Source organism: Mucilaginibacter sp. P2_D11, from assembly GCF_056404435.1.
In genome coordinates this window covers 1-54954 of sequence record NZ_JBFUEA010000026.1, presented here as the reverse complement: position 1 = coordinate 54954, position 54954 = coordinate 1, and the positions used below count along the sequence as shown (strand labels likewise).

Sequence of the window (54954 nt, the reverse complement as noted above, 5' to 3'; positions counted from 1 at the left end):
CTGCTATGGACTATCTTGGCGAATCTGGGATTGGCCGTTGGTATTATTCGGGCGATGTTCCCGGTGAACATTGGGAGCATGATTTTTTCCCCTGGCATGGCGCCTATTGCGGCGATATCGATTTGATCGGATGGAGAAAGCCCATTTCCCACTATCGTAGCCTTTTATACAATAATACCGAAAAGCTCTACATGGCTGTTCGCGAGCCCGAGCCGGATCCAATTGAGATTAAAACAACGTGGTGGTCGGTATGGCCGACGTGGGAAAGCTGGACCTGGCCGGAATATGTAGGAAAAGCTATTAAGGTTGAAATTTATTCAAAGTATCCCGGTGTGCGTCTTTACCTCAACAACAAACTTATTGGCGAGAAGCCAACAACTGAAGACCAGGAATATAAAGCCGAATTTACCGTACCCTATGCACCAGGCCAGCTTAAAGCCATCGGTGTGGATAATGGTAAGGAAATTGAAACTACCGTTTTACAAACCGCCGGCGATGCTGCAAAAATCAAAGTAACAGTTGATAGGAAAGAGATAACAGCCGATGGGCAGGACCTGTCTTATGTTACTGTAGAGGTAATCGACAAGGACGGTACACTTCAACCAAATGCCGCAAACCGCCTAAACTTTAAAATTGAAGGGCCAGGAACAATTGCCGGAGTTGCCAATGGTGATTTGAAAGATACCGACCCATATGTTGGCAACGCTCACAAGGCCTGGAAAGGGCGTGCTTTAGTTGTAATTAGAAGCTCGCATGATGCCGGTGATATTAAATTAACTGTTAGTTCAGATGGTTTATCCGCGGCTGTTTTGAATGTTAAAGCCATAAAATAAAACCTGGACAACTACCTGTACTATACTTACTTGAATTATCAGTCACAACTGAATTTAAAGATAGGCTTAGAGGTGTTAAATTACGCCTGCTGTTTTTTGAACTCGCTTGGAGTGCAATTATATTTGGCTTTAAATACCGTTGAGAAGTAATTAGGGCTGGAAAAACCCACCATATAGGTGATTTCGGATATGGAATAGCCCTCGTTTATTAGTAAGTATTTTGCTTTTTTAAGGCGACGGTTTAAAATATAGTCGGTAATGCTGCAGCCCAGTAGTGCTTTTACCTTACGGTAAAGCTGCACGCGAGATATGCCCAGCGTTTTGCAGATATCATCCACATTAAGGTTCTCGTTGCCGAGGTTTTGCTCTACAATGCCCGAAAAATCATTTAGGAATCTTTTGTCTAGCGTTTTAGAAACCGGCATGGTGCCATGGCTTACATCGCTTGTAAAATGTTCCTTTAAGATAACCCTGTTGCGGATCAGGTTTTTAATTGTGGCCAGCAGATGGTCGTAGTTGAAAGGTTTCGTCATATACGCATCAGCCATGCTTTTAATGCCGTCTATTTGTTGCTCCACACTTACCTGCGCAGTAAGCAGTATAATTGGGATGTGCGAAGTACGCATATCGGTTTTTAGCATTTCGGCTATGGCTTTGCCTGATATCCCGGGCATCACTACGTCTGAGATAATCAGGTCGGGTACATTTTGAAATGCCTCGTTGAGTCCTAAAGTGCCATTATCAGCCATAAATATCTCATACTCGCTGCCGAGTTTTTCGCCCAGGTAGTGCAGAAGGTCAATATTATCTTCTATAATCAACACCGAATGTTCTTTGGGCGAACTAAGCGCTTCGTTGTTGGTTATAACAGGCAACTCGTCAAAATCGGCGGTGTACACCTTGGCGCGTTCCTCAACGGAAATTGCATTAGGCTTGCTTTTCTGCACGGCAACATCGCTATGTTTATTATCTGCAGGAAGGGTTATAGTGAACGTAGTGCCTCGCCATTTTTTGCTGCTAACGGTTATAGTGCCAAAATGCAGGGCAATAATTTGTTTAACCAACGCCAGCCCCAGGCCAGATCCTTTTGCCATGCCATTATCCGCCTGGTAAAACTGCTCAAATACATGCTCTGCCTCATTAGCTTCCATGCCTATACCATTATCCTGCACAGCGATCTCCATAGTATCATCGTTACGCGATAAGATGAGCTGGATACGGCCGTTTTCATTGGTGAATTTAAGCGCGTTTGATATAAGGTTGAAAAACACCTTATCCAGCAGGTTAACGTCGTACCAGGCCATCATAACCGGCTCTTTGGTAAGCAGGCTTAGGCTAATGTTTCGCTTTTTGGCGTTATGCTGAAAGCTATCCAAAATATCTTTTGCAAAGGCCACCACGTTATTGCGCGATACGCTGATCTGCTGCTTATCGTACTCAATTTTGCGGTAATCAATCAGCTGGTTAACCAGGCGTAACAGCCTAAATACGTTTTTTTGAATGAGCGATAGGTTTTTGCCAGCTGGGGTATTCAGTTTCTCGTTCCGCATCATATCTTCTACTGGCGATAAAATGAGGGTTAGCGGCGTACGGAATTCATGCGATATATTGGTGAAGAAGTTCAGCTTGGCCTCGGTTGCAGCCTCTGCCCGTGCTGACATATCTATCAGTTGGTTTCGTTGCATTAGGATCTCGTTGTTTTTGGCCTCCAGGCTTTTATTGATCTTGCGGTTCTCGGTAAGCGAATAAAAGGCCAGCCCTCCAAAAACGATAGCAAGCACCAATGTTATTACAATGATATTAAGCACCAATTGCTGGTTGTTGTAGATCTCGCGCTGCTCGGCAAGCAAGGCCTGTTGCCGCTCGATGTCCTTTTGCTGACTGCTGATTTTACCCCATTGCAGTTTCATCAGCTGTACGTTGGTAGAATCTATCACCAGCGATTGTAGGATGGTTTCCCTGCTGAAGGGTTCTTTATTCAGGATCCTGAAGGCTGTCATGATAGCTTCCTTGCCGCCCGTAGGGTAAACCACGCTGGCATTAAGTATTCCTGTCGATACCATCTGCAGGCCTCCGCCGGTACCCGGCAGGGCATCAATGCCCAATACTTTTACGTTTTTACTGAGTTGAAGCCTGCTCAGCACCTCACGTGAGCCAAGAGCCATCACATCGTTATGCGCAAAAAGGGCATCAGCATCTTTAAGCTCAGGCTGTATTTGCATCAGTTGGCGCTCGGCATTTTCCTTTAGCCAATCGCCATAAACCTGTTTGGTGATGTGAATATCCTTGTAGCGGCTAACGGCATCGTAAAATCCGCGCTGGCGTTCAATAGCGGGAGAGGAGCCGGGCAGCCCCATTACTTCTATCACATTGCCTTTGCCTTTTAAAATGGTGCGCATGTATTCGCCGGCCAGTTTGCCCACCTGGTAATTATCGGCACCTACATAAGCAGTGTATTGTGCCGATGCTGTTTTACGGTCGATAACAATAACCGGGATGCCTTTATTATAGGCCTGCTCTACTATACCGGTAAGCGGCTGCGCTTCGTTGGGCGATATCACCAACAGGTCTATACCCTCGTTTAGCATAGTTGTTACCTGTTCCACCTGTTTTTTGCTGCTGCCATCGGCATCGGCATATATAAAGTTGGCGCCGGGGTGTAGGGAAAGCTCCATTTTCATTTCATCTAACATATTGCGCCGCCACAGGTCGGACCCAATACATTGCGAAAACCCAATTGTGTATTGCGAGGCCTTTTCGGTTTTTTTACAGCCGGGTAACGCCAAAACGCTTAATACCGATAATAATATTGCAATCCGCAATTTGCTTATAAAAGCCATAAGCCTTTTTTATCTTCAGATGAATGTGTGGTACAACAGGTTTGCGCACCTTTTGCGCAATTGGTTAATCAAAAGTATAAATAAATTATTTTACAATGCAAACAGCCGGTCTCTGCTGTGTGCAAATTTGCGTCAAACATGTATCAAAACTGTAGATAGCGTGTAACATAACCAAAGGTTAAACAAAAATATGTTATAACGTGTAATTTTATTATGCTGAATATCAGTACGTTAGTATTGTATTAATATTTAAACGTTTTTGAACTAAAACCGATAACGGCCGCCCGGCATATCGCCCTACTTTGCGATAGTTAAAACCAATAACACCTTTAGTAAATTTTATGAGAAAACATTCCGTCCTGGCCTGGTCCATGGTGGTAGCCCTTGGTGGCTTCCTGTTTGGGTTTGATACCGCAGTAATATCAGGCGCAGAAAAATCCATCCAACAATTCTGGCACCTATCCGTGGTAGAACACGGCTTAACTATTTCCATCGCGCTTATAGGTACTGTATTAGGCTCGTTATTCGGCGCACGGCCTTCAGATATTTTCGGCCGCAAAAATACCTTGTATTTTGTAGCTGCCGCCTACCTGCTATCATCAATAGGTACCGGGCTGGCCGATAACTGGTACGTGTTTTTAGTGTTCAGGTTTTTGGGCGGGCTTGGCGTAGGCATATCATCGGTAACTGCACCTATTTATATATCCGAAGTTTCGCCGGCCGACCGTCGTGGCCGCCTGGTAGGGCTATTCCAGTTTAACGTGGTGCTGGGGATATTGGTATCGTACCTGTCTAACTACCTCATTAGCCAGGGCGGCGAAAGCTCGTGGCGCTGGATGCTGGGCGTACAGGCTTTCCCTTCTTTACTGTTTTTAATACTCATTCGTTTTATCCCCGAAAGCCCGCGCTGGCTCATCCTTAAAAAAGGACAGGTAGCCAAAGCCCTGGAGATCCTTCGGGTGATAAACCCACTCAATTGCGATGAGGAATTGATTACCATCAAAAATTCAAACCTCGGTGGTACAGGTAAAACCGCCAGTCTGTTCTCGGGCCAGTATAAAACGCCGGTGATACTGGCTGTTTTGTTCGCTTTTTTTAATCAGGTATCGGGCATTAACGCTATTATCTATTACGCCCCGCGGATATTTGAAATGGCCGGTTTAGGCGCTCACTCCTCGCTTTTATCTACAGTTGGGCTTGGGCTTATCAACTTCATATTTACGTTGCTGGCTATTAATATTATTGATAAGGTAGGCCGGCGTGTGCTGATGCTTATCGGCTCGGTAGGGCTCATATGCTCCTTGTTTTTGGTGGCCTTTACCTTTTACTCGGGTTCATTTAGTGGGTTCGCCATCCCGCTATATATGATGGTGTTCATCGCGTTCTTCGCCTTTTCGCAGGGCGCGGTTATCTGGGTGTTCATCTCAGAGATTTTCCCTAACGAGGTGCGGGCAAAGGGGCAAACCCTGGGTAGCTCTACCCATTGGGTAATGGCGGCGCTGATTGCTTTTTGTTTCCCATATCTGGCCGAGAAACTGGGCGGTGCAACTACTTTTTTCTTTTTTGGCAGTATGATGGTACTGCAATTAATATTTGTTTGGCGCATGATGCCTGAGACGAAAGGTAAATCATTAGAGCAGATAGGATCCAACTTAGTAATGCATTAATTCAACAGCGAGTGAAAAATTTGAACACATCAGTAGTTTGTTTTGGTGAGGTGCTATGGGATGTTTTACCCACCGGCCGCATCCCCGGCGGTGCCCCTATGAATGTGGCTTACCACCTCCATAAGCTGGGTATCAACAGCCAGATAATCAGCAGCATTGGTGACGATGTGGCCGGCACCAACCTTGTAGCGTTCTTACAAACCGTTGGCTTGCCTGCAGACTACATACAGGTAAGTCAGCAATATGCTACCAGCGAGGTATTGGCCAGCATAAACGATCATAACGAAGTCTCGTATGAGATAGTTTACCCCGTTGCCTGGGATAAAATAGGCTGGCAGCCGCAATTGGCGGACATGGTGAGCAAGGCCGATGCCTTTGTATTCGGTAGTTTAAGCTCGCGGGATAGTGTCAGTCGCCAAACATTGCTGAGGTTGCTTGATGTTGCCAAATATCGCGTTTTTGATGTAAACCTACGTGCGCCACATTACACTGTAGATCTGGTAACCGATTTGCTCAAACGCGCCGAAATGGTGAAGCTGAACACCAGCGAATTGTTGCAAATAGCTCAATGGTACAATGCCGGTTGCCAAACCGAAGCTGATTGCATTGAAGTATTGTTCCGCGAATTTGAAGTACAAGAAATATTGATAACTAAAGGAGGCACCGGCGCCAGTTATTATACGCCGAGTTACCGGTACGATTATCCTGCCTACAAAATAAGCGTTGCAGATACCATCGGCAGTGGCGACGCCTTTCTTGCTGCTTTCCTGGCCATGAAACTGGCTGACGAGCCTACTGAAGTTGCGTTGGATTATGCCGTGGCAATGGGTGCTTTTATCACTTCGCAATCCGGTGCCTGCCCCGAATATGTTAAATACGACCTTAACCGCTTTATCAGACAAAGGAAGCTTTTTAACCAGAATTACGATTTAATTGCCGGCTGACACGGCGAACTTTATAAACCAATTGTAAAAACCAAAACCCTAAAAACCATGAAGAAACGATTTACTTTTTCGCCCTGACCAGGCTACTCTTACCAGAAATTATAAACCGGGCACAAGCCCCACTAAATGTTTAAGTATTAACTTTTTAAAGGAAATGAAATTGAAATATTTTCTACTCATCCTTTCTTTGTCCTTTGTTTTCCAGATAACAAGGGCACAGAATAAAACCATAACGGGTAAAGTAACCGATGCCAAAGGTGAGGTACTCCCCGGTGTGAGCATAAAGCTCAAAGGCAGCAACATTGCCTCCTCAGCCAATGTAAATGGCCAATACAGCGTCGCTGTAACAGGCGATAACCCGGTGCTGATATTTTCTTACCTCGGCTTCGTAACGCAAGAGATAGTTGTAGGCAACCGCAATGCAATTGATGTTGCCTTGCAAACAAACACCCGCGATTTAAATGAAGTAGTAGTTACGGGCTATCAAAGCGAACGTAAAAAAGATCTCACCGGCTCTGTAGCGGTGGTTGATGTAGACGAACTGAAGAAACAAACCGTAGCAAACCCGATGAAGGCTTTGCAGGGGCAAGTGCCGGGTGTTTACATTACGGGTAACGGCGCGCCAAGTTCGCCAACAACCATCCGGATCCGTGGTATTGGTACGCTGAACAACAATGATCCATTGTACATTATTGATGGAGTGCCTACTAAGGCTGCTTTGCACGAATTAAACTCAGAAGACATCGAATCGATGCAGATACTGAAGGACGCAGCGTCTGCTAGTGTGTATGGTTCGCGAGCGGCCAATGGCGTTATCATTATTACCACCAAGCATGGTAAATTGGGAGGTACACAGGTAAGCGCAAGCTCTTATGGTTCGGTATCAACGTATGTAAATAAATTGAAAATGCTGGATGCCGAGGGCTACGGAAAAGTGCTTTGGCAAGCCTATGTAAACAACGGTTTCGATCCGAACAGCAACGGGCTGCACTATAACTTCGATTGGAATGTAAACCCATCTACCAACCAGCCGGTGCTGAACAAGGTGTACGTATCCGAATACCTCAATAGCGCGCAAACCATTAAAGCGGCGAATACCAACTGGTTTAACGAGATATCGCAATTGGGTGTTATTCAAAACCACGAGCTGCAATTATCCAACGGCACAGAAAACGGGCGTTACCTGTTATCGTTAGGCTATTATGATAATAAAGGCATCGTTAAAACGACCGGTTTCAACAGGATATCGGCAAGGCTGAATTCTGATTATAAATTGCTTAAGGGTGCTGTAACCATTGGGCAAAACTTAAGCATCACCAAAACCCACGAAGTTTCGGCAGATATTATTAACTCTGCGTTGCAGGCCTTGCCCATTATTCCTGTGCATACGGTTGACGGTAAAGGCTGGGGCGGTCCGGTGGAAGGTATGAACGACCGCCAAAATCCTGTGCGTGTATTGGAAGATAATCAGCAAAACGGTTACGATTACCTGCGTCTGTTTGGTAACTTTTTTGCCGAAGCTAAATTATATAAAGGCTTAACCTTCCGCTCGAACTTCGGTATCGACTACGGCGATTACACTGCCCGTAACTGGCAAAAAAAATACGTAAGCGGCTACCTGGAAAACGATGTAAACAAGGTAATCAACACCCAAACCCATAACGTAAAAACTACCTGGACAAATTCTCTTAACTACAAGCTGGAAACCGGCAAGCACCGCCTGGATGTATTTGCAGGTACGGAGTATTACGTAGATAAAACGACCTCCTTCATGGCATCCCGCGAGGGCTTCGTGCTGGAAGACCCGAACTACCTTTATTTGGATGCCGGTACCGGTATAAAAGATAACAGCGGATATGGAGCCAAAAACGTATTGCTCTCCTATATCGGCAAGGCAAACTATTCTTTCCTGGACAGGTACCTGGTATCGGCAACCGTAAGGCGCGATGGTTCCTCACGATTTGGTGCTAACAATAAGTTTGGTACTTTCCCTGCGTTTTCTGCCGGTTGGAGGCTTAGCGAAGAACCTTTCTTCAAAAAAGCCACCTCTTTGTTCGACGATCTGAAGCTCCGTGCAAGCTGGGGTAAAACGGGCAACCAGGAAATCAATAACAACGCCATCTACAATATTTACCTATCCAGCTATAATATTACCGCTTACGATATTAATGGCAACAAAAGCGGTGTGCTGCCATCAGGCTATTATCTTGCGCAAAATGCAAACCCTAACCTGAAATGGGAAGCTACGCAGATGACAGACGTTGGCCTGGATTTTTCGATGTTCAACCAAAAACTATACGGTAGCGCTAGTTATTACATCAAAAACACCTCAGATATCCTGTTGCTGCCACCATACATTGCTGTGCTGGGCGAGGGTGGCAATACCTACGTAAACGGCGCGTCTATGCAGAACAAAGGCTTCGAACTTTCCCTGGGCCACAGAAGCACTATCGGTAATGACCTGAGGATCGACCTGGTGGGCAATATCGATATCGTGCGCAATAAAGTGACCAAACTACCATCGTCGGTGGTAAACGCTTACGGAGGCGATGGTAAAACCCAGAATATACTGGGCCGTACCTATGGCTCGTTCTTTGGCTACATTGCCGATGGTTTATTCCAAAACCAGACAGAAGTTAACAACCATGCCACGCAAAACGGTGCTGCTCCCGGCCGTATCCGTTACCTCGACCGCAATAACGACGGCGTGATCAACGATGACGACCGCACATGGATAGGCAACCCGCTGCCTAAGTTCACTTATGGGTTCAACGCCAACCTGGCTTATAAAAACGTTGATGTGTCGTTCCTGCTGCAGGGCGTAGGTTCTGTTGATGTGCGTAACGATGCTAAATACTACACCGATTTTTGGAGCGCGGTGGAATCATCGTCTAACAAAGGCGCACGGCTGCTAAATGCCTGGTCGCCAACAAACACCAGTTCAACCATCCCGGCCATCGCGCTTACGGATAATAATTTCGAAGCTCGGTTTTCTACCTACTTCGTAGAGAACGGTTCGTACCTTAAATTAAGGAACGCGCAGATCGGTTACACGTTTGGCAAAAGTATCTTATCCAAAATCAAGCTGAAATCGCTTCGGTTTTACGTAGGTGGCGATAACCTGGCCATCCTCTGGAAATCAAAATCGTTCACCGGGCTCGATCCCGAAAGCCCCGGCTTTGGGTACCCAAATCCAACGGTTGTAACCGCCGGCATCAATATCAAACTTTAAAATATACCGATCATGAAAAAGTATATATACACAACATTATTAGCGGCGCTTATTATAACAGGCTCGTGCAAAAAGGCATTGGATGTTGGCCCCAAGGGCTCGCTTAACGAAGAGCAGGTGGCCACACCAGATCAGGCCGACGGCTTCGTAATTGCGGCCTATTCGCAACTGGGGAACGACGAAATAAACCGCGCATTCAGCATGTATCAATACGGCAACATCCGTGCAGACGATGCTTACAAAGGCGGCGGCGGCATAAACGATGGCGACGTTTTTCATTCGATGGAAACCTTCGTAAACTCGCGCCCGGATCAATGGAACTACGACGGGATATGGTTTAACATCTATGTCGGCATCCGCAGGGCCAACGAGGGTCTAAGGGTGATGAATAAATTTACCGAAGCGGAGTTCCCGTTGCTGAATACCCGTAAAGCCGAATTAAGGTTTTTAAGAGGCTATTGGTACCTCATGCTTGAGAATTTGTTTAAAAACATCCCATACATTGACGAGAACATACCATCAGATGATTATAAAACCATAAAGAACAATGAGTTTACCCGCGACCAGATACTGGAAAAAATTGCTGCAGACTTTAAATTCGCGGCTGATAACCTGCCTGCTACCCAGCAGCAGATAGGCCGGGCTAATAAATATGCAGCTTACGCTTTCCTGGCGAAAACGAGGTTGTTTCAGGCCTATAAACAGGATGAGCATCACGCCGTAACATCTATTGATGCAACTCACCTGCAGGAAGTTGTAGATGCAGCCAACATGGTACTGACATCAAGCTATAAATTGCAGCCCGATTTTGCGAATAATTTTTTACCCGGCAGTACCGAGAACGGGCAGGAATCTATTATGGCGGTGCAGTTCTCTACCGATGACGGCGCCGGCCGTGGTCGTGTAAACTATGGCGATATGCTCACCGTTCCGCAAGGTATTGGTTGCTGCGATTTCCAAAAGCCATCGCAAACATTGATGAATGCCTTCCGCACTACTACCGATGGCGTACCCTTGCTTGATAATTTTAACCAGCAAAACGTAGATTTTGGCGTGAATACTGTCGACCCAAGGGTAGATCATACCATCTCACGCCCCGGTGCGCCATGGAAATACGAGCCAACCCGCCTGGTTACTGCCGGCTGGAGCCGTAACGTACCCATCTACGGTACTTATAACTCTATGAAGGAAAACGTATCGCCCGACTGTGATTGCTTCATCAACATAGCGCCGTTTTACGGCAACACCAAAACCCGCGTAATGATAAGGCTGGCCGATGTAATGTTGTTTAAAGCCGAAGCCCTGATAGAACTCGGCAGGCAAGGAGAGGCATTACCTATCATCAATGAAATACGCACGCGTGCAGGCAACAGTACCGCCAGGCTTAAAATGGAGAACGGTGCATTTACCTCCAAATACAATGTAAAACCCTATAACCCGGGCGTAAACATCGTGTGGGATCAGGCTACCGCGCGCAAAGCTTTACGTTTTGAGCGCCGTTTAGAAATGGCGCTGGAAGGCGAGCGTTTCTTCGACCTGATTAGATGGGGAGTGGCAGACCAGGTTATTAATGCCTATTTCGATACCGAGAAGCCTAGCCGCAGCATTTTCCAGGGCGCACATTTTACCAAGGGCCGCGATGAGTACCTGCCTATACCGCAGAATCAGATTTTTTTCAGCGAGGGGCTGTACGTTCAAAACCCGGGTTATTAATTTCTATTAATCAGCAATATAATGACAAGATATTTCAATTCATTCAAAGCATTCTTATTCATCCTGGGGCTGGCATTGTGTACCACCGGGTGTAACAAGGAAAAAAAGTCGGCATTTAATGTCGACGCCGATGTGCAGCTTAAATCGTTCGCGATAAATAACGTACCGGGCGTGATTAACAGCAGTACCGGGCAAATAACGGTCACACTGCCTTTTGGTACCGATGTTACCGCGCTTACCCCGGCTATACAAATGCCCGATGGGGCAACCATTGCACCGGCGGCGGGCAAGGCATTGAATTTTACGGGCAACGTTACCTACCACATAACCAGTGGCAACCTCTACCGAGATTACACCGTGGTGGTAAAAATAACGCCGCCCATAAGCGGTTTCAGCATCAATGGCGTAAACGGGACTATAGATCAAGAGGGCAAGAACATTTCGGTGATACTGCCCGATGGCACCAACCTAAGCAGCCTGACACCCACACTCTCCCTGCCCGCAGGCATTACGGCATCTCCGGCATCGGGCGTGGCGCAGGATTTTACCAAACCTGTGGCCTATACCTTAACTATTGGCGGAGTTAGCGCGGTTTACAACGTAAATGTCATCAGTAATTCTATCAGCGAATACGCGTTCCTTGGGCTTGCAGGCTCCAGGGCAGGTATCACTAATCCTGATGAAAAAGCGGCGGCCGACTGGTTCTTTACAAACTACCCAACTGCCGATTATATTTCTTTCCAAAGCATTGAAGGCGGCCGCAGCCTGGCCAACTATAAAGTTATCTGGTGGCATTTTGATTCGGCGCAGGATTTGCCTTCCGCCGCGCTTACGCCAGCAGTTATTACCGCCTTAAAGGCTTACCGTGCCAACGGCGGCGGCTTAATGCTTACCACATTTGCTGCCCGCTATGTAGAGGCGTTGGGCGTTGTGCCTGCAGGCAAAGGCCCTAATAACGTATTCGGCGACTTTTTACCTGCCGGATTCATCGAAGGGACGAACAATTGGGGTATCTCATTCAGGACCCGCGAAAGCCACCCGATATTCAACGGCGTAGACACTTACGAGCCAGGCAAGATGTGGCTGCTACAGAGTGGAACGTTCCGCCTTAACCATACTGCCTGGTGGTATGTAAACGAATGGGGCGGTTATGGCAACGGCGCAGGCTGGCGCGAACAAACCGGCGGCATCAACCTCGCATCAGAAAACTGGGACGATAATTTAGATGGCCGCGTAGGCATCGCCGAATGGCAAAACGCTGCCGGTAAGCCTAACGTAGTGATTATAGCGTTTGGTGCCTACGATTGGTATTCTGAGCCACAGGGCGGCGCAAGCACCAATAACCTGTATCTCACCAATATTAAAAAGATCACCAAAAACGCTATCGATTATTTGCACCAATAAGTGTCAACAGAATTTAAACGATAAACAAAATCAACATGGTTTTTAAAAAATATATTGCGGCGGGTACTGTACTGATAGCCTTGGCGGCTTTCGGTTGCAAAAAAGACACGGTAAGCAATACCGCATTTACCCCGGTTGCCGATGCCAGGTTCAATATTTACCCCAAGCCTACTAATAATACCGCCACAGGCAGCACCGCGGGTTGGGTGGGCGATGTGATGCCTTACTACGTAAACGGGCAATTCGAGATATTTTATCTGCACGATGCGCCCGACCAGGTGAAGCAGAGCAGTGCCGGCCAACACGCCATCCATAAATTCACATCAAAAGATTTGCTCAATTTCTCTGACGGTGGCGAGGCGATACCTTACGGTAACGTAAACACTCAAGACCATTTTATTGGTACGGGTTCTATGGTTAAAGCGGGCGATACGTATTATTACTATTATACCGGTTTTAACAGTAGCCCCAACTGGCTTACCAATAACAATCCGGGCTTTATAGGCGCTAACACCCGAGAGGCTATTATGTACGCCACCAGCAAGGACCTGAAAACATGGACCAAAAACAGCAGTTATGTGCTGAAAGCATCAGACGGATACTCCGGTACTGATTTTAGGGACCCCTATGTATTTTACAACGACGAGTTTTCGGAATACTGGATGTTGGTGAGTACCCAGCAGGCCGGTAAGGGCATCATATTGGTGTATAAATCTTCGGACCCGGCTGCCAATAACTGGACCATTCGCGGCCCGCTGAACGTGCAGGGTGATTACCTGATGCTGGAATGTTCTGATATACTGAAAGTAGATGGCAAATATTATATGCTTTTTGCCGAAGACTGGAGCAGCTCGCCGGGCACTCATTACCGGGTAGCGGCATCAACCGCCGGCCCTTGGTTGAAACCAGCGGATGGCCAGGATATGTTTGACGGCCACCAGTTTTATGCCGGTCGTGGTGCAACAGATGGGACAAACTGGTACACCTTAGGCTGGGCGCATCGCCGCAGCCCGGAGAACGACAACGGCACACGAACCTGGGGCGGTAACTTAATTTCGCATCAGTTTTTTAAGCTGGGCAGCGACAAGCTGGGCGTAAAAAGTCCGGCGGCAGTAAATGCTTATTTTACCAAAGAAGCCGAGCCGGTAACCAGCGGTAACGCAGGTACTGTTAACCATGCTGCGGCCGCCTATACCTTAAACGGCAATGCAGCTGTGGCACTATACAAATTTGCAGGACTGGATAGTACTGCGAAAATTACCGGCAGCTTTACCATCAGCAATTTAACGGGCACAGCATCTGTAGGCTTTAATACGCAAACCAATAATGCCAGCACCTATGTTATAAAAATGGAGCCAGCCAATCATCGCATAGCAGCTTATAACAACGGCACCGAGGTTACGCGCGTTCCGTTCAATTTCGAAACTGGTAAAACCTACACGTTTAGCATAGTGCTTGATAATTCGGTAGCCGTGTTGTACCTGAACGACCAGGTAGCGTTAACCAATCGTGTTTACAGCTTGCCCGGAAAACCCTGGAGCCTGTCGGCAGATATGCTGGAACTCGACGTAAATAACCTTAAAGTACTTAAACATTAATATCCAATGATGAACATGAGGGCGGGTATTTTGAGCCGGATTTTTTTGCTGCTGCTGTGCGCGATTACGGTGCAGGCCGTTGCGCAAACCGTAGGGGACAAGAAACGCGCAGAGAAATACCGCCCCCTGTATCATTTTAGCCCCGAAAAGGGTTGGATTGGCGACCCCGATGGGCTGGTTTTAAATGATGGTACCTATCACCTTTTTTGGTGGGGGCATGCTACATCGAAAGACCTGGTGCACTGGCAGGAACAACCCAAACCCATGAAAGGCGACGATGGCAGGTTTTCGTACTTCAGCGGATCGGTAGCGGTAGATAAAAATAACACCTCCGGCTTTGGCAAAAATAGTATGATAGCGGTTTTTACCAGGCACCTGCGGGGCGATTCCCTACCCGAAACACAGGCGATATCCATAAGTAATGATAACGGCACTACCTTCAATTACTATGGCAAAAACCCGGTGCTGGATATCAAGAGGATCTTCTTTCGCGATCCGCAGGTGTTTTGGTATAAACCGGGAAAGATTTGGAAGATGATAGTAACCTTGCCCAATATCCAGCAAATCCATATCTATGAATCGACCGACCTAAAGAACTGGAAATTCTGTAGCAGCTTTAGCGGCCTGGGCGCAAAAAACTCGTTTTGGGAATGCCCCGACTTGTATGAGCTGCCGGTAACCGGAACCGGCATTAAGAAATGGGTATTGATGATTGGCCGCGGCCCAAACAAGGTTCAATATTTTGTCGGCGATTTTGATGGTAACGCCTTCGTGCCAGACGAGGCAACAGCTAACTACCTTAAAACGGGTGTAGGGATAGCGGGCGAGCTTTATGATGATTTTGAAAACGGCATCCCCACAAGATGGGCGCAGGGAAATGCGGGCTTTGCAGTCTCTTTTGGGGACGGTAGCGTCTCCGATTACCTGGGGGCTCATTATTTGGGAACCTCGTCGAAAGGTTCTTTCGTTGGTAAAATCGCCTCTAAACCATTCACCATCCGCCGCCCAGCCATCAACTTTTTAATTGCCGGGGGTAAGGATAATACAAGCATCAATCTTGTCATTGATGGAAAAGTAAAGCGCTCGACCACGGGAGATAATACTAAAGTATTTAAATGGAACGGCTGGGATGTGGATGACCTTATCGGCAAAAAGGCACATTTGGAAATTGTAGATAATAATGCCGATACAAGCAATGCATTCATCGCCATCGACCATATCATGTTCTCAAACCAATTAATGGATCAACATTTAGAGCATGCCTTATGGCTGGACTATGGCCCCGACCACTACGCCACACGCACATGGCGCAATTATGATACCAGCCGGAATCAGCGCGATTCGGTATTTGCCATAGGTTGGATGGGGAACTGGGAATATGCCAATAAAGTGCCTACAGCATGGGGCAAAGGTTTCGAATCGTTGCCAAGGTTGCTGGCTTTAAAACAAACCAAAGCAGGTTACCGCATTATTCAACAACCGATACCGCACTTGAAGGCGTTACGGGGCAAAACTGTAACGGTAAGAAATTTAAAAGTAAAGGGAACACAAAGCCTAAGCGTTTTTAAACCATCCAAAAACACTTACGAAATTCTGGCCAATTTTAAACCCACAGGTAAAACGGTGTTTGGGTTTAACTTTTTGGCAGGAGAAGGGCGCAAGCTGGTTTTATCGTACCACCCGCTTACGTCATCGCTTGTTTTAGATCGTACAAACTGTACGGATTTTATTAGCGATACAACTTTCAATCACTTATTTGCCAAAAGGATAATGGCACCGGTCGGCTTGCAAAGCGGCAAGCTGCAGTTGCACATTTTTATAGATCAGTCTTCGATAGAAGTATTTACCAACGATGGCGAAGTTGTTTTAAGCGCCGTCACTTTTCCTTCAGAAAAGCAACTGGGTATAGAGTTGTTTTCGGGCGGGCCCGAAACACAATTCAACCTGGAGGCCTGGGAGCTAAAATCGATATGGAATTAATTACCGCTAAATCAGTCCTTATGAAAAAAATAAAAATACTACTTATCAGCGGCATGGCCGCGTTGACAGCCCTGTTTAACACAAGCCACGCAATAGCACAAACATCCGGGGATGAACAGTATCGCCCGCAGTTCCACTTTTCGCCGAGGGCAAACTGGATGAACGATCCCAACGGCATGGTGTACCTTAACGGTACCTATCATTTGTTTTTTCAGCATAACCCCGGCGCAACCGTTTGGGGGCCTATGCACTGGGGCCACGCCACCAGCACCGACTTGATGCATTGGACAGAGCAGCCCATTGCCCTTTACCCTGACAGCCTGGGCACCATCTTTTCGGGCAGTGCAGTAGTTGATAAGAATAATACAGCGGGTTTTGGTAAAAATGCCCTCATCGCCATTTTTACGCATCACAATAAAAAGATAGAGGATGCGAAGACAGGCTTACACCAGTATCAAAGCATTGCCTACAGTACCGATGAAGGCAAAACATGGACGAAATATAAAGGCAATCCCGTGCTGCCAAACCCCGGTATATGGGATTTTCGCGATCCTAAAGTGCAATGGTACGAGGCCGGTAAAAAGTGGCTGATGACTTTGGCGACTAAGGACCGCATTACCTTTTACTCGTCACACAACTTAAAAAACTGGACTAAAGAAAGCGAGTTCGGCGAAAAGCTTGGCGCGCATGGCGGCGTATGGGAATGCCCGGATTTGATAAGCCTGGATTATAACGGTGTGAAGAAATGGGTATTATTGATAAGCATTAACCCTGGGGGCCCGGCAGGCGGCTCGGCAACGCAGTATTTCGTGGGAAACTTCGACGGTAAAACTTTTACGCCAGATAATACCAATACGCGCTGGATAGACTACGGCGCAGATAACTATGCGGGCGTAACGTTCTCCAACACCGGCAACCGCAAAATATTCATCGGGTGGATGACCAATTGGGATTATGCAAACACAGTGCCTACCAAGGCCTGGCGCAGCGCCATGACCATACCTCGTGAGTTGAAATTGAAAGACGTTAACGGTACACTATTCCTGGCCGCAGAACCTGTGGCCGAGCTGGGTAAAATTACCGGTAAGGCTAAATCCCTTGAGAGTATAACGGTTAATGGCGATTACGATTTGTCATCAAAAATCAAAGATTTTCACGGGAAATACCTGATCAATATCCGGTTGGAAAAACGCGAAAGTTTTGCCCTGCACCTAAGTAATGCAAAAGGCGACGAGGTAATTATCGGTTATGATAAAGCAAGCAACACTTATTACGCCGACCGCACAAAATCGGGCGATGTAGGTTTCGCCGGCAATTTTTCGCGCAAAACCATCGCCCCGTGTGTGGCCAGGGGCAAGGGGATATCTATAAAATTACTGGTTGATGTGGCTTCGGCAGAAGTTTTTGCCGATGATGGGTTATCGGTATTGACCAATATCTTCTTCTCGCAGGAGCCATTAAACCAACTGCACATTACATCTACAGGGCCTTTACAGCTTAAAAAGATAACGTACTCAGGAGTGAAGCCCTCTTTAAGGTAAAACCAATTTAAAGAATATAGTAGTGACAAATCCCTAATCGGATATGATGGCGATCAAAAAAGAAATTATTCCTCCGCTTTAGTTGATTAGAGGCGCCCCTGTGAGATGGGGCGCCTTACCTATAATTATACATAAAATAATTGTCATAGGAGCAAGCGAGTATTGAAAGATCAGAAGTCGTTTTGATACTACCAAAACATAACAATGTAAGCCATAGCAGGTAAATAACAGGATGTCGGATAAGCGGTAAGCTAATTTTTTTTGAAGTTATTGAGTGTCATCCTCCAGTTCAGATAAAGATTGTCATTGGCTGCTTTGCGGATGATGTTTTGGTAGCCGCTATCAAAAAAGCCGGCCAGCGCAAATATATCTATACCGTTTTTTGGTTCGAACAGGGTGCCGGGTGCGTAGCCTTTCTCGTTGTTTTGCGCGCGCTTCAAATCGAATGGTACGGTGCTTTTTACAAATTCGGGGTGCGTTTTTTCGCCCGTCATAAAAGGCACCATGTAGTCTACACATTTTTTAATGGAGGAGCCATTTGTGGTTTGCCAGGTAAAGTAGTTTTTGCCGGTGGCCCTGTAAATGGCAATGCAGGCCGATAGCAGGGGTTCGATATCGTAGGTTTGGTAGTGGAAGGCATCGCGCTCAATCAAATCGTGCGTGGTTCCATCGGGGTTCAGGTTAACGTTTAACTGCTTTTCCAGTTCCCCGGTAATGATGCTGTTATAGCGGTCATCGTGCAGGGTGTAGGCAATAAGCGTTATCATTTTTATGCGGTGCGAATTCCAATTGTTGATGGCCGTACCGCCTCCTGCTTTGGCGGAGGCGCTGTTTACCTCTGCATTCGCAATTTGTCGCATCCAGCCGTCGATTACTGCCTTGTCGTTGGATGCAACGTCGCTCCGCACCAGATCGTAAGCCGTAACCATATCTTCCAGTTTGGTATCGTTGATGGGGTCGCCACTGCTTCTATTCAGCTTTGCCCAGGCTATAAGGAAGCCGGTTGCTTTATTCAGGTATTCTTTTTTGCCGGAAAGTTTATATGTGAGCGCAAGCGCATATGTTTTATAAGTATCCTCCACAGCTTTTAAGCTGGCCGTTTTCCTTGGGTCGCCGGCTAAAAGGCCCTGCGATAGTATTTCGGCTATTGGGTTGGGTGTTGAGGTTAAAGCCTCATCGGCCGCTTTCTGATATGGAGAAAAAACTCTTTGGTAGGCTGTATCTGTTTTGATGACCTTGCGCATTAGCGCAACCTCTTTTTTATTCAGGCTTACAATTTGTGCAGTTGCGGTAAAAGCCATGGCAATTAAAGCAAGGCAGCAGGCCAATTTCTTCATATGCTATTGATAGTTAAAGGCTCTCTTAACACCCAGTTCCAGCCCGCGCAGTTCGGCTAGCCCTTTCAGGCGGCCAATGGCAGAGTAGCCTGGGTTTGTTTTTTTATGCAGGTCATCCAGCATTTTATGCCCATGGTCGGGGCGGAAAGGCATTGCAATATCCTTTCGCCCAGCGGTAATTCGTATTTGTTGTTCTTCTAACAATGCGTTCATTACCGCATACATATCTACATCACCGGTGAGGTGGTCCGCTTCATAAAAATTACCATGCTCATCGCGTTTTGTGCTTCGCAGGTGTATAAAATGGATGCGATGGCCGAGCCTTTGTACCATACCGGGCAGATCATTACTTGCAATAACCCCGAAAGAGCCGGTGCAAAAGGTAAGCCCGTTATTTGGGCTATCAACGGCATCGTAAATATCAAGGATGTCCTGCTCGTTGCTTACTACCCGGGGCAATCCTAAAATAGGGTAGGGCGGGTCGTCGGGATGGATACACATCCGTACGCCGGCCTGCTCCGCAGCAGGGATAACTTCCTGCAGGAAATGCGACAGGTTTGCTTTTAAGGTTGTTGCATCGATATCGCCATACGAGGCCAGCATTTGCAAAAACCTATCGGTGGTGTAACCCTCTTCAGAGCCTGGTAAACCGGCAATGATGTTTTTAACCAGTTGGTTTTGTTCTTCGATACTCAAATTGTCGTAGTAAGCTTTTGCCTTGGTTTTAATTGTGTTAGGGTAGTCCTTTTCGGCACCCGGCCTTTTCAAAATATAAAGGTCGAAAGCAGCAAAAGCGGCGGTATCAAAACGCAGCGCGGTAGAGCCATCAGGCAGAGGGTAATCCAAATCGGTACGGGTCCAGTCTAGCACGGGCATAAAGTTGTAGCAAACAATGTTGATGCCGCATTGCCCTATGTTTAATAGGCTTTGCCCGTAATTCTCAATATACTGCCTGTAATTACCGCTGCGTTTTTTTATGTCCTCGTGCACGGGTACACTTTCAATTACCGACCAGCTTAACCCTGCATCTTCCACGATTTGTTTTCTTTTCAGAATCTCTTCCACCGGCCAAACTTCGCCGTTGGGGATGTGGTGCAAGGCTGTCACTATGCCGGTTGCCCCGGCTTGGCGGGCATCTGCCAGGCTTACCGGGTCGTTTGGGCCGTACCAGCGCCATGTTTGTTCTAAGCTCATGTTGTTGCGTTTTGTGCGCCTAATTTACAAAGTATTTTTTTCGGTATCGGTGCCTAAAAAATCCCGGCGCGCCGGGCTAAAGGCATCAACCAGCATCCCTTCCTCCAGGCATACGCAGCCATGTATGGTAAACGGTGGCACGTAGTAACCATCTCCCTTGCGTATAATGCGAATGGTCTCGCCCAGCGTCATTTCAAAAACGCCGCTTTCAACGTAGGCAACCTGCGCATGGGCGTGGCTATGCAATGCGCCAACTCCGCCTTTGGCAAATTTTACTTTTACCATCATTAGCTTATCATCAAAGCCCATCACCTGCCGCTGTACGCCTTCGCCTACCGTTTCCCAATCGGCTGCTGCTTCAAGCTGAAATATATTGCTCTGTATCATGCGTTTATTGCTTTAAGTTGCCGGCAGCATTTATAACCGGTTTCTTGTCTGCCAGGCGTTTCTGACGCAGCAGGGCTTCAAGGTAGTAGTAATCGGCATAAATTATAGGTACATCAATTTCGCTGTTTGCGGGTTTGTGCCCTGTGCTGTGCAGCAACAGAAAACCCCGTGCGCTATCCGGTTGGGGTTGGTACTTGCTGCTGAGGCTCCTCAATATTTTATCGGCGGCCTTTTTATAAATCTTTCCGTTTTTACTATACGTGCTCAACTCGTACAATGCCGACGCGGCGATGGCCGCTGCCGACACGTCGCGGGGTTGATTGCCCAGTTTCGCTGCGTCGTAGTCCCAATAGGGCACCAAATCGGCAGGCATTTGCGGGTTGCTGAAAATGTAGTTGGCAATTTTTTCGGCCTGTTGTAGGTATATTTTGTTGCCGGTTTCGCGGTAGCACATGGTGTAGCCATAAAGCCCCCAAGCCTGCCCGCGCGCCCAGGCAGAGCTATCTGCAAAACCCTGGTGGGTTTGCTTGTGTACCACCTCGCCTGTCTCCGGGTTGTAATCTATCACATGGAATGAGCTGTTATCCGCCCGGAAATGGTTCTTTAATGTAGTATTGGCATGTAATACCGCTATTTTATAAAAACTGGAATCGCCGCTTAGCTTGGTAGCCTCGAACAGCAACTCCAGGTTCATCATATTATCTATGATTACCGGGAATTTCCACTCCTTTCGGTTATCCCAGGATTTGATGCAGCCCACTTTAGGATTAAAGCGGGTGGTCAAAGTTTTAGCTGCGGTAATAATGTCCTCTTTATATTTCTGCTCGTGTGTCAAGCGATAGGCGTTGCCCACGCTGTTGTAAAGCTTAAAGCCCATATCGTGGGTGCCGCCGTCGGTTTTTTCGTTTTCCATTACGGAAGTAAAGGGCTCCGATTGCACCTTCCAGAAATTATCGCCGGTGTACTCGTACAAAAACCAAAGATTGCCCGCAAAAAAGCCGCTGCACCAATCTTTCGGCGATACCAGTACCAGTTCGCCGTTAGCTCCCAGCGTACGGGGCGATAGCAGATTGGGTTTGGTAGTTGCTGTTTTGGCATTAGCAGTTTCGGCAAGCAATAACCTGGTTTGGTGCTGCGCGAAAGAGAATGCCTTGGCCGTTTTATTTTGTGCCGATAAGCTCAGTGCGAAGCCGCTTAACAAGGCAAGCAGTACGAATCGTTTAGTGTTCATAGGTGTTTTTTTAGTTTTAGTTGGCCATTCTTATTTTTATCACCAATTTCTTCACGGTATCATAACCCTGCACTTTAATGTTGGGGCGGTGTACATCTGTCGGGAAGAATAAGAAGAAGGTGCCCGGTTCTGCAGTGTAGTAAGTCCCTTCTGCCGTGTAGTTAGCGGCATCCCGGCTCTCATCATAGGGCTTGGTAACCATCGCCTTATCAATGGGCGATACGCCGATTTGCTCTTTGCCTTTTATCACGTATTGCAGGTCGATATAATTTTTGTGCGATTCCCAGCCCGCCTTATCCAAATCTTTCGAAGGTGCCTCGGTAACGATGGCAAAAACGTTATCACCATCTATCGGGTGATTACCTATGCTTAGGGTATCCAGGTTTTGTTCTTTTATAAAAGCAAAAACCTTATTCCAGGCGGCCTGGTTTTTATGGTATTGGCTGTAGAATGCTGCCGCATCTGTTGATGAGTGTACATTTAGTTTTAGCCCATTTTTCCAGCTATTGCTATCCATCCATTTTTGCGCGGCTTTCAGGCTGTTGGCATCATCGGTTTTGTTTTGTGCTATTGCGTTATTTCCCATCATAAAAAGGCTAATGGCTGCTATAAGCAGCCCGGATATTGATTTAGTATTCATGGTTCTTAATTGGTTTATAGGGCCTGCGACGCTTTCTTAAGGGGCATATAGCAAGCCGACAGCGTTCAATATTACAATGAAATAATTTTAAATGAGCCGCTTAAAGCCATTATATCTACGCAAACGTTATAGTTAGGGGCGTTTTTACGGGCAATTATCTTCGATAACGTTTGCGTAGAAATAAGCCGCCGATTGCTTTTGATTGCTGCTTCATAATTGTACACTTGCCCAACAATTATAATATTAAACTAAACCCTTTCTTGTTTTGAAAGTAATACATAGCGTTCACCCTGGCGACTTTAAAAGTTACCAGACAGAACAGATACGTGCCCGTTTTTTGATGGATGGTCTGGTGAAGCCGGATGCTTTGGAATGCGTTTATACCCATTACGACCGTATGGTGATAGGCTTAGCACACCCGGTTACCCAAACCCTTGTACTCGAAAATTACCCTAACCTCAAGGCTGATTGTTTTTTAGAGCGCCGCGAAATAGGCATTATCAATGTTGCCGGCGACGGAGAAGTATCTGTAGATGGCGTGGTTTACCAATTGAAAAAGCTCGATTGCCTATATATCGGTAAAGGAGTAAAAGAAGTTGCATTTACCGCAGCAGATGCCACAAACCCTCCGGTTTTCTACCTGTTATCATCGCCTGCCCATCAAAAGTACCCAACAGCGTTGATGCCTATAGGGGAAGCCGAAAAACTGCATACCGGCAGCACCGCTACCGCAAATAAGCGCACCATTAATAAATATATACACACCAATGGTATAAAAAGCTGCCAGTTGGTAATGGGGCTAACCATTTTGCACGAAGGCAGTGTATGGAACACTATGCCTCCCCATGTGCACGACCGGCGTATGGAAGCTTATTTTTATTTCGATATCCCCGCAGGGCAAAGGGTGTTTCACCTGATGGGCGAAGCACAAGAAACAAGGCATATTTTAATTGGCAATTATAATGCGGTGGTATCGCCGCCCTGGAGCATCCACTCCGGCGTAGGTACTGCAAATTATAGCTTTATATGGGGCATGGCCGGAGAGAACCTCGATTATACAGACATGGACGCCATTGGCATTACTGATATAAAATAGGTACAACGCGGTTAAGGCTTTGGGTAATAACAAATACAAGTAAACGATGAACGACACCAAGAAAACCGGCTACCGATGGGTTGTAGTTGCCTTACTATTTTTTGCAACAACGATCAACTACCTCGACAGGCAGGTTATCGGCTTCCTGAAACCGACGCTCGAGAAAGAATTTAGCTGGACGGAAGAGGATTACAGCCATATTGTTATAGCTTTCCAGGTAGCCTATTCATTAGGCCTACTGGCCTTTGGTCGTTTTATAGATAAACTGGGCACGAAACTGGGTTACACGCTTTCGCTCGTGGTTTGGAGCCTGGCGGCCATGTTGCACGCGCTCGTCCGCACAACTTTTGGCTTCGGCGCGGTACGGGCCGGCTTGGGTTTGGGCGAATCGGGCAACTTCCCCGCCGCCATTAAGGTTGTTGCCGAGTGGTTCCCCAAAAAGGAGCGGGCTTTGGCAACCGGGATATTTAACTCCGGCGCAAACATTGGGGCCGTTGCTGCGCCTATTATGATACCATGGATATTGGGCGCTTACAATTGGCAGATGGCTTTTTTAATAACCGGGGCCATAGGCTTTGTGTGGCTTATATTTTGGTGGATATTTTACGAAATACCGTCGAAGCATAAAGCGGTCAACCAGGCCGAATTTGATTACATCCACAGTGATGCGGAGGATGCTTTGGCCGATGGAGAAGTACAACAAAAAATAAAATGGGTGGAGCTATTTGGCGTAAGGCAAACCTGGGCCTTTGTTGTAGGGAAATTCCTGACCGACCCCATCTGGTGGTTTTTCCTGTTCTGGCTGCCGTCCTACTTTTCCAGCACATTTAAGCTCGACCTTACAAAACCCAGCCTCCCCCTGGTGCTGATATACACAGCAACAACCATCGGCAGTATTGGCGGGGGCTACCTTTCTTCCTGGTTCATCAAACGGGGGATGCCGGTTTTTAAGGCGCGCAAAACCGCTATGTTTTTATTTGCGCTTTGCGTATTGCCCATATTTGCGGCGCGTTATGCCACCAATATTTGGCAGGCGGTTGCCCTCATTGGGCTGGCTGCTGCGGCACACCAGGCCTGGAGTGCCAACATATTCACCACGGCATCAGATATTTTCCCAAAGCGGGCGCTGAGTTCGGTAGTGGGTATCGGGGGGATGGCAGGCTCGGTAGGTGGCATTATATTTCCGCTTATTGTGGGTTGGGTGCTGGAGAATTATAAAGAGGCAGGCAATATCACCGCAGGTTATAATATCATATTTTCTATCTGCGCAAGTATATACCTGCTTGCCTGGTGCATTATGCACCTGCTAACTCCGCGTATGAAAGCTGTAAAATTGTAGTGGAAATTAACCCGATTAACCAGAAATTTATTACATTGGTACAATGTTGGGTAAATAGCGTTTGCTATTACCCGGCCGATAAACCAAAATGAATTTCAGTTCGATTACGATAAAAGATATTGCCACTGCGCTAAACCTCTCGGTATCTACGGTTTCTAAAGCCTTGCGGGATAGTTACGAAATAAGCGAAAAAACAAAAAAGCTTGTAAACGCTTACGCGCAGGAACACAACTACCGCCCAAACCCTATTGCCCAAAGCCTGAAACAGGGGCGAAGCAAATCAATAGGCATCGTGGTTTCTACCATCGAGAACCAGTTTTTTTCGCAGGTAATCAACGGTATCGAATCTGTTGCTTACGAGGCCGGCTTTAACGTTATCATCACCCAAACACATGAATCATACGACCTGGAAGTGAAGAACGTTGGGCACCTCACCCACCGTTCCATCGATGGGCTGTTGATATCCCTGTCTACCGAGACGGCAGACCTCGGCCATTTACACAGCTTGCACCGGCAAGGGCTTCCTATCGTTTTCTTCGACAGGATATCGCACGATTTTGAAACGCATAAGGTAATTGCCGATAATTTAAAAGGAGGTTATGATGCCACCCGCCACCTGCTCGATTCGGGCTATGAGCGCATTGCCCATATCACCAGCCCTCCAAATATTTCCATCACTCAAGAGCGTTTTGCCGGGTACAAACAGGCATTAGAAGAAGCCGGTATCGCCATTAATCCGCAGTACATTAAGCATTGCCCGCATGGCGGCCGCGATGTTGGTGAAATTGAAAACGCCCTCAATGAATTGCTTATGATGGATGATAAGCCCGATGCTATTTTAACCACATCAGACAGGATCACAACCACAACACTTTTCCTGTTACATAAATTGAAAATAAAAATCCCACAGGAAATTGCCCTTATCGGGTACACAAATACTACCCTTGCTGATGTTTTAAACCCTTCGCTCAGCTCGGTTTACCAACCCGGCTTTGAGATGGGGCAAAAGGCAACTCAAAAACTTTTGGAACTGATATTGGCGAAGCGCCCCGTTTACGAATTTGAAACTTTGGTATTGCCAACCCAGTTGGTCACCCGCGACTCTACCGCCCCCAAGCAGGGCAAAGCTAAAGCTTAATTCCCTGCTTAGTTTTTTTAAGCTTTTGTGGCACAGGTGGCTACAAAATTCTACTACATCGTTTTCGTAAAGTTTAGCGAAAACGATGTAGTAAATAAATATCCCCTAACATAACTATCGGTAAGCTAATCAGGGTATTTTTGGTTTGTATAGGAATACATATTACCAGTTATAAGCCCTATTCAATAAAGAAGTATTTATAAAAAATGAAACGCAAACTATTCGTTGCTGTGGTCTTCGTGTATTCAAGTATTGCCTTACGGGTATCGGCTCAAACCGTTGCGCTTGATTATTACTTTAATCACGAAACCCATCCCGGCAAAGCCGGGCAGCCCGAAAGGTTTCATTATTTGTGGGAGGAGACGGCCAATTCCGGCTTTTCGATATGGGCAGATATTTTTAAAGCACAGGGCGCAACGCTTAGCAGCATAGATGCCGCGCCGATAGCCGAAAACCTAAAAACCGCAGCAGTTTATATTATTGTAGATCCTGATCGCCCTAAAGAAAATCCAAATCCCAACTATATCCAAAAAGCGGATATAGATAATATTGCGGCATGGGTTAAAACCGGCGGCGTATTGGTATTGATGGCAAACGACAGCGCCAATGTAGAGTTACCCCATTTTAACCAGCTTGCTGCCTGTTTTGGTCTGCATTTTAACAACGATTTGCAAAGCCACGTAATTGATGATGCCCATTTTGATGATGGAGCAGTATCGGCAGCCAATAACCCTGTATTTAAAACCGCGCAAAAAGCATTTATAAAAGATGCCTGCAGCATAAGCTTAAGCGGTAAGGCAAAACCCTTGTTGAAGGCGGCCAATGGCGCGGTAATAGGCGCTGTAACCAAATACGGCAATGGGACAGTAATAGCTATAGGCGACCCCTGGCTGTACAATGAGTATGTAAACGGCCGGTTGCCGGCCGGGTTTGATAATGATAAAGCCGCGACAGATATCACCGCTTTTATTTTATCGAAAGTAAAAAGAAACCAATAACCAAATATATACTAACCTTAAAAGACAAACTATGAAGCAAGAAATTCAAACGCAGTAACCTGAACCTGCACCGATGCCGTATCCTGGCGTAATTTAAAAGAATCTGATTCTCTTATCGAAAACAAATTTTTTGTGGTGAATAACCGCAGGGGAACCCTTTTGCCAAAATTTTTCGAAACCTTATTTCTTAACATAAAAATATGAAGAATAGACCTCTACAAAAAACAATAAAAAGGTGTGCTGCCTTTGTCGCCATATCGCTTTTTGCGATGGGTGCAAGCGCTTATGCATCTAACAACAAAGCGCATCCGGCTGGCATAGTGCCGGCTGGCGGAACTAATCCGGGCAACAACCTCATTGCCGCCCAGGCTAAAATAACGGGCGTTGTAACCGATGAAAAAAACGTGCTTTTGCCAGGTGTAAGCGTAAAAATTAAAGGCACTACTATTGGCGTCACAACGGATATAAACGGTAAGTTTTCCCTCGATGCAGATGCTGGTGCAACATTAGTATTTAGCTTTATTGGCTACGGCACAAAAGAAGTGGTTGTTGGCGCGGGCACCGAGTATAATGTACAATTATTACCCAATTCAAGAGACCTTAACGAGGTGGTAGTTATTGGCTACGGCACCCGTGCGGCGAAAGACGTAACTGGCGCTATAACCAGCGTTAAAGCAGATAAGTTTGAGAATGATAACCCAACCAGTGTTACCGACCTGCTGCGCGGTGCAGTGCCGGGTATATCGGTAGCGCTCAACACATCTGCCAAAGGTGGTGGCACAGGCGATTTTCAAATAAGGGGAAAAGCCAGCCTTTCGGGCAACGTATCACCATTGATCGTGTTAGACGGTGTTATTTATTTTGGCGATCTGGCCGATATAAACCCGAATGATGTTGACCGCATTGACGTGCTGCGCGACCCAAGCGCACTGGCCGTTTACGGTGCGCAGGCGGCAGGCGGCGTTGTTGCCATCACTACCAAAAAAGGTAAAAAAGGTGGGTCTGTAGTTACCTTGAATGCTAATACGGGTATTGCGCAATTGCTGCAAAACCAAAAGTTTTACCAGGGCGAAGATTTCCTGCACTGGCGTTCGGATGTGCAACGCAGCGCAAACACCACCAAACCCTATTACTTTTATAGTGACCCGAGGGCTTTGCCTGATGGCGTTACGGTAGACCAATTCTTATCGGGCTCTACCGGCGACCCTGTCGACGTTTACTTACAGCGTCTCGGCCTGTTCGCTAATGAAATTGCCAACTACAAAGCCGGCAAAGTTACCGATTGGTCTAAACTGATCTTCAGGAACGGCCTGCGCCAGGATTATACTGCCAGTTTGTCAGGCCGGAGCGAAACGGTGAGCTATTACATTTCGGGTAACTTTACCAATAACCAAAACCTGATAAAAGGAGGCGACTATAACAACACCCGTTTCCGTGCAAACATCGAGGGTAAGGCAGCTAAGTTTTTAACCATCGGTATCAACGCACAGTATTCGGTACGCGATGAAAGCCACTCGAGCAACCCTTTTAACATTTCCGGCTATGATCTTAATGAGGCCGACTGGGGGCAGATTATCAACTCATCACCCTACGGCGATGTGTATAAGCCTGATGGAAATTTAACCCGCATTGATACCGATGATAGCGGCTTAAACCAACGCAACCCTTTCCTGGGTAACCAGTATAACCAAAATGTTTACACGCAAAACGTGCTTTTCACTACCTTATTTACTAAGGTAGATCTGCCATTCGGGTTTAAGTACACGCTGAATTTCTCGCCGCAGTTTGAATCGTACAAGAACTTCTTCTTCAGGCCGGGCGCAAACCCTAACGAGATAGCCGTAAACGGCCTTACCGGTACAGCGTACCGTTCTATGGAGCAGCGCTACCGGTACAATTTGGATAATATCCTTAACTGGAACAAATCGTTCGGTGTTCACAACTTTGATGCTACCTTCCTGCTAAACAAAGAAAAATACCAAACCTGGTACACCCGTACTAATAACTCGCAGTTTAGCCCAAGTGATGTTTTAGGCTACCATAACATCGGCGCTGGTACCCTGCCTATTGAAAGCAGCGACGACCGCGTTTACAATGCCGATGCATTAATGGGCCGTATAGCCTACACCCTTTTGGGCAAGTATAACTTTGCTTTTACCGCTCGCCGGGATGGTTTCTCACCGTTTGGTTTAACACAGCCGCGCCAAAGCTATGCTGATGGTGCTGTAGCGTGGACATTCAGCGACGAAAAGTTTTTTAAAACCGATTTCTTTAAATGGCTAAACTATGGTAAGCTGCGCTTTGGCTATGGCTCTAACGGCAACCGTTTGTCAAGCGGAACGGCCGATCCAAGCCTCGCGCTGGCCATTATTGCCGGCGCAAAATACCCTACTGTTGCTCCGGACGGAACTATTACCAATAACAACAGTATTGCTATCACTTCACTGCAAAACAACCTGTTAACCTGGGAGCGCACTACCGGCCCTAACTTAGGTTTAGATTTTGCACTATTAAACAACCGCCTTAGTGGTTCGATAGATGTGTACAACCGTAAAACAACCGGTTTAATTGTTAAACGCACCCTGCCGCCAATTATGGGCTACACCACACCCGATGTTTATACCAACATTGGCGAGGTGAACAATAAAGGTATAGAGGTATTGCTGGAAGGCAAGATTATCCAAAGCAAAAACTTTAACTGGAATACGAGCGGTACCTTTTATTTAAACCGCAACAAACTGGTGCATTTGTATGGCACCTCTACAACCACAGATGCTGCGGGTGTTACAACTGTTGTCCCCGAAAAAAATGATATCGGCAACGGCTGGTTCATAGGCCATGATGTTAATGCCGTATGGGATTACAAAGTACTGGGCGTATGGAAAACTACCGATGTTGATGAAGCCAAAAAATACGGTGCAGTACCGGGCGACTTTAAACTGGAAGACCGTAACGGCGATTTCAAATTCACTAATGATGATAAGCTGTTCCTTGGAGCAACAAATCCAAAATTCATTTGGTCGTTGCGTAACGATTTTAACTTCCTCAAAAACTTCGATTTCTCCTTTATGCTGGTATCAAGCATAGGGCAGTTAAAGCAGTTTAACCTGGCTACCAATAACCCAGGCAGCGTGGGTAACGGCCGTATGAACTCATATGCATTACCATACTGGACGGCCGATAATCAGATAGACGATTACGCCCGCCTAAACTCCGGTTCATCGGGCACAACCATCAACATCTGGCGTAAAGCATCTTTTGTAAGGCTGCAAACAGTATCCTTAGGATACACCTTCAGCCCTAAGCTGATCAAGTACCTGCACATGTCAAGCGCCAAGTTGTTTGTTAATGCCACAAACGCGGCAGTGTTCTCTAACTGGCCCATGTGGGATCCGCAAAATAACGGCCCGACCCCAAGGTTTTTTGCAGCCGGTTTTAACGTCACTTTTTAAAGTATCAAGAAATTTAGCACATGAAAAAGATAAATAAAAATATAATAGTCGGGTTGGTAATTACTGCTGTCTTTGCCGGCAGCGGTTGTACCAAAAGGAAAGACCTTTTCCCGGAGGCTCCATCCAAATATACGCCGGGCAACACCCTGGTTAGCCCGGGAGCGTTCAGATCTGCCTTGCTCAACTTAAACTTAAGTGTAAGGTTCGAATACTTTGGTGACTCGGCACCAATGTTGACGGAGTCGATTTTTACCGATGCCGCAGTTGAAGGGACTACCGACAAAACTACTCCCGCACAGGATCTTAACATCAGGATAACGCCTACCGCTAACTTAAACAGCGATGATTTTAACAAAATAGGCAGGTACTGGACCGTTTGGTGGCAAGGCGTGCACGATGCCAACGTAATCATAACCAGGATAAACGATATTCAATGGACGTCACAGGATGAAAAGGATAGAACCTTAGCGGCCGCCTATTTTCACAGGGCTTACAGGTATTACCGCCTGGTGCACGAGTTTGGAGATATCCCATTGCTTTTAAAGGAAGAGACAATTGTGAATACCTCGTTTGTAAGCACGCAGCGCATGGTAATCCTAAAAAAAATGAAGGACGACCTTGACTTCGCGGTAACCAAACTGGTAGACAATGGCAATAAAGGCGAGCCGTCAAAAGGCGCAGCAGCCCACCTGTTAACCAAAATAAACCTTGCACTGGGTTTATTTGATGAGGCTATAGCATCGGCAAACATTGCCATAAACGGCCCATACGCTTTAATGACCAATCGCTTTGGTGTAGTTGCCAGCGATGCTACTAAGAACGTAGTGTGGGACCTGCACCGGCCCGAGAATAAATCTATCGCCACCAACACCGAAGCATTGTATGTTGTTATAGACCGCGAAACTTTAGACGGCGCTACGGTAAACGGATCGCAGGTAATGCGTAACTGCGTACCGATGTGGCATAATGGTACCATTTTAACCCCGGGTGCGTTAAAGCCGGGTATTTCGGATAAAATTACAGAGGAGTTCCCGCTTACGCTTTGGTATGGCCGTGGTATTGGGCGTTTACGCGGCACACCATATGCTACTAAATACATTTGGACCGATAACACCGACCTGCGCCACGCAAAAGGTATGTGGATGGATATGACCGACCTGGTTTACAACCAACCCGGGCTTAAAACAACAGATGCTGCGTGGTATGGCAAAAACCTGGAACAATACACCGCCGCAAACGTAAATCAACGCTTTTTGAATGGCGCAAAAGATACCATTCGCGCCTGGTTTGGCTGGCCGCATTATAAAGTGTTCATCGGGTCGGGTAAAACAGCTGCTGATAAATGGTGGTCGCCGCCGCGCGGTACCAATACCGACTGGTACGTGTTCCGTTTAGCAGAAACTTACTTACTGCGGGCCGAAGCGTACTGGTGGAAAGGCCAAACAGCGCTTGCCATGGCCGATATAAACAAAGTAAGGGCTCGTGCCAAGGCGGAGCTGTTAGTAGACGACAGCAAGGTAAACATAGGCACTATCCTGGATGAGCGCCAAAGGGAACTTTACTGGGAGGAGCCGCGTAAAACCGAGTTAACCCGCATCGCTTACATTTTTGCGCAAACCGGTAAAGCGGCTTACAATGGTAAAACCTATAGCGTGGCCAGTTTCTCTACCAATAACTTCTTTTACGACAGGATAATGGAGAAGAACGACTTCTATAAAAACCCGAATGTAATAACAAACTCGGGCAACCACTTTACCATTTCGCCATACCACGTGTTGTGGCCTATACCACAGGCTGATATCGACTTGAACATTAACGGGCATATCAACCAAAATAAAGGCTATTCGGGATCGGAGAATAATATCCCTCCTTTGGATAAGATAGTTCAATAATATACGATATGCGGCTATATGTTTCGTACAAGCGCATAACCGCATAATATTTTGGTTTTATTTGAATAACCAGGCCCTGTATTTTATGGGCTTGGTTATTAATATTTATAATGTTTAGATATATTCGGCAAGGGTGTGATACGCTTTAGCCGGTAAGCTTTTTTTAGATTGCGCATGATGAAAAAAGGCGGGCTTTATATTTTTTTGGCTGGCACCCTGATGCTTTGCGGCTTTACCACTGCCGGCGTATCGGTAAAGGATGTAGAAGCTACCCTGCGCCCCTATATTTTAAAAGAGGCTGCGTGGGCACTTAGCCAACAGCCAATAACCGTAACCACTGAAACAAGCCCGCGTAGCGTAGGCGGTAAGCACGATTTTTATTCGGAAGGAGATTATTGGTGGCCGGATGCCGCCAATCTTAACGGCCCATATGTACAAAAAGATGGGCTAAGCAACCCGCAGAATTTTACCGCGCACCGGCTGGCCATGATACGGTTTAGCCGTATTGTGGGTGCCTTGGCATCGGCATACAAAATAACGCGCAATGATAATTACGTAAAACAAGCTCTGTTGCATATCCGCGCTTGGTTTGCCAACTCGGAGACGCTAATGAACCCCAACCTGCAGTATGCACAAGCCATAAAAGGCGTGGCTACAGGGCGCGGCATCGGTATCATCGATGCCATCCAACTGATGGAAGTAGTACAGGGGATCATCGCTATGGAAAACTCCGCAGCGATGAATAAACAAACCCTTATTGCAACAAAGGCTTGGTTTACCCAATACCTCAACTGGCTCACCACGCACCAATACGGCAAGGACGAGATGAACGCAGAAAACAATCACGGCACCTGTTGGGTAATGCAGGTGGCATGTTTTGCCAGGTTTACGGGCAACAACAGCCTGCTTGCTTTCTGCAAAGCACGTTATAAGGAAGTATTATTGCCCAGCCAAATGGCTGCTGATGGCAGTTTCCCGCTGGAATTAAAACGTACCAAACCCTACGGCTATTCTATTTTCAATTTGGATGCTATGGCGGCAATTTGCAGCATCCTGAGCACGCCGGACGATAATTTATGGGATTATGAAACCCCTGATGGCCGGTCGATAAAACGAGGGATGGAGTTTTTATATCCTTATTTAAAAGAAAAACCCCGGTGGCCCTATCCGCGCGATGTAATGTATTGGGATAATTGGCCGGTGGCTGCGCCTTCGTTAATATTTGGTGCGATGGCTTTCCAAAACGAAGATTGGCTTACTACCTGGCAAAAACTCGATCATGATCCGCAGGAACCTGAAGTAATAAGAAACCTGCCCGTAAGGCACCCATTGATATGGTTAAATTAAATACACAATGAAATATTGGATATTAACGATTAGCTGCCTATTGGCATTTCAACTAAGTTTTAGCAAAGTATATAAGGTGAAAACTGCTGAAGGGTTTATGCAGGCAGCAGGTGGCCTTATGCCAGGCGATGAAATTGTAATTGCAAACGGCAGCTACACCGGCTGGGCCGTTACCCTGAGCAAAAGCGGCACCGAAAAGAAACCGATTGTTATCCGTGCAGATGTGGCGGGCAAAGTGGTATTTGCCGGCGAAGTGCGCCAATCCATATTTAAAATTACAGGCAATTATGTGCAAATAAAAGGGCTGAGCTTTGAGGGATGCAGCTTGTTTAAAGAAAAGGGTGCCGATGTGGTATTGATACAGATGGATGCCACCAATTACAGCCGCCTTACTGATTGTACTTTTACAAAAAATACGGTAGATGCGCAGTTTATGCCTATTGTGGTGCTCTCGGGCAATGGCGGGCATAATCGGGTGGATAATTGCAGCTTCAGCAGCAATGTTAACAATATGGAGGTGCAGGTAAGGGTAGGCGCCAACGAGGTGCCGCTTTACACCCTGGTAGACCATAATATTTTTATGGACAAAGACAGCGTAACCTGGAAAGCCTACAATGGAGGCGAATGCGTACAAATAGGACAGGACCCTATCCTGTTGGGTAACCGCTACGCTTATACCACCGTGCGCGATAACCGTTTTATCCGCTGCGACGGCGAGCCCGAGGTGATAAGCAACAAAGCATCGGGCAACAAATACATTAACAACTACTTTGAAGACTGCCACGGTGAGCTGGTTATGCGCGGCGGGCACGAATGCATTGTTGACAGCAATACTTTTGCGGGCAGTACCGGCGGCGTAAGGGTTAATGGCACTGCGCATATCATCAGCAATAATTCGTTCGGTAATTTGCCTGTTGCTATCAGGCTAATGTATGGCATGGCGAAAGGAAAGATAGATACCGGTTTCTATATCACCGCAAGCGATTGCATTGTTAAAAATAACCGCATCAGCCATTGCAACACCGGCATTGTAATAGGCGGCGGTAAAAATGCCGACTGGACCGGCAAGTTCGATACCAAACGCTACCCATCGCGCACTATGCAGGATATAGCCCCATTTAATAACGAGTTTATTAACAACTCCATTACCGATACGCGCGTACCAACGCTTACTGGCGATTCAAAATCAACACAGTAAAGTGTTGGGTGAAGTTTTCAACGCAGTTAAACGCCGCTTGGCGTTTTGGTGGTAATGAGCAACGATACAGGCAACGCAGAGTTTACGCATTTGAACAAACTGATGGCCAAGTTTGGCATCCAGTTCAACCAAAATATTATAAATCGCGTACAGTGCTGCAATTTTGAACAGGGTATAATTACCATAGGTACCGGGAACAAAATTTTTAAGAATACGAAGGTTGTTTAACATTAAGGAGTTAAGTACGCTAACGATAACACCGCCGGCAAAGCCTGCAAAAAGACGCCGATATAATAGTTGGCGTTGCCAAATATGGCAAAGGAGCCGTTCTGGCTGTGGGCGATCCCTGGTTTTATAACGAATATACCGATGGCCGGAAACTGCCGCCGCAATACGAGAATTTTAAAGCTGCTAACGATTTTTTGGCCTGGTTAGTTAAGCAAATACCGCGGGTCGTTTCCGCAGGAAAGAAATAGCGACTTGCGCCATTGGGCATTGCAATACCCCGGCATTTATCGGCGGGCTATTAGTTGGGCTTCCAGTTTTTCGGTGATGAAATCCTCTACGGGCCATTTGCTTTCAATGGTTTTGATGAGCAGTTCGGTGGCTTTTTGCCCTATTTGGAAAGCGGGCTGGCGAATAACAGATACCGGCGCATCAAATAGGTCTATCACGTCGGAATTTGTAAAGCCGGCTATAACAATGTCTTCGGGTATTTTTTTTCCGAGTTTTTTCAATATCGATACGCAACTGATGGTCAGCTTATCGCCGCCTATAAAAATGGCGTCCGGCCGGTCATCCATATCCAAAAGGGATTTGATGGCCATTTCGATTTCATCTTTTACAAGGCCGCCATGTGCGCAGTTTTTTAAATAGGCATTGTTGAATGTTACGCCCTGCTTTTGAAGCGCGGCTTCAAAGCCATCGAAACGCTCTCGCGTTATGGATAGGTTGTTGGAGTTGGTAAGGTGCGCTATTTTTTTTGAGCCCGAATTCAGTAGCATCTCAGTAGCATCAAACGATGCTTTAAAGTTATCGGCAACAACCTTGTGTGTGTTAATGTCGGCAGCTACACGGTCGAAAAATACGATAGGGAAACCTTTGTCGTGCAAGTATTTATAATGGGCGGTATCGGTAGTTTGCGCAGATAAGGATATCAGCAAGCCATCGACATGGCGCGATAGCAAGTGCCTTACGTTTACGGCCTCGCGCTCGAATGATTCGTGCGTTTGCGTAATAATAACATGGTAGCCCAGGTTGCATGCAATAGATTCGATGCCGTTTATGGCTTGCGAAAAATAGTCGTTGGCAACTTCGCACACCACCACGCCTATCGATCGGCTTTTATTGTCTTTAAGGCTCAGGGCGATGGGGTTTGGCCGGTAGTTTACTTTTTCGGCGTACTCCAGCACCATTTTTTTGGTTTCGGCACCAATTTCATAACTGTCTTTCAATGCCCTGGATACCGTGGAGGTAGACAGGCCCAAAGCCAGGGCGATATCTTTAGGCGTGTACGATTCAAACATAATTGGCGGCCGTATTACGCAAAATACGGTTAAGTTTATAGAGTATCAAATATGCGATTATTAATTTATTATAGCGTGGTTACGGAGGGAATTGACGGGTATTTTACCTTAAAAACTATGCAATCGTTCCCGAAAACGTTTGCATAGTTTTTATTGCTTAAATGCTTTATTTTTAATGTGAAAGATGCTAACCTTGTTTGGCTGGCGCAATGATTTGGCTATTTTCCAGGCCTTGGCCAGCAATTATAAACGCGAAATATTTTACCGGTTTACGCCCCGCAGATGATAACGCGGGGGTGCCAAAACCATAATACCTTAACTGACAGTAAATGATTTTATCCCGATACAACCTCCAAAGAATTGACGCACCCGGGCTTGAGCTGCCGGGAGCAGAGTTATTTGAGCTGCCCGAAAAGGTGCTTCAATTTGGCACCGGGGTATTGTTAAGGGGCCTGCCCGATTATTACATAGATAAAGCTAACCGTGCCGGTATTTTTAATGGCCGCGTAGTGGTGGTAAAATCTACAGGCACGGGCAATGTGGATGATTTTGACAAGCAGGATAATTTGTACACTATCTATTCGAGAGGCTTGATGAACGGCCAGGAGGTGTGCGAGCAGATAATTTCATCGGCCATAAGCAGAGTACTTTCTGCCAGCAATCAATGGGATGAAATATTAGAGTTTGCTAAAAGTCCCGATTTGCGGGTAATCATATCAAACACCACCGAAGTTGGCATTAAGCTGGTGAACGAAGATATATTCAGCCATCCGCCGGCATCGTATCCCAGTAAATTGGTGGCCCTGTTGTATGCGCGTTACAACTCATTCAAGGGTAGTGCCGATAGCGGCCTGGTGGTCGTACCCACCGAACTTATTGCCGACAACGCTAAAAAACTACAAGCAATCGTATTGGAACTTGCCCATCTAAACAAACTGGAGCCCGCTTTTTTAGACTGGCTGGAGGACCATAATCATTTTTGCAACTCATTGGTGGATAGGATAGTGCCGGGTGGTTTAGACAGGGCTGCGGCAACCGAAGCTGATACCCGCAATGGCTACACCGATAAACTTGCCATAACAACCGAAACCTACAGTTTGTGGGCCATTGAAGGTGATGACGAAATAAAAGCCAAATTATCGTTTGCGCTTGCGGATGACGGCGTTGTTATTACGCCCGATATAGAACTTTTTCGTGAGCTTAAATTGCGTTTGCTTAACGGTACCCATACCTTAAGCTGCGCGTACGCTTATATTTCTGGTTTTAAGACGGTTAATGAAGCCCTAACAGATGAGCAATTTGCCGGTTTTGTTACGCAATTGATGTTTGATGAAATAGCCCCGGCCATTCCATACCGGGTGGATAAAGCGAGTGCAACAGATTTTGGCAAGCGCGTGCTGGATAGGTTCCGTAACCCCTACATCCGGCACGAATGGCTGAGCATTTCGGTACAATACACCACCAAGCTAAAAATGCGGGTGGTGCCGCTATTGCTGAATTATTATAAAATCTTCGATGCTGTGCCCCATTGCATGGCGCTAAGCATTGCGGCGTTCATCCGTTTCATGCGGGTAAAGTGCGGCCCGGATGGGCGATACGTAGGCAGCATCAACAACACCAGGTACGAGGTCACTGATAATCATGCCGTATATTTTGCATCAGTTTGGGAAAATACGGACAGCGGCCAGGTAATAGAACAAATTTTAAAAAATGAAGACTTATGGGATACCCGACTGGATATTTTGCCGGGCTTTACTTCAGCGGTAATTGAACAGTTTAACTTGTTGAATAAGGATTAAGACACGTACCAGTGACCGTAATTTAAGTAATGAAACATAAAGCAATAAAAATACATCCGCATGATAAAGTGCTGGTTGCGCTTGTTGATTTGCAGGCAGGTGAGCGGGTTAGCCACAATGGTCATGATTTCACAGTTAAAAAGCAACGCAGCGGGTATGTCGGTAATTAAAACATTGGGGCAATTCATCATTGAAAGGCAAAGGGATTTCCCCTTTGCAAAAGGGGAACTATCCAGGCTTCTGCGCGATTTGGGAATCGCGGCGAAAATAGTGAACCGTGCAATAAACAAAGCCGGCCTGGCCGATATTTTGGGCGAAGCAGGTACATTTAATGTGCAGGGCGAAAGCCAGAAAAAGCTGGATATCTACGCCAATGAACAATTCATCGCCGCATTAACAAGCGGGGGCGAGTGCTGCATCATAGTTTCGGAAGAGAATGACGAGAAAATTATCATCGAATCGGAAATATCAAAGGATGCTAAATATATAGTGGCCATCGACCCATTAGACGGTTCCTCCAACATCGATGTAAATGTGGGCGTGGGTACCATTTTTTCTATTTACCGGCGCAAATCAACCCAGGGTAAAACCACTACCGAAGATGTATTGCAAAAGGGCGATGAGCAGGTGGCAGCGGGATATATCATTTATGGGTCATCTACCATGCTGGTGTACACTACCGGCAAAGGTGTAAACGGCTTTACGCTGGAACCGTCCATTGGCGAATTTTGCCTTTCGCACCCCAACCTCACTATTCCTAAAAACGGCACCATTTATTCGATAAACGAAGGGTATTACACGCATTTCCCCGATGGCGTAAAAAAGTATATCAAGTATTGCCAGGTAGAAGATGCACCAACTAATCGGCCTTACACTTCAAGGTATACATGCTCCATGGTGGCCGATATCCATCGAAGCATTATAAAAGGGGGTATATTCATTTATCCCAGTACGGCGCAATCGCGCACGGGCAAACTCCGTTTGGTTTACGAATGTAACCCCATGGCGTTTATCATTGAACAGGCCGGCGGGCTTGCTACCAATGGCCATGACCGTATTTTGCAACTCGAAGTGATCGAATTGCACCAGCGTTCTCCCATTTTTATAGGGTCCGGAGATATGGTAAAAAAGGCGATGGAATTTATGAGCGCCTTTTCACCGCAGAGTATGAAAACAACCTTTGAAGGAGCCGATAAGGTACAATAATTTGGAGAAAAGGATTATTGCTCTAAACCAATCGCGACGGTTGTAAAGGCAACTACCACCGACATGGCTTCGCTGGTGAGGGCTTTCAGCGATGCTTACGGCGTGTTCAGGCCTACACAACCCCGGTCCGCGGAGAAAAGAAAGTCTTATACCCGGCAGGAGATCATCCAGGGAAAAACCTGATCTGGACTTGTGAAGAAGCCGGCATTTCACACCTGTTATTCAGTCCCGTTTCTATTGGATTTATGAAGTAATTCAGCAATCCATTTGCATTTTTCCCCTATTGTAGCACAGTTTTTAAGCCGATGTATTCGCTTATAAAGAGTTACTTAGGATAAGTATATTCCCAAATCCTAAACTTTCACCTGAACAAAGTTTTTGGAAGAACGGGGCAATTTGACATTTCGGTTCTTCTTCTTCTTCTTACCCCACCATATTAAAAAGCCCGTTATTGGTAAGGATGCACAGATAAAGCTCGCTATAAAAGCAAGGATTTGCGTAGGTAAGCCATAAATTCGACCAGTGTGGATGTCTTTATTGGAATTACGCCACTTCAGGCCGAGTGGCTTTTGGGAGTGTATCAATTCATCAAAAAGCTTGCCTGTACGGCTGTCATAGTAGTAATAGCTCATATTACGCCACCCATCGGTCCGATTTTTCAGGTAAACGTATGTCATTATTACTTTTTCTTTCTTTTCGGGCAAATTGAACCCTATAACGCGGTAGTTCCCTTTGACCTGCTGTTGCATATCATAAAAGATCTGATCCAAATGGTCTGCCGTTGTATCCGGGGTAGTAATTAAAGGAGCTTTACGGGCAAGCTCTACCTTCTTGGCAGAGCCAAACAAATTATAAAGCCCCTTTTCCCACCATTTAAATGACCAGGTTAAACCCGTAATAGCTATTATTATAGCTATGGGTAACACGTAAAAGCCAAAACTATTATGCACGTCATAATTTACCCGTTTAAACTTTGCATTCCACCTTACACGGATGTTTTGTTTCAGTTGCCGGTAGTTTTTGGGCAGCCAAAGCATAAAACCGGTAATCAGCATCAACAAAAATAAAAGCACACAGGCACCAACCACCACACTGCCGACAGGCTTTACCAGAAGTAACTGGCGGTGCAATTGCTCAACCAAGTTAAAAAATTCATAACGGCTATCAATAACCCCTAAAATCTGCCCTGTATATTGGTTTATATAAATATCGTCTTTATACTTAAACTGACTGAAGTAGCTTAGGGTAATATTTTCACGCTTGTTAACCTTAAAATTAGAAAATACGTAGCTATCCTGTTCTTCGCCAATTTTAATGGAGGTAATAGGTCTTGTTTTACCCTCAACCTTTTGGGCAATAGCCAGTAATTCAGAAACCGGTTTTGGGGGACCGGTTCTGTTTACTTCGACTAAATTTTTGTGGAAAAGGGCAAATAATTCCTCGTCAAACACCTGTATGCAACCCGTAACGGATACAATTACAACAATAATACCGGTAAACAGGCCTACCCACAGGTGCAGCCATGCGGCTACAGCTTTAATTTTTTTCCAGACCATCTCAGATTAAAATGAATAGGACATTGTCAACAAATAATTTCTTGGCGTACCCGGGAAAAGTCTGATATAATCGTAACCACCAACCCAGTATTTTTTACCTGTAATATTGTTAGCATTAAACTGCAATTGCATCTTACCAATGGTATAAAACAAGGCAGCATCAACTAAGGTGTAATTTGGTATGCTTTGCGCAAGGTTGATTGAAAGGGAGCGCTTGTCGACATAATTAGCGCCAAGGCCCAGCCCTAATCCGGACAAAGGCCCGCGTGCCACGTTATAGCGTGTCCAGATGTTTGCCATATGATGTGGAGCATTGGGTTTTTGCATACCCACTTCTGCAGGGATAGTGCTATCAGTAATTTTTGCGTCGTTATAAGCATATGATGCCAGTACACTCCAATTCAAAGAGATCCGGCCTGTCACATCAAATTCGATACCTCTTGAGCGCTCTTTACCTACCTGCCTTAGCAGGTCCGGCTGACCGGCAACATTGGCATTATAAAGCGTGTTGCTCTGCTCAATCTGGTAAGCTGATGTAGTTACAGATAACCTGTCATTAAACCAGCTGCTTTTCGCTCCTACCTCTATCATATTACTTTTAACCGGATCAAATGGTCCACCTGCATTTGGGTTTGATAAGGTGGCCGCTGTTTGCGGGTTGTAACCCATTACGTAGGTGCTATAAATATTAATGTTTTTTGTAGCGGTGTAAACCAAGCCAAAACGAGGCAACCATGCGCTGGAGTGTGTTTTGGCTTCGGTAGTTGTTTTGTAGTTGGCAAAATCAGTGTAGTACTCATAACGTACACCAACCAGCGCCTGGAAATCACCCAGCTTAAGCTGATCCTGTACATACCCCGCATTTAAATAGTAATAAGCAGGGGCTAAGGTAGTGGGCGCAAAAAATGCTTTACTATCATCCTGCAAACGTTGCGAGTTAATAGAGTTGTTCAGGTCAAACGATGGCACATTTGGTACAGGGTTCCCCTTGGTATCGCGTAAGTATTTTAAACTATCTTTAGCCACATAATTGGCAATAGTACCCGTATTTGCAGCATTACGATATCCTGATGCGGTAAGCTGGGATGCGCCGACAGGTGTTTTCTCGCTGCCGTAATCATACCCTGCTACAACTTTGTGTTCAATAGCACCGGTTTTGCCTGTATAATTAAAATAGCCGCTGAAGTTGTCAATATAGCGTTTACGTTTACGGGCAAATATCTGCATAGCTACCAGGTTAGGGATATCTGCCGCCAGTTTGTCTTTGGCATATACGTTTGCGCCACGGTGTTCATACAAATCCTCCTGGTACCCGGTTTTGGAGTAGGCGGCGTTAAAGCTGAAATGATCGTTAAAGTTGTGGTTAATTGATAAGGTAACGATGTATGTTTGTTCATTCAGGAAATCATTCCCTGCTGATAAGGCTAACGTTTGCGGCGTAGAATAAAGGTCATTGCCGATAACGGATTGTCCTCTGTCTAAGCGGCTTTTCGAATTATTATAAACCATATCAAAATTGATATGTGTTTTGGGTGAGGCAATAAAGGTTAGCGATGGTGCCACGATCACGTTCTTATCAAATTGCAGGTCACGGAAGGAATTGGCATCCTCATAACCTAAATTTAAGCGATAAAGTAGCGTACTGTCTTTATTGGCCGGCCCCGTAAAATCTGCAAGGCCCCTGAAAGTGTTAAAGCTCCCTAATGAAACACTGATAGATTTGCGAGTTTCGTTTAATGGTTTCTTGGTTACCCTGTTCACCACACCGCCCGGGCTGGCATTACCATATAATGCAGATGACGGGCCTTTTAACACCTCCACACGCTCCAGGTAATTGGTGAGCGGCTGCTTCCAGAAACCCGTGCTCGACCGTAGACCATTCACCAATTGGGTATTGCTTTGTCCGTTCACCCTAAAACCACGAATAGTTAAATCATCATAAAAGGAAAATTGTGATACGCCACTAAAGTTTTTTACCACGTCCCCAACACGTACCGCGCCTTGATCAGCCATGAGCTCTTTACTGGCGTAGGAAACGGATTGCGGCAGGTCTTTGATATCTGTTTCGGTTTTATTGCCGATAAAAGTAGATTTCGCTTTATAGGTTTTTTCCTTGCGTCCTGTAATTTCTACTGCCTGTAAGGAATTGCCGCCAATGGTTAGTACGAGATTTACATTTGTGGTGCGACTGGCTACAACCTCAATTTTTTTACTGATCTTTTGATAACCTAAATAACTTGAATGGATGGTGTATTGGCCTGGTTGAACTTGCGATAACGTAAAATTGCCATTGGCATCTGCAGCTGCACTGATGGCTGAGGGTTCGAGCCATACTGTTGCATGGGCGAGCGGCTCATTACTGTCGCCTTTTATAGTACCGTTTATAGTGCTTGTGGGCGACTGCGCCATTAAAAAACTGGAAATAAACAATGATGTTATAAGTAACGGGATTTTCATATTCTAAATTTTTGGCTAATTTAGAATAAATCTAAATAAAAATAAGACTTTTTTTACTTTTAGCTAAACGCCTGTAAACCTATTCTCTCCGTGCGGTTTCCATAGGTTCGATTGACCGGCAGCTTTCCCAAAAATATTTTTTTTATGCTAAGTTAGAGCGACTCCTGATCCGTCAAGGATATATAAATCCCGGCATACTCCGGGCTCCCGACAGCTCATTCCTCCAGCTTTATTCCGGCATGAAAAATTAATTTTATGGAAAGGCTTATTTTAAACCTTCAATCGAAAAATCAAATTACGCTTCAGCCACGAGAACCACCTGGTCGGGTACGAACCGGGCATATTAAGCCAAATACTGGACGCAGTAGAACAGGGCGATACTGATCTGTTAAGTTGGTTTAATCAGTTTGGCGATTCGTTTAGGAGTATCATCATGAATGTATATGCTTACAGGAAAGGTCTGGAGAGTCAGCAGTTTGTTCCATTCCGGGCGTTTGAAGTTTTTTGCTGAATAGTCTTCGCGGTAAATAGCTGAAGTAGTTAACCATGCATTTGAGGATGAGTTGATAAATATAACCTTGCACCCGGAGTTGGTGAACTTTTCAAAATGATAGTAATGGAAGAATTCGGTTCTACCAACAGGGGTGATTTGGATAAAAGAAAAGAGCTGGCTGTCAAAATTGAAGAGCAAGAATTGATACTTTCAGCAGCAAGGAAAAAACGTGTTACCGAAGAGATTGACGATGATGATTTCAGGAAAATTAAAGCGGAATGCAATGAAGAATTAAGAAAGCTTGAATCGAAGCTTGAAGAAATGCCGACACGTTCAGGGAATTAAAATCAATCGAGCGCTTACTGGACATAGTAGTAGACCGCTTTTTCAATATTCTGCAACACTATAAGGATCAGTCCGTTGCAAGAAGGCGTATATTAATAAGTTCGATGTACCCTAAAAAACTGTGTTTTGACGGAAAGCAACATCGAATTATTTTTCCGAGTGAATCGCTTTAGATTACCTTGCTGATTAACAGTGAATTACGAGCAAAAAAAGAGGGAAAAGTTGTCTTTTTACAACCCTTCCCCTCAAGTAGCCCGTAGGGAAATATTTATCTCCTTTTAGCAATCTTATAATCAATGACTTATAACGGCTCCGTTTCGCACTCAGCGCTTTGCTCACCAGCGTTCGAACGCGTTGTAAATGCGGTATGAAGGTAAGCATTTCGTATTATGAGCCAAAAATTTGCGGTGGTTATTTTGTTTATCAATCAAAGCGGTAGCGCGCTTTTTAAACTCGTATCATTTATCTCTTTTGGGTGACCGCCCAATTATCTGGATATATTAAAGGTCTCGAAAAGGTCACCTATTTAATATCATTTATTGAACGTTTTGATGGGTTTTTATAAGGGAAAGCCCTTTATTCAATTTTCTTAAGGAGTTTATTGAATCGTTTGATAGATAAAACCGGACGAGAGGGAGGGAACAAACGCCATGCGCTTGTCTGCTCTAGATCAGCTATTTATAATCTAAGCTTATGTTGGGTCACCGGATAGGTCACCAACCTAATTATTCTATTTATCGCTAATGCTTATAAAGCGAATATAGCGGTTTGTGCGACAAAAATCAAGACTCGCAATTTACCCTTCTTCTCGGTGGCGTATTGTACTTTAAGGCCCCAAGGCCTCAGTGAAAGCATAAATGGGTTCGTAGAGAGTTTTCTCTTTTGATAATGAGTGTGTATTATACAATTATTTTTTATTTTGGATCGTAATTTAAAAATTACATTTAGATTAGTGGAATAAAACCAACACGGCATACCGTGCAATTATAAACTTTTTTCCCTGTTCAAAATGATTCTTCAGATAAGCAATCATTTACAGACTGTTTAGCATTTTTTTTAAATGACAAGCATTAAGACGCAGAGTTTTCTTACAGCTAAATTGGAACAACCAACCGATGATGAATTGTTAGGACAAATACGCTGTGGATGCGAGCATTCATTTAATGCGCTTTTTTCGAAGTATTGGGAAAAAGCGTATTCAGATGCTTTTAAACGTCTAAAAGATGCCGACCTTGCGAAGGACGTTGTTCAGGAAGTATTTATGCATATTTGGGAAAAGCGCGAAACGCTGCATATCCTGAATCTGCCCGCCTACCTCCATGTCGCTGTTAGAAACAAGGTGTTTAAACAGGTAGAGAAGCAAACATTACACAACCCTTTTTTTGATGCGCTGGAAAATATCCCTTCTAAACATTCCAATGCGGATGAAAACCTGCTATGGAAGGAGTTTTTTGATTCTTACGAAATGTTGGTGAAAAGCCTTCCGGCCAGCCGTCAAACCATTTTTCGCCTGCATTACCAGGAGGATTTAAGCACAAAAGCAATAGCAGCAGAGTTGGGTATTTCGCGGAAGACCGTTCAAAATCAGTTAGGGAAGGTAATGAAGAAGTTAAAGGTATCTTTGCTGCCTTTACTGCCAATGCTTCTGTTTTTTTTAGAAATTGGAGTCGATACCGTTTAGTTAAGCCGTTCCCCAAAATATGCCATAGGTGAACAGACCTATAGCTAATCTATTACCCCATATAGGCATGCTTTCCGGCCAATTGTTATACCTGTGGCACAATTCCTTCTTATTTTTTTGCTGGCGGCCAGTTGCACTATGGGGTGGTTCTTGCATAAATTGCATTGAAAACGGAATAAGAAAAATTTAAAAAAGCGATGGGACTTTATTGCTTTTTGGGGTCATGCATATAACCAATTGCTCAAACTGTTTAAATGGAAAAAAAATACTTTCTCGAATTGCTGGCGAAGCACCGTAAAGGATTAGCAACTGCGGAGGAAAAACAGTTTTTAATAAAATTCTATGATGCTTTTGAGTCCGAAACGGATGTAATAGGCCTGATGGGCGCTGATGAGAAGCAAAAGTTAAAACAGGATATTCAAAACGCATTATGGGGTAAGATTCTGCGACAACCGGAAAAAAACGTGGTAGCACTAAAACCCTGGTATTTGCGCAAGGTTGCGGCGGCGGTGTTTCTGATGGTTTGTGCTGCCAGTATATGGTACCTTTCCGCTAACCGGCATCCACAGGGTAAAGTTGTAGGACAAGCAAAAAAACTGCAACCGGCCAATATTTACGTGGTGTTAAAGGATGGCAGCACGGTAATTTTGAGTCACGGCAGTAAACTTACTTACGCACCAGATTTTGCGAAACGCGAGGTATTCCTTTCCGGGCAAGCTTACTTTGATATTGAACACGATTCATCCCGGCCGTTTGTGGTACATACCGGTAATGTTTTTACCACTGTTTTGGGTACTGCTTTTAATATTAAAGCGCTACCCGGCGAAAAAGTTATTACAGTAACCGTAACCAGGGGCAAGGTAAAAGTAAGTGATGAGCGTAAACTGATAGGTGTAATTGTGCCAAATCAGCAAATTATTTACAACACGAGTGTTGCAAGCGCAACCAAAACCCATATAACAGCGGCTGTTTTTACCGACTGGACAACCAAAAGCAACCTTTATTTAGAAGATGTTACTGTTGCCGAAGCCGCCAGATTGTTTGAGGAGCGGTTTAAAGTGAAGATTGTATTTGGTGATGATAGTATTAAAAATAAACACTTTACTACTTCTTTTGATAACGGGGTGAGCCTCGACAAGGCCTTGATAAGCATCTGTGCTTTTAACGATGCCACATATAGCTATGATAAAGAACGCACACTTATAACCATAAACTCAAAAACCAATTAATTAAACCCTCAACTATGAAGAAAATTTATCTAAACAATCCGTGCAGTTTTATTCTTAAGAGCGCCTCAACAACTCTTTAGGATAAAAAAACCCGCAGAATAGTTCCCCAGGGGAAGCGTATTCCGCGGGCGTGTTTGGCCGTCGACTGCAATCGATTGCTGAACATGTGTTTTAAATTTTTAAAATCAAACCAGACATTAATCACTTAAAACGAACTAAATTATGAATTTTTCTACAATTTATGTGCACCTGCGGCATTTTGTCCAGTTTGTGCTCAGGTTGTGCTTGCCACCCAATCCCAATTTTAAATTAATTATGAGAACAGGGATAGTTACCGTATTTGTGTTCATCACCTCAATTCCAGTTTTTTCGGCCACCACTGCCAAGAGCCAGGTGGTTGAGCAGGTTGAAGTCAATATCTCGCTCAAAAACGAATCGCTGGTGAAGGCCTTCCGCAAAATTGAAGCGCAAAGCCCGTTTCATTTTATGTATCGCAATGAAGACGTTAAGGGCATTCGCAATTTAGAGGTGCCCGCCGGAACCCAGTCGGTAGCAACGTTACTGAAAACCGTGCTTGCAAACACTTCGCTTAATTTTCAGCAAATAGACAACCAGATATTAATAACCCGGGCAGGTACGGAGAGTGTCACAGGCCAAAATCCGCCGGGCAGCATTACCGGAGGGTTTAAGCAGGTAGCAACCGGCAGTATCAAAGGTATCGTTACCGACTCAAAAGGTAACACCCTGCCCGGCGTAACTGTTAGCTTAACCGGAACAGCGTCGCTGGCTAAAGTTACCGATGTTACTGGTGCTTACAGTTTTTCTAACTTACCCGTGGGTAACTATACCATCAGCTTTACGTTTATAGGGTTCACTACCCTGTCTAAACCTGTTGTACTGGCTGATGGGCTTGTGGCAACTGTAAATGCCGTACTTACCGAAAGTACCAGCAGCCTTGATGAGGTTGTTGTAGTAGGGTACGGTACACAAAAGAAAAGAGAGGTAACCAGCGCTATAACTACCGTAAATGCCGAACAGTTCAATAAAGGTAACATCAGCGATGTTGCTCAGTTGCTGCAGGGTAAAGTACCCGGTTTGTCTATTGCACGCCCGGGTGGGGATCCAAATGGTGGCTTCGCTATCCGCTTAAGGGGGTTATCAACCCTTGGCGCAAATACACAGCCGCTTGTTGTATTAGATGGGCAGGTAGGTGCGGATATTAACACGGTTGACCCTAATGATATCAAAAGCATAGACGTATTGAAAGATGGTTCTGCCGCTGCGATTTATGGGACACGCGGATCTGCGGGCGTAATTATCATCACCACCAAGTCGGGCAAAAAGGGCGCATCTAAATTCACCTATAACGTTTCCGGAACCAGCGAGACACCAGCAAAATTTACACAGCACATGAATGCTGCGGAATTTAAAGCACTTGGTAAAGGAACGGATTTTGGATCAAATACCGACTGGAACAAAGAGATCACCCGTACTGCTTATTCTCAGGTGCATAATCTGGGTTTCTCCGGCGGAGATGAACGCACTACGTACAATGCTTCGTTTAACTATCGTAATACCCAGGGTGTTGCTATAACCACAGGCTTCCAGCAGCTTAACGGACGTTTAAATTTAATGCATAAAGCGCTGAATGATAAATTGGTTTTCAATTTAAACATCAACACAACAAGCCGCAACTCGCAGTTTGGGTTTTCCGATGCGTTTAAGTATGCCACCATTTTTAACCCAACAGCACCGGTTCATTCAAAAGATCCGCTTTATGACCTTACCGGTGGCGGCTACTTCGAATCGAACTTTGTTGATTATTCTAACCCGGTTGCGATGCTGAAACAGAACACCAACGAAGCAACCAACAAGAAATTCAATATAGGTGGCACAATAAGCTATGAAATATTGAAGAACCTGAAATTTTCAACACAGTTTTACAAGCAAACTACCAGCAATTACCGCTCCATGTATTCGCCAACTGATGCCTTTATTTCAAGGGGGTTCCCTTTGGGCAGCGGCTTTGGGCGGTCGGGCATTTCCGCCAAGTATGACGATGAAGTGGAGAACATTTTGTACGAGAATACCTTATCGTACGATAAGTCGATTAGAAAATTCGAGCTTTCGGCCATCGCCGGGTATTCTTATCAGGACTTTAAGTACACTGGTTTTGATGCCCAGGGCGGTAACTTTGTAACCGATGCGTCGGGCCAGAATTTTGCTGCAGCGCTTGATTTTAAGAACGGTATAGGCGTAGTAGAAAGCTATAAAAATGGAAACAAGCTTATCTCTTTCTTCGGTCGTGTAAAAGTAAATTACGACAACATTGCGTTCCTTTCTGCCAGTTTAAGGCGTGATGGTTCTACCGAGTTTGGTGAGAACAACAAATGGGGGCTATTCCCGGCTGTAAGCGCTGGTTTGGATATCAGTAAGATGGTTGATATATCTTTTGTTACCAACTTAAAATTAAGAGGTAGCTATGGTGTTACCGGTGCATTGCCACCATTCCCTTACCTATCATTAACCACGCTAAGTAACAGCGGTGGTACTTATTACGGCGGCGGCGGTAATTACTTTAGCACCTATGCCGGTACACGTAACCCTAACCCCAACCTGAAATGGGAGAAAAAAGCGGAAACAGATATAGGTTTGGATTTCACATTATTCAACAGCAGGCTAACCGGTTCGATAGATTATTTCAACCGTAAAACAAACGACTTGATCTTTAACGTAACCGTGCCATCTCCGCCGGCTTTGTTTAACAATACCTGGTTAAACATTGGCGAACTAAGCAACTCCGGTGTCGAAGTGGCCTTGAGTTATGAAGCAATACGGGGGAAAGACTTTACCTGGACAGTAGGTGGAAACGTTTCCAGCTACCATGTAGTGTTAACAAAACTTATCGACGCGCTGAAAGGCTCGTACGTGGGTGCAACTAACCTGGGTACTCCGGGGCAGGAGGCAACACAACTAACCCGCGCAGTTGCAGGCCAACCCATTGGTTTGTTGTATGGGCCTAAATATGTTGGCGTTGATGCAAATGGGGTGTACCAATACGATGACGGTAAAGGCGGCACAATCGGCTTAGCCGATGCTCCGCGCCAGATCATTGGTAACGGTTTGCCTAAATACGAGTTTGGTATCACTAATAACTTTAAATATAAACAGTTCGATCTGGGTTTCTTTCTGCGCTCTTCTATCGGCCACCAGCTGATTAACACCTTCCGCGCGTTTTACGAAAACCCTAACGTGGCAACCAGTTACAACATCGTAAACACTAAATTCTTTAACCCCAAGGTAACCGACGGTGCAGCGTACAGCAGCTATGACGTAGAGAAGGCTTCGTTCCTGAAACTGGATAACGCTACGTTTGGTTATACCTTCCAAATCGGAAAGTCGAGCAAACCAGGGATGATCAGCAGCTTAAGGGCTTTCGTTTCGGGCCAAAACTTGTTTACAATTACCAACTATACCGGTGTTGATCCGGAGGTAAGGTATGCCGATAACAACAACGTACTGGCACCAGGTATCGATAGGAGGGAGACCTGGGTTTACACCCGGTCGTTCACCCTCGGCGTAAACATTGGCTTTTAATAATATTAAGTTTTTAATTTAAAATATTAGCGAATTATGAAACATACATCATTAACTAAATATTGGGTTCTTGCCGTCTTGTTTGTTGCCGCATCGTGCACGAAACTTGATGAGAAAGCACTGCTTTACGACCAGGTTACCGAAGCAGACTTTTACAAAACCGATAAGCAATTAGCTTCTGCCGTAGGAGCTGCATATTCTACTATATACGGCTATAATGGCGCATTTTTTAATTTGAATGAGGTTACCACCGATGAAGTAGTGGTACCTACACGCGGGGCCGACTGGGGCGACGGCGGCCACTGGGTGCGTTTAAAAACGCACAAAACCAACAGTACCGATTCGCAGCCCGCCAACGGCTGGAACTTCGGTTTCGGCGGTGTAACAACCTGTAACAAGTTACTGGCTGCGCTTGCCGTAAGTAAATCACCAACGGCGGTTACCTATGTTGCCGAATTGAAAGCGCTGCGCGCCATTTACTATTACTGGCTGCTGGACCTTTTTGGCAATGTGCCCATCACGACCGATTTTTCTGAAACCGCTCCACCGGCCACCAAACCCCGTGCAGAAGTGTATGCTTTTATTGAAAAAGAATTGCTTGAGAACGTAGATAAATTGCCAAAGATTGGTACCGGCGATGGCCCGTATTATGGCCGTGTTACTTACTACGTGGTACAGGCTACCCTTGCTAAATTGTATCTGAACGCGCAAACTTACACAGGCACGCCTCAGTATGACAAGGCTTTGGCAGCTTGCGACATCATTATCAACTCCGGAAAGTATCAACTGATGAACAATTATGCGGACATCTTCTCCCGCAATAACATTGGGTCTACCGAATCTATCTGGGCTATCCCATTTGATGGCGTAAAAGCAGGAGGTTTTAACCTGAATATGGAAACCTTGCACCTGCAAAGCCAAAACACTTACCAGATGAACAATCAACCCTGGAACGGTTTTGCCTCCGTACAGGAATTCTACCAGTCGTATATCGATCCGGCACAAAACCCGGGCCCACAAGGTACTGTTGTGGGTTTAGATCCAAAAGGAACGCCAACAACCGGTACACTGGATAAAAGGATGCTGAACAACTTTATTGTTGGCCCGCAGTTTCAGGCTGACGGTGTTACGCCGTTAACGGATGGTGGCGCTGATAAAACCGATCCGGATGGTGAGCCTATCACATTAACACCTTATGTGAACGAGCTGCAGCCCAATGCCTGGAGGCAAGCAGGTGCCCGCATTGGTAAATGGCAGTTTTACAAAGGCATGTTAACCAGTTTGGATAACGATTTGGCTATTTACCGTTATGCCGATATCCTGCTAATGAAAGCCGAACTGCTTGCCCGCAAAAGCGGTAACTGGAACGATCCTATTACATTAGCTCTCGTAAATCAGATACGCACCGTGCATGGCGGGGTTTCACCTTTGCCGAGTTTAACTGCAGAAACATTCCTGGCCGAACGCGGCCGAGAAATGTTTGCCGAAAGCTACCGCAGGCAGGACATGCTGCGCTTTGGAACGTACAATAGCAAATACCGTTTCCACGATGCAGACGCAAGCACAAATGTTAATATTTTCCCGATACCGGAGCCGCAGATAAATGCAAATCCAAACCTGAAACAAAACCCTGGTTATTAAAGTGATAATATAGTTAAAATTGGTAATTGGTTCTACGGAAAGCAGATGATTTATTATTTGCTTTCCGTTGTTTTAGGCATGGCAGTGTTTGACGGCGATAGCTGCCTTTATAGGTATTAAGAAGATAACACGGCATTGCTGAGGGAATAGGATACATGATAGACGGTGTTTTAAAATATTGTTCGAGGTACATTTCCCCTTTACTACTGAGGTTGTTTGTACGCCGTAGTGAACGCACAGGCATTGCTGCGATCTTGCTTTCAGCAATATGTTTAATAGGTTGTAATAATACACCGCCGGTAACGGCCATTAAATTGTTTTCTGAGTTGCCCGCAACGGGTACCGGAATTTTGTTTGCCAACAATGTAGCCTACACCGAACAGCTGAATGTTTATACTTACCGCAATTTTTATAACGGAGGCGGCGTAGCCATTGGCGATATGAATAACGATGGATTGCCCGATGTTTTCTTCTGCGGCAACCAGCAATCTAACAGGCTGTACATAAACGGCGGCAATTTTAAATTTACCGATGTAACTGTTAAAGCCGGCCTGTCTTCGGCGGGGGTTTGGTCTACCGGCGTTACCCTGGCCGATGTTAACGGTGATGGCTGGCTGGACATTTATGTTTGTAAATCCGGAGATTTTTCCGGTAAAAATCGCAGCAATCAGCTATTCATCAATAACGGTAACCTAACCTTTACCGAAAAGGCTGCTGAATATGGTCTTAATAATAAAGGGTTGTGTACCCACGCTGTTTTCTTTGACTATGATAAAGACGGCGATTTGGATTGCTACTTGCTCAACAACTCATTCCGTTCGGTAGGGAACTACGATCTGATAAAAGATCAGCGCAATATTCCAGATCCGCTTGGCGGGAACAAATTATACCGCAATGATAACGGGCACTTTACCGATGTTACACAGCAAACCGGCATTTATAGTAGTAAAATTGGGTTTGGCCTGGGCGTAACTATTGCTGATGTAAATAACGATGGCTGGGACGATATCTACGTATCAAACGATTTTTTCGAGCGCGATTATTTATATATCAATAACCGGAATGGTACATTTAAAGAATGCCTTCCAGATATGATCAGGGAATTAAGCCTCAACTCCATGGGCGCAGATATTGCTGATATCAACAACGATGGCCTTCCGGATATTTACGTTACCGATATGCTGCCTGAACCGGAGCGTAGATTAAAGACCAAAACCGCGTTTGAGAGTTGGGATAAATACCAGTCCGATTTGGATAACGGTTACTACCAGCAATTCCTGCGTAATGTATTGCAATTGAACAGGGGAACTGCGCCGGGCAGTACGCACCAGGTTCATTTCAGCGAGATCAGCCGTCTTGCGGTCGTGCAAGCTACCGACTGGAGCTGGGGGGCGCTGATTACCGATATGGATAACGATGGGTTTAAAGATATTTTTGTGAGCAACGGCATTTTTAAGGACCTTACCGATCAGGATTATATCCAGTTTATGGCCAACCCCGTGGAGGTGCGCCGGATGATGGGCCGCGAAAAAGAGGCGATTAAAAAGCTGATAGACCTGATGCCTTCGGAGGCAGTACCGAACTATGCTTACCATAACAACGGGAACCTTACGTTCAGCAACAAGGCAGCGGATTGGGGGCTTGATCAACCGGGGTTCTCCAATGGCTCTGCTTACGGCGATTTGGACAACGACGGGGCGCTAGACCTGGTTGTGAACAACGTGAACATGCCGGCGTTTGTGTACCGCAACAATAGTCGCAAGCTCCACCCGGAGAACAAATACCTCAAGGTAGTGCTCCAGGGCGAAGGGAAGAACCGCTTTGGTACCGGCAGCCATGTAACGGTTTATTACAACCATACACTAAGCTACCAGGAGCAAATGCCCGCACGCGGTTTTGAATCCAGTGTGGACAACCGGCTCAACTTCGGGCTTGGGAAAACCAACCTGATCGATTCAGTACTGGTGAAATGGCCCGATGGAAAACAAAAACTGCTGAAAAGTGTACAGCCCAACCAAACGATAACGATAAAGCAAAGCGAATCGGCACTGCCGTTAAAAACGAAAGCAGCACCGGCACCAAAGCCGCTGTTCAGCCAAAGCGCAGACAATTACGGCATCGGTTTTAAGCATACGGAGAACGAATACGTGGACTTCGACCGGGAGAAGCTCATCTTCCAGATGCACTCTACCGACGGCCCCCGGATGGCGGCAGGCGACGTGAACGGTGATAAACTGCAGGACTTTTACATCTGCGGCGCAGCTGGGCAGCCTGGTGCGCTGTACATCCAAACAAGGGATGGGCGGTTCAAAAAGAGCAACGAAGCACTGCTGGAGAAAGACAAAGGGAGCGAAGATACCGACTGCCTGTTCTTTGATGCCGACGGCGACGGAGACCAGGACCTTTATGTTTGCAGCGGCGGG

The 54954-nt window shown here is 45.7% G+C and carries 37 protein-coding genes; 26 read left to right on the top strand and 11 right to left on the bottom strand.

Annotated features, from left to right (window positions below; genetic code table 11):
• On the top strand, nt 1–833 hold an 833-nt coding region (locus tag AC1DXC_RS25870; protein WP_477462073.1), incomplete at its 5' end, for a DUF4982 domain-containing protein.
• Nucleotides 834–913: 80 nt separating this feature from the next.
• Here AC1DXC_RS25870 and AC1DXC_RS25865 read toward each other — a convergent pair.
• Entirely contained in the window at nt 914–3673 is a 2760-nt protein-coding gene (locus tag AC1DXC_RS25865) for a substrate-binding domain-containing protein (RefSeq protein WP_477462072.1), read from the bottom strand.
• A 341-nt stretch (nt 3674–4014) separates the two neighbouring features.
• Between AC1DXC_RS25865 and AC1DXC_RS25860 the strand changes: the two genes are divergently transcribed.
• From AC1DXC_RS25860 to AC1DXC_RS25825, 8 genes are all read left to right on the top strand, one after another.
• Nucleotides 4015–5340 (top strand): sugar porter family MFS transporter, encoded by a 1326-nt coding sequence (locus AC1DXC_RS25860; protein WP_477462071.1) that lies wholly within the window; start codon nt 4015–4017, stop codon nt 5338–5340.
• Nucleotides 5341–5351: 11 nt separating this feature from the next.
• On the top strand, nt 5352–6284 hold the full coding sequence (locus tag AC1DXC_RS25855; protein ID WP_477462070.1) for a carbohydrate kinase family protein: 933 nt from the start codon (nt 5352–5354) through the stop codon (nt 6282–6284).
• Between the two features lie 154 nt (nt 6285–6438).
• On the top strand, nt 6439–9516 hold the full coding sequence (locus tag AC1DXC_RS25850; RefSeq protein WP_477462069.1) for a SusC/RagA family TonB-linked outer membrane protein: 3078 nt from the start codon (nt 6439–6441) through the stop codon (nt 9514–9516).
• A 12-nt stretch (nt 9517–9528) separates the two neighbouring features.
• Nucleotides 9529–11229 carry a RagB/SusD family nutrient uptake outer membrane protein gene (locus AC1DXC_RS25845; protein WP_477462068.1) on the top strand — a complete coding sequence of 567 codons (1701 nt, stop codon included), beginning with the start codon at nt 9529–9531 and terminating at the stop codon, nt 11227–11229.
• A gap of 21 nt (nt 11230–11250) precedes the next feature.
• Complete coding sequence (locus tag AC1DXC_RS25840; RefSeq protein ID WP_477462067.1) at nt 11251–12633, top strand: DUF4960 domain-containing protein; 1383 nt, start codon at nt 11251–11253, stop codon at nt 12631–12633.
• Nucleotides 12634–12668: 35 nt separating this feature from the next.
• Entirely contained in the window at nt 12669–14231 is a 1563-nt protein-coding gene (locus AC1DXC_RS25835) for a glycoside hydrolase domain-containing protein (protein ID WP_477462066.1), read from the top strand.
• Between the two features lie 6 nt (nt 14232–14237).
• Complete coding sequence (locus AC1DXC_RS25830; RefSeq protein ID WP_477462065.1) at nt 14238–16211, top strand: glycoside hydrolase family 32 protein; 1974 nt, start codon at nt 14238–14240, stop codon at nt 16209–16211.
• A gap of 20 nt (nt 16212–16231) precedes the next feature.
• Nucleotides 16232–17752, top strand: coding sequence for a glycoside hydrolase family 32 protein (locus AC1DXC_RS25825; protein ID WP_477462064.1), 1521 nt, complete (start codon nt 16232–16234; stop codon nt 17750–17752).
• 251 nt (nt 17753–18003) lie between these two features.
• Here AC1DXC_RS25825 and AC1DXC_RS25820 read toward each other — a convergent pair whose 3' ends face one another.
• From AC1DXC_RS25820 to AC1DXC_RS25800, 5 genes are read right to left on the bottom strand one after another with little or no spacing between them, the layout of a single operon-like run.
• The gene (locus tag AC1DXC_RS25820; protein ID WP_477462063.1) at nt 18004–19089 is read right to left on the bottom strand and encodes an alginate lyase family protein; all 1086 of its coding nucleotides are present in this window, start codon (nt 19087–19089) and stop codon (nt 18004–18006) included.
• A 3-nt stretch (nt 19090–19092) separates the two neighbouring features.
• Nucleotides 19093–20283, bottom strand: coding sequence for a mannonate dehydratase (gene uxuA, locus AC1DXC_RS25815; RefSeq protein ID WP_477462062.1), 1191 nt, complete (start codon nt 20281–20283; stop codon nt 19093–19095).
• 24 nt (nt 20284–20307) lie between these two features.
• Nucleotides 20308–20670, bottom strand: a complete 363-nt coding sequence (locus tag AC1DXC_RS25810) for a cupin domain-containing protein (protein WP_477462061.1) — start codon at nt 20668–20670, stop codon at nt 20308–20310.
• Nucleotides 20671–20674: 4 nt separating this feature from the next.
• Complete coding sequence (locus AC1DXC_RS25805) at nt 20675–21901, bottom strand: glycoside hydrolase family 88 protein (RefSeq protein WP_477462060.1); 1227 nt, start codon at nt 21899–21901, stop codon at nt 20675–20677.
• A gap of 16 nt (nt 21902–21917) precedes the next feature.
• Nucleotides 21918–22541, bottom strand: coding sequence for a NanQ anomerase/TabA/YiaL family protein (locus AC1DXC_RS25800; protein WP_477462059.1), 624 nt, complete (start codon nt 22539–22541; stop codon nt 21918–21920).
• Between the two features lie 265 nt (nt 22542–22806).
• Here AC1DXC_RS25800 and kduI point away from each other — a divergent pair, with 265 nt between their 5' ends.
• The 8 genes from kduI to AC1DXC_RS25760 all read left to right on the top strand — a co-directional run bounded on the left by kduI (nt 22807) and on the right by AC1DXC_RS25760 (nt 35001).
• Entirely contained in the window at nt 22807–23637 is an 831-nt protein-coding gene (gene kduI / locus AC1DXC_RS25795; protein WP_477462058.1) for a 5-dehydro-4-deoxy-D-glucuronate isomerase, read from the top strand.
• A gap of 46 nt (nt 23638–23683) precedes the next feature.
• A complete protein-coding gene (locus AC1DXC_RS25790; RefSeq protein WP_477462057.1) occupies nt 23684–24976 on the top strand; it encodes an MFS transporter in 1293 nt (430 codons plus the stop codon).
• Nucleotides 24977–25064: 88 nt separating this feature from the next.
• Complete coding sequence (locus AC1DXC_RS25785) at nt 25065–26114, top strand: LacI family DNA-binding transcriptional regulator (protein ID WP_477462056.1); 1050 nt, start codon at nt 25065–25067, stop codon at nt 26112–26114.
• A gap of 206 nt (nt 26115–26320) precedes the next feature.
• Nucleotides 26321–27112 carry a DUF4350 domain-containing protein gene (locus AC1DXC_RS25780; RefSeq protein ID WP_477462055.1) on the top strand — a complete coding sequence of 264 codons (792 nt, stop codon included), beginning with the start codon at nt 26321–26323 and terminating at the stop codon, nt 27110–27112.
• Nucleotides 27113–27312: 200 nt separating this feature from the next.
• Complete coding sequence (locus tag AC1DXC_RS25775) at nt 27313–30564, top strand: SusC/RagA family TonB-linked outer membrane protein (RefSeq protein WP_477462054.1); 3252 nt, start codon at nt 27313–27315, stop codon at nt 30562–30564.
• 20 nt (nt 30565–30584) lie between these two features.
• The gene (locus AC1DXC_RS25770) at nt 30585–32456 is read left to right on the top strand and encodes a RagB/SusD family nutrient uptake outer membrane protein (RefSeq protein WP_477462053.1); all 1872 of its coding nucleotides are present in this window, start codon (nt 30585–30587) and stop codon (nt 32454–32456) included.
• A gap of 174 nt (nt 32457–32630) precedes the next feature.
• The gene (locus tag AC1DXC_RS25765) at nt 32631–33803 is read left to right on the top strand and encodes an alginate lyase family protein (RefSeq protein ID WP_477462052.1); all 1173 of its coding nucleotides are present in this window, start codon (nt 32631–32633) and stop codon (nt 33801–33803) included.
• A gap of 76 nt (nt 33804–33879) precedes the next feature.
• The gene (locus AC1DXC_RS25760; RefSeq protein WP_477462051.1) at nt 33880–35001 is read left to right on the top strand and encodes a chondroitinase-B domain-containing protein; all 1122 of its coding nucleotides are present in this window, start codon (nt 33880–33882) and stop codon (nt 34999–35001) included.
• On the opposite strand, the gene AC1DXC_RS25755 is transcribed toward AC1DXC_RS25760, so the two are convergent.
• Together AC1DXC_RS25755 and AC1DXC_RS25750 are read right to left on the bottom strand one after the other, a co-directional pair.
• Complete coding sequence (locus tag AC1DXC_RS25755; RefSeq protein ID WP_477462050.1) at nt 34990–35232, bottom strand: hypothetical protein; 243 nt, start codon at nt 35230–35232, stop codon at nt 34990–34992. The genes AC1DXC_RS25760 and AC1DXC_RS25755 overlap by 12 nt on opposite strands.
• Before the next feature lie 281 nt (nt 35233–35513).
• On the bottom strand, nt 35514–36527 hold the full coding sequence (locus AC1DXC_RS25750) for a LacI family DNA-binding transcriptional regulator (RefSeq protein WP_477462049.1): 1014 nt from the start codon (nt 36525–36527) through the stop codon (nt 35514–35516).
• 329 nt (nt 36528–36856) lie between these two features.
• Between AC1DXC_RS25750 and AC1DXC_RS25745 the strand changes: the two genes are divergently transcribed.
• From AC1DXC_RS25745 to fbp, 3 genes are read left to right on the top strand one after another with little or no spacing between them, the layout of a single operon-like run.
• The gene (locus AC1DXC_RS25745; protein WP_477462048.1) at nt 36857–38326 is read left to right on the top strand and encodes a tagaturonate reductase; all 1470 of its coding nucleotides are present in this window, start codon (nt 36857–36859) and stop codon (nt 38324–38326) included.
• 29 nt (nt 38327–38355) lie between these two features.
• Nucleotides 38356–38496: a hypothetical protein gene (locus AC1DXC_RS25740; RefSeq protein ID WP_477462047.1), complete on the top strand. Its 141-nt coding sequence runs from the start codon at nt 38356–38358 to the stop codon at nt 38494–38496.
• Nucleotides 38483–39532 (top strand): class 1 fructose-bisphosphatase, encoded by a 1050-nt coding sequence (fbp, locus tag AC1DXC_RS25735; RefSeq protein WP_477462074.1) that lies wholly within the window; start codon nt 38483–38485, stop codon nt 39530–39532. Before AC1DXC_RS25740 ends, fbp begins: the two co-directional genes overlap by 14 nt.
• A 353-nt stretch (nt 39533–39885) precedes the next feature.
• On the opposite strand, the gene AC1DXC_RS25730 is transcribed toward fbp, so the two are convergent.
• Nucleotides 39886–41088, bottom strand: coding sequence for a PepSY-associated TM helix domain-containing protein (locus AC1DXC_RS25730; RefSeq protein WP_477462046.1), 1203 nt, complete (start codon nt 41086–41088; stop codon nt 39886–39888).
• Nucleotides 41089–41094: 6 nt separating this feature from the next.
• A complete protein-coding gene (locus AC1DXC_RS25725; RefSeq protein WP_477462045.1) occupies nt 41095–43545 on the bottom strand; it encodes a TonB-dependent siderophore receptor in 2451 nt (816 codons plus the stop codon).
• A gap of 616 nt (nt 43546–44161) precedes the next feature.
• Here AC1DXC_RS25725 and AC1DXC_RS25720 point away from each other — a divergent pair.
• From AC1DXC_RS25720 to AC1DXC_RS25700, 5 genes are all read left to right on the top strand, one after another.
• Nucleotides 44162–44383 (top strand): hypothetical protein, encoded by a 222-nt coding sequence (locus tag AC1DXC_RS25720; RefSeq protein ID WP_477462044.1) that lies wholly within the window; start codon nt 44162–44164, stop codon nt 44381–44383.
• A gap of 1060 nt (nt 44384–45443) precedes the next feature.
• On the top strand, nt 45444–46064 hold the full coding sequence (locus tag AC1DXC_RS25715; protein ID WP_477462043.1) for a sigma-70 family RNA polymerase sigma factor: 621 nt from the start codon (nt 45444–45446) through the stop codon (nt 46062–46064).
• A 254-nt stretch (nt 46065–46318) separates the two neighbouring features.
• A complete protein-coding gene (locus AC1DXC_RS25710) occupies nt 46319–47293 on the top strand; it encodes a FecR family protein (RefSeq protein ID WP_477462042.1) in 975 nt (324 codons plus the stop codon).
• 315 nt (nt 47294–47608) lie between these two features.
• On the top strand, nt 47609–50890 hold the full coding sequence (locus tag AC1DXC_RS25705) for a SusC/RagA family TonB-linked outer membrane protein (protein ID WP_477462041.1): 3282 nt from the start codon (nt 47609–47611) through the stop codon (nt 50888–50890).
• Between the two features lie 36 nt (nt 50891–50926).
• On the top strand, nt 50927–52531 hold the full coding sequence (locus AC1DXC_RS25700; protein ID WP_477462040.1) for a RagB/SusD family nutrient uptake outer membrane protein: 1605 nt from the start codon (nt 50927–50929) through the stop codon (nt 52529–52531).
• A gap of 13 nt (nt 52532–52544) precedes the next feature.
• Here the strand turns inward: AC1DXC_RS25700 and AC1DXC_RS25695 are convergent, their stop codons facing one another.
• Nucleotides 52545–52841: a hypothetical protein gene (locus tag AC1DXC_RS25695; protein ID WP_477462039.1), complete on the bottom strand. Its 297-nt coding sequence runs from the start codon at nt 52839–52841 to the stop codon at nt 52545–52547.
• 4 nt (nt 52842–52845) lie between these two features.
• Here AC1DXC_RS25695 and AC1DXC_RS25690 point away from each other — a divergent pair.
• On the top strand, nt 52846–54954 hold a 2109-nt coding region (locus AC1DXC_RS25690), incomplete at its 3' end, for a CRTAC1 family protein (protein WP_477462038.1).

What these genes read in the sequence shown, in the direction of transcription:
- AC1DXC_RS25790 (WP_477462057.1), top strand. Translation starts at nt 23,684, where the DNA reads ATGAACGACACCAAGAAAACCGGCTACCGATGGGTTGTAGTTGCCTTA.
- AC1DXC_RS25785 (WP_477462056.1), top strand. Translation starts at nt 25,065, where the DNA reads ATGAATTTCAGTTCGATTACGATAAAAGATATTGCCACTGCGCTAAAC.
- AC1DXC_RS25720 (WP_477462044.1), top strand. Translation starts at nt 44,162, where the DNA reads ATGGAAGAATTCGGTTCTACCAACAGGGGTGATTTGGATAAAAGAAAA.
- AC1DXC_RS25715 (WP_477462043.1), top strand. Translation starts at nt 45,444, where the DNA reads ATGACAAGCATTAAGACGCAGAGTTTTCTTACAGCTAAATTGGAACAA.
- AC1DXC_RS25765 (WP_477462052.1), top strand. Translation starts at nt 32,631, where the DNA reads ATGATGAAAAAAGGCGGGCTTTATATTTTTTTGGCTGGCACCCTGATG.
- AC1DXC_RS25725 (WP_477462045.1), bottom strand. Translation starts at nt 43,545, where the DNA reads ATGAAAATCCCGTTACTTATAACATCATTGTTTATTTCCAGTTTTTTA.
- AC1DXC_RS25865 (WP_477462072.1), bottom strand. Translation starts at nt 3,673, where the DNA reads ATGGCTTTTATAAGCAAATTGCGGATTGCAATATTATTATCGGTATTA.
- AC1DXC_RS25835 (WP_477462066.1), top strand. Translation starts at nt 12,669, where the DNA reads ATGGTTTTTAAAAAATATATTGCGGCGGGTACTGTACTGATAGCCTTG.
- AC1DXC_RS25780 (WP_477462055.1), top strand. Translation starts at nt 26,321, where the DNA reads ATGAAACGCAAACTATTCGTTGCTGTGGTCTTCGTGTATTCAAGTATT.
- AC1DXC_RS25850 (WP_477462069.1), top strand. Translation starts at nt 6,439, where the DNA reads ATGAAATTGAAATATTTTCTACTCATCCTTTCTTTGTCCTTTGTTTTC.
- fbp (WP_477462074.1), top strand. Translation starts at nt 38,483, where the DNA reads ATGTCGGTAATTAAAACATTGGGGCAATTCATCATTGAAAGGCAAAGG.
- AC1DXC_RS25740 (WP_477462047.1), top strand. Translation starts at nt 38,356, where the DNA reads ATGAAACATAAAGCAATAAAAATACATCCGCATGATAAAGTGCTGGTT.
- AC1DXC_RS25805 (WP_477462060.1), bottom strand. Translation starts at nt 21,901, where the DNA reads ATGAACACTAAACGATTCGTACTGCTTGCCTTGTTAAGCGGCTTCGCA.
- AC1DXC_RS25830 (WP_477462065.1), top strand. Translation starts at nt 14,238, where the DNA reads ATGATGAACATGAGGGCGGGTATTTTGAGCCGGATTTTTTTGCTGCTG.
- AC1DXC_RS25695 (WP_477462039.1), bottom strand. Translation starts at nt 52,841, where the DNA reads ATGGCCGTTACCGGCGGTGTATTATTACAACCTATTAAACATATTGCT.
- AC1DXC_RS25755 (WP_477462050.1), bottom strand. Translation starts at nt 35,232, where the DNA reads ATGTTAAACAACCTTCGTATTCTTAAAAATTTTGTTCCCGGTACCTAT.
- AC1DXC_RS25860 (WP_477462071.1), top strand. Translation starts at nt 4,015, where the DNA reads ATGAGAAAACATTCCGTCCTGGCCTGGTCCATGGTGGTAGCCCTTGGT.
- AC1DXC_RS25710 (WP_477462042.1), top strand. Translation starts at nt 46,319, where the DNA reads ATGGAAAAAAAATACTTTCTCGAATTGCTGGCGAAGCACCGTAAAGGA.
- AC1DXC_RS25705 (WP_477462041.1), top strand. Translation starts at nt 47,609, where the DNA reads ATGAGAACAGGGATAGTTACCGTATTTGTGTTCATCACCTCAATTCCA.
- AC1DXC_RS25820 (WP_477462063.1), bottom strand. Translation starts at nt 19,089, where the DNA reads ATGAAGAAATTGGCCTGCTGCCTTGCTTTAATTGCCATGGCTTTTACC.
- AC1DXC_RS25770 (WP_477462053.1), top strand. Translation starts at nt 30,585, where the DNA reads ATGAAAAAGATAAATAAAAATATAATAGTCGGGTTGGTAATTACTGCT.
- AC1DXC_RS25700 (WP_477462040.1), top strand. Translation starts at nt 50,927, where the DNA reads ATGAAACATACATCATTAACTAAATATTGGGTTCTTGCCGTCTTGTTT.
- AC1DXC_RS25840 (WP_477462067.1), top strand. Translation starts at nt 11,251, where the DNA reads ATGACAAGATATTTCAATTCATTCAAAGCATTCTTATTCATCCTGGGG.
- AC1DXC_RS25845 (WP_477462068.1), top strand. Translation starts at nt 9,529, where the DNA reads ATGAAAAAGTATATATACACAACATTATTAGCGGCGCTTATTATAACA.
- AC1DXC_RS25800 (WP_477462059.1), bottom strand. Translation starts at nt 22,541, where the DNA reads ATGAATACTAAATCAATATCCGGGCTGCTTATAGCAGCCATTAGCCTT.
- AC1DXC_RS25750 (WP_477462049.1), bottom strand. Translation starts at nt 36,527, where the DNA reads ATGTTTGAATCGTACACGCCTAAAGATATCGCCCTGGCTTTGGGCCTG.
- AC1DXC_RS25810 (WP_477462061.1), bottom strand. Translation starts at nt 20,670, where the DNA reads ATGATACAGAGCAATATATTTCAGCTTGAAGCAGCAGCCGATTGGGAA.
- AC1DXC_RS25745 (WP_477462048.1), top strand. Translation starts at nt 36,857, where the DNA reads ATGATTTTATCCCGATACAACCTCCAAAGAATTGACGCACCCGGGCTT.
- AC1DXC_RS25825 (WP_477462064.1), top strand. Translation starts at nt 16,232, where the DNA reads ATGAAAAAAATAAAAATACTACTTATCAGCGGCATGGCCGCGTTGACA.
- AC1DXC_RS25775 (WP_477462054.1), top strand. Translation starts at nt 27,313, where the DNA reads ATGAAGAATAGACCTCTACAAAAAACAATAAAAAGGTGTGCTGCCTTT.
- AC1DXC_RS25730 (WP_477462046.1), bottom strand. Translation starts at nt 41,088, where the DNA reads ATGGTCTGGAAAAAAATTAAAGCTGTAGCCGCATGGCTGCACCTGTGG.
- uxuA (WP_477462062.1), bottom strand. Translation starts at nt 20,283, where the DNA reads ATGAGCTTAGAACAAACATGGCGCTGGTACGGCCCAAACGACCCGGTA.